This is a genomic window from Rummeliibacillus sp. G93 (genome assembly GCF_023515935.1).
GTDB lineage: Bacteria > Bacillota > Bacilli > Bacillales_A > Planococcaceae > Rummeliibacillus > Rummeliibacillus stabekisii.
In genome coordinates this window covers 286,601-344,271 of the sequence record NZ_CP097314.1, presented here as the reverse complement: position 1 = coordinate 344,271, position 57,671 = coordinate 286,601, and the positions used below count along the sequence as shown (strand labels likewise).

General features: G+C 40.5%; 56 protein-coding genes and 1 riboswitch (2 of these 57 running past the window's edge). Of the genes, 4 read left to right on the top strand and 52 right to left on the bottom strand.

Annotated elements, in window-relative coordinates; translation table 11 throughout:
• The 27 genes from atpG to M2M59_RS01645 all read right to left on the bottom strand — a co-directional run.
• A protein-coding gene (gene atpG / locus M2M59_RS01775) for an ATP synthase F1 subunit gamma (RefSeq protein ID WP_147195401.1) crosses the window boundary here: on the bottom strand, positions 1-638 show its 5' portion. The gene continues 223 nt to the left of window position 1, outside the view; only the first 638 of its 861 coding nucleotides appear in the window; the start codon lies at positions 636-638; its stop codon lies beyond the left edge, outside the window.
• A gap of 51 nt (positions 639-689) precedes the next feature.
• Positions 690-2,210, bottom strand: coding sequence for a F0F1 ATP synthase subunit alpha (atpA, locus tag M2M59_RS01770; RefSeq protein ID WP_066791749.1), 1,521 nt, complete (start codon positions 2,208-2,210; stop codon positions 690-692).
• A gap of 28 nt (positions 2,211-2,238) precedes the next feature.
• Positions 2,239-2,775 (bottom strand): F0F1 ATP synthase subunit delta, encoded by a 537-nt coding sequence (locus M2M59_RS01765; protein WP_147195403.1) that lies wholly within the window; start codon positions 2,773-2,775, stop codon positions 2,239-2,241.
• On the bottom strand, positions 2,772-3,296 hold the full coding sequence (gene atpF / locus M2M59_RS01760; protein WP_147195405.1) for a F0F1 ATP synthase subunit B: 525 nt from the start codon (positions 3,294-3,296) through the stop codon (positions 2,772-2,774). Before atpF ends, M2M59_RS01765 begins: the two co-directional genes overlap by 4 nt.
• Positions 3,297-3,458: 162 nt before the next feature.
• Positions 3,459-3,674, bottom strand: a complete 216-nt coding sequence (atpE, locus tag M2M59_RS01755; RefSeq protein ID WP_147195406.1) for a F0F1 ATP synthase subunit C — start codon at positions 3,672-3,674, stop codon at positions 3,459-3,461.
• A 77-nt stretch (positions 3,675-3,751) separates the two neighbouring features.
• Positions 3,752-4,465 (bottom strand): F0F1 ATP synthase subunit A, encoded by a 714-nt coding sequence (gene atpB / locus M2M59_RS01750; RefSeq protein ID WP_147195408.1) that lies wholly within the window; start codon positions 4,463-4,465, stop codon positions 3,752-3,754.
• Positions 4,466-4,493: 28 nt separating this feature from the next.
• The gene (locus M2M59_RS01745; RefSeq protein ID WP_066791744.1) at positions 4,494-4,865 is read right to left on the bottom strand and encodes an ATP synthase subunit I; all 372 of its coding nucleotides are present in this window, start codon (positions 4,863-4,865) and stop codon (positions 4,494-4,496) included.
• A gap of 653 nt (positions 4,866-5,518) precedes the next feature.
• A complete protein-coding gene (gene wecB, locus M2M59_RS01740) occupies positions 5,519-6,637 on the bottom strand; it encodes a non-hydrolyzing UDP-N-acetylglucosamine 2-epimerase (RefSeq protein ID WP_147195410.1) in 1,119 nt (372 codons plus the stop codon).
• Between the two features lie 23 nt (positions 6,638-6,660).
• Positions 6,661-7,290, bottom strand: coding sequence for a uracil phosphoribosyltransferase (gene upp, locus M2M59_RS01735; protein ID WP_066791742.1), 630 nt, complete (start codon positions 7,288-7,290; stop codon positions 6,661-6,663).
• Positions 7,291-7,710: 420 nt separating this feature from the next.
• The gene (glyA, locus tag M2M59_RS01730) at positions 7,711-8,973 is read right to left on the bottom strand and encodes a serine hydroxymethyltransferase (protein ID WP_066791741.1); all 1,263 of its coding nucleotides are present in this window, start codon (positions 8,971-8,973) and stop codon (positions 7,711-7,713) included.
• Positions 8,974-9,001: 28 nt separating this feature from the next.
• A complete protein-coding gene (locus tag M2M59_RS01725) occupies positions 9,002-9,544 on the bottom strand; it encodes a TIGR01440 family protein (protein ID WP_147195412.1) in 543 nt (180 codons plus the stop codon).
• Between the two features lie 23 nt (positions 9,545-9,567).
• The gene (gene rpiB, locus M2M59_RS01720) at positions 9,568-10,011 is read right to left on the bottom strand and encodes a ribose 5-phosphate isomerase B (protein ID WP_249775274.1); all 444 of its coding nucleotides are present in this window, start codon (positions 10,009-10,011) and stop codon (positions 9,568-9,570) included.
• Between the two features lie 256 nt (positions 10,012-10,267).
• A complete protein-coding gene (locus M2M59_RS01715; RefSeq protein ID WP_249775273.1) occupies positions 10,268-11,560 on the bottom strand; it encodes a methyl-accepting chemotaxis protein in 1,293 nt (430 codons plus the stop codon).
• 3 nt (positions 11,561-11,563) lie between these two features.
• Positions 11,564-12,001, bottom strand: coding sequence for a low molecular weight protein arginine phosphatase (locus tag M2M59_RS01710; RefSeq protein WP_147195417.1), 438 nt, complete (start codon positions 11,999-12,001; stop codon positions 11,564-11,566).
• Positions 12,002-12,056: 55 nt separating this feature from the next.
• Complete coding sequence (locus M2M59_RS01705; protein ID WP_249775272.1) at positions 12,057-12,554, bottom strand: manganese efflux pump; 498 nt, start codon at positions 12,552-12,554, stop codon at positions 12,057-12,059.
• A 428-nt stretch (positions 12,555-12,982) separates the two neighbouring features.
• Entirely contained in the window at positions 12,983-14,017 is a 1,035-nt protein-coding gene (locus M2M59_RS01700; RefSeq protein WP_249775271.1) for an L-threonylcarbamoyladenylate synthase, read from the bottom strand.
• 108 nt (positions 14,018-14,125) lie between these two features.
• Positions 14,126-14,734 carry a stage II sporulation protein R gene (locus M2M59_RS01695; RefSeq protein ID WP_249775270.1) on the bottom strand — a complete coding sequence of 203 codons (609 nt, stop codon included), beginning with the start codon at positions 14,732-14,734 and terminating at the stop codon, positions 14,126-14,128.
• A gap of 45 nt (positions 14,735-14,779) precedes the next feature.
• Positions 14,780-15,646, bottom strand: a complete 867-nt coding sequence (gene prmC / locus M2M59_RS01690; RefSeq protein ID WP_249775269.1) for a peptide chain release factor N(5)-glutamine methyltransferase — start codon at positions 15,644-15,646, stop codon at positions 14,780-14,782.
• Complete coding sequence (gene prfA, locus M2M59_RS01685; protein ID WP_249775268.1) at positions 15,630-16,709, bottom strand: peptide chain release factor 1; 1,080 nt, start codon at positions 16,707-16,709, stop codon at positions 15,630-15,632. Before prfA ends, prmC begins: the two co-directional genes overlap by 17 nt.
• A gap of 470 nt (positions 16,710-17,179) precedes the next feature.
• Positions 17,180-17,773 carry a thymidine kinase gene (locus M2M59_RS01680; protein ID WP_066791731.1) on the bottom strand — a complete coding sequence of 198 codons (594 nt, stop codon included), beginning with the start codon at positions 17,771-17,773 and terminating at the stop codon, positions 17,180-17,182.
• Positions 17,774-18,077: 304 nt separating this feature from the next.
• A complete protein-coding gene (rpmE, locus tag M2M59_RS01675) occupies positions 18,078-18,278 on the bottom strand; it encodes a 50S ribosomal protein L31 (RefSeq protein ID WP_147195431.1) in 201 nt (66 codons plus the stop codon).
• A gap of 163 nt (positions 18,279-18,441) precedes the next feature.
• Positions 18,442-19,725, bottom strand: coding sequence for a transcription termination factor Rho (gene rho, locus M2M59_RS01670; RefSeq protein WP_066791729.1), 1,284 nt, complete (start codon positions 19,723-19,725; stop codon positions 18,442-18,444).
• Positions 19,726-20,084: 359 nt separating this feature from the next.
• Complete coding sequence (gene glpX, locus M2M59_RS01665; RefSeq protein WP_066791728.1) at positions 20,085-21,053, bottom strand: class II fructose-bisphosphatase; 969 nt, start codon at positions 21,051-21,053, stop codon at positions 20,085-20,087.
• 93 nt (positions 21,054-21,146) lie between these two features.
• Positions 21,147-22,439: a UDP-N-acetylglucosamine 1-carboxyvinyltransferase gene (locus tag M2M59_RS01660; RefSeq protein WP_066791726.1), complete on the bottom strand. Its 1,293-nt coding sequence runs from the start codon at positions 22,437-22,439 to the stop codon at positions 21,147-21,149.
• Positions 22,440-22,453: 14 nt separating this feature from the next.
• A complete protein-coding gene (gene fsa, locus M2M59_RS01655; RefSeq protein ID WP_147195433.1) occupies positions 22,454-23,101 on the bottom strand; it encodes a fructose-6-phosphate aldolase in 648 nt (215 codons plus the stop codon).
• Between the two features lie 88 nt (positions 23,102-23,189).
• Positions 23,190-24,044 carry a class II fructose-bisphosphate aldolase gene (locus M2M59_RS01650; protein ID WP_249775267.1) on the bottom strand — a complete coding sequence of 285 codons (855 nt, stop codon included), beginning with the start codon at positions 24,042-24,044 and terminating at the stop codon, positions 23,190-23,192.
• 107 nt (positions 24,045-24,151) lie between these two features.
• Positions 24,152-24,508 (bottom strand): response regulator, encoded by a 357-nt coding sequence (locus M2M59_RS01645; protein ID WP_147195437.1) that lies wholly within the window; start codon positions 24,506-24,508, stop codon positions 24,152-24,154.
• A gap of 797 nt (positions 24,509-25,305) precedes the next feature.
• On the opposite strand from M2M59_RS01645, the gene M2M59_RS01640 reads away from it, so the two are divergent.
• Positions 25,306-25,824, top strand: coding sequence for a DUF2529 family protein (locus M2M59_RS01640; RefSeq protein WP_249775266.1), 519 nt, complete (start codon positions 25,306-25,308; stop codon positions 25,822-25,824).
• A gap of 97 nt (positions 25,825-25,921) precedes the next feature.
• Here M2M59_RS01640 and M2M59_RS01635 read toward each other — a convergent pair whose 3' ends face one another.
• The 23 genes from M2M59_RS01635 to M2M59_RS01525 form a co-directional block, all read right to left on the bottom strand.
• A complete protein-coding gene (locus tag M2M59_RS01635) occupies positions 25,922-27,514 on the bottom strand; it encodes a CTP synthase (protein ID WP_249775265.1) in 1,593 nt (530 codons plus the stop codon).
• 162 nt (positions 27,515-27,676) lie between these two features.
• Positions 27,677-28,276, bottom strand: a complete 600-nt coding sequence (gene rpoE, locus M2M59_RS01630; protein ID WP_244946665.1) for a DNA-directed RNA polymerase subunit delta — start codon at positions 28,274-28,276, stop codon at positions 27,677-27,679.
• A gap of 561 nt (positions 28,277-28,837) precedes the next feature.
• Complete coding sequence (gene icmF / locus M2M59_RS01625; protein WP_147195442.1) at positions 28,838-32,086, bottom strand: fused isobutyryl-CoA mutase/GTPase IcmF; 3,249 nt, start codon at positions 32,084-32,086, stop codon at positions 28,838-28,840.
• 117 nt (positions 32,087-32,203) lie between these two features.
• Positions 32,204-32,830: a TetR/AcrR family transcriptional regulator gene (locus tag M2M59_RS01620; protein WP_249775264.1), complete on the bottom strand. Its 627-nt coding sequence runs from the start codon at positions 32,828-32,830 to the stop codon at positions 32,204-32,206.
• Between the two features lie 3 nt (positions 32,831-32,833).
• On the bottom strand, positions 32,834-33,970 hold the full coding sequence (locus M2M59_RS01615) for an acyl-CoA dehydrogenase (RefSeq protein ID WP_066791712.1): 1,137 nt from the start codon (positions 33,968-33,970) through the stop codon (positions 32,834-32,836).
• Positions 33,971-34,029: 59 nt separating this feature from the next.
• Complete coding sequence (locus tag M2M59_RS01610) at positions 34,030-35,163, bottom strand: acyl-CoA dehydrogenase (protein WP_147195449.1); 1,134 nt, start codon at positions 35,161-35,163, stop codon at positions 34,030-34,032.
• 489 nt (positions 35,164-35,652) lie between these two features.
• Positions 35,653-36,504 carry a 3-hydroxybutyryl-CoA dehydrogenase gene (locus M2M59_RS01605; protein ID WP_066791710.1) on the bottom strand — a complete coding sequence of 284 codons (852 nt, stop codon included), beginning with the start codon at positions 36,502-36,504 and terminating at the stop codon, positions 35,653-35,655.
• A gap of 1 nt (position 36,505) precedes the next feature.
• Positions 36,506-37,711 (bottom strand): acetyl-CoA C-acetyltransferase, encoded by a 1,206-nt coding sequence (locus M2M59_RS01600; protein ID WP_147195453.1) that lies wholly within the window; start codon positions 37,709-37,711, stop codon positions 36,506-36,508.
• Positions 37,712-37,899: 188 nt separating this feature from the next.
• On the bottom strand, positions 37,900-40,047 hold the full coding sequence (locus tag M2M59_RS01595; protein WP_249775263.1) for a (Fe-S)-binding protein: 2,148 nt from the start codon (positions 40,045-40,047) through the stop codon (positions 37,900-37,902).
• Positions 40,048-40,337: 290 nt separating this feature from the next.
• Positions 40,338-41,024: a hypothetical protein gene (locus tag M2M59_RS01590; RefSeq protein WP_249775262.1), complete on the bottom strand. Its 687-nt coding sequence runs from the start codon at positions 41,022-41,024 to the stop codon at positions 40,338-40,340.
• A complete protein-coding gene (locus tag M2M59_RS01585; protein ID WP_249775261.1) occupies positions 41,021-41,509 on the bottom strand; it encodes an ECF transporter S component in 489 nt (162 codons plus the stop codon). Before M2M59_RS01585 ends, M2M59_RS01590 begins: the two co-directional genes overlap by 4 nt.
• Positions 41,510-41,514: 5 nt before the next feature.
• Complete coding sequence (locus M2M59_RS01580) at positions 41,515-42,105, bottom strand: cob(I)yrinic acid a,c-diamide adenosyltransferase (protein WP_066791697.1); 591 nt, start codon at positions 42,103-42,105, stop codon at positions 41,515-41,517.
• 17 nt (positions 42,106-42,122) lie between these two features.
• Positions 42,123-42,521, bottom strand: coding sequence for a bifunctional adenosylcobinamide kinase/adenosylcobinamide-phosphate guanylyltransferase (locus M2M59_RS01575; protein WP_249775260.1), 399 nt, complete (start codon positions 42,519-42,521; stop codon positions 42,123-42,125).
• Positions 42,473-43,072, bottom strand: a complete 600-nt coding sequence (locus M2M59_RS01570; RefSeq protein ID WP_147195461.1) for a histidine phosphatase family protein — start codon at positions 43,070-43,072, stop codon at positions 42,473-42,475. The genes M2M59_RS01575 and M2M59_RS01570 overlap by 49 nt, the downstream gene beginning before the upstream one ends.
• On the bottom strand, positions 43,045-43,809 hold the full coding sequence (cobS, locus tag M2M59_RS01565) for an adenosylcobinamide-GDP ribazoletransferase (RefSeq protein ID WP_249775259.1): 765 nt from the start codon (positions 43,807-43,809) through the stop codon (positions 43,045-43,047). The genes M2M59_RS01570 and cobS overlap by 28 nt, the downstream gene beginning before the upstream one ends.
• Positions 43,810-43,822: 13 nt before the next feature.
• Positions 43,823-44,401, bottom strand: coding sequence for a bifunctional adenosylcobinamide kinase/adenosylcobinamide-phosphate guanylyltransferase (locus tag M2M59_RS01560; protein ID WP_249775258.1), 579 nt, complete (start codon positions 44,399-44,401; stop codon positions 43,823-43,825).
• Positions 44,374-45,462: a pyridoxal phosphate-dependent aminotransferase gene (locus M2M59_RS01555; RefSeq protein ID WP_249775257.1), complete on the bottom strand. Its 1,089-nt coding sequence runs from the start codon at positions 45,460-45,462 to the stop codon at positions 44,374-44,376. Before M2M59_RS01555 ends, M2M59_RS01560 begins: the two co-directional genes overlap by 28 nt.
• Positions 45,449-46,405, bottom strand: a complete 957-nt coding sequence (cbiB, locus tag M2M59_RS01550) for an adenosylcobinamide-phosphate synthase CbiB (protein WP_249775256.1) — start codon at positions 46,403-46,405, stop codon at positions 45,449-45,451. Before cbiB ends, M2M59_RS01555 begins: the two co-directional genes overlap by 14 nt.
• Positions 46,406-47,881: an adenosylcobinamide amidohydrolase gene (locus M2M59_RS01545; RefSeq protein ID WP_249775255.1), complete on the bottom strand. Its 1,476-nt coding sequence runs from the start codon at positions 47,879-47,881 to the stop codon at positions 46,406-46,408.
• Between the two features lie 10 nt (positions 47,882-47,891).
• Entirely contained in the window at positions 47,892-48,878 is a 987-nt protein-coding gene (locus M2M59_RS01540; RefSeq protein WP_249775254.1) for a FecCD family ABC transporter permease, read from the bottom strand.
• The gene (locus M2M59_RS01535) at positions 48,879-49,838 is read right to left on the bottom strand and encodes an ABC transporter substrate-binding protein (RefSeq protein ID WP_249775253.1); all 960 of its coding nucleotides are present in this window, start codon (positions 49,836-49,838) and stop codon (positions 48,879-48,881) included. It lies immediately after the preceding gene.
• Positions 49,839-49,993: 155 nt separating this feature from the next.
• Positions 49,994-50,179, bottom strand: a riboswitch (cobalamin riboswitch).
• Positions 50,180-50,336: 157 nt separating this feature from the next.
• Positions 50,337-52,004: an arginine--tRNA ligase gene (gene argS / locus M2M59_RS01530; protein ID WP_249775252.1), complete on the bottom strand. Its 1,668-nt coding sequence runs from the start codon at positions 52,002-52,004 to the stop codon at positions 50,337-50,339.
• On the bottom strand, positions 52,001-52,441 hold the full coding sequence (locus M2M59_RS01525) for a YwiB family protein (protein ID WP_066791681.1): 441 nt from the start codon (positions 52,439-52,441) through the stop codon (positions 52,001-52,003). The genes argS and M2M59_RS01525 overlap by 4 nt, the downstream gene beginning before the upstream one ends.
• A gap of 251 nt (positions 52,442-52,692) precedes the next feature.
• On the opposite strand from M2M59_RS01525, the gene M2M59_RS01520 reads away from it, so the two are divergent.
• Both M2M59_RS01520 and M2M59_RS01515 read left to right on the top strand, forming a co-directional pair.
• Positions 52,693-53,799, top strand: a complete 1,107-nt coding sequence (locus M2M59_RS01520; protein WP_150283430.1) for a GGDEF domain-containing protein — start codon at positions 52,693-52,695, stop codon at positions 53,797-53,799.
• A gap of 144 nt (positions 53,800-53,943) precedes the next feature.
• Positions 53,944-55,998 (top strand): transglycosylase domain-containing protein, encoded by a 2,055-nt coding sequence (locus M2M59_RS01515; RefSeq protein WP_150283429.1) that lies wholly within the window; start codon positions 53,944-53,946, stop codon positions 55,996-55,998.
• Positions 55,999-56,244: 246 nt separating this feature from the next.
• On the opposite strand, the gene M2M59_RS01510 is transcribed toward M2M59_RS01515, so the two are convergent.
• Positions 56,245-56,760 (bottom strand): YwhD family protein, encoded by a 516-nt coding sequence (locus M2M59_RS01510; RefSeq protein ID WP_249775251.1) that lies wholly within the window; start codon positions 56,758-56,760, stop codon positions 56,245-56,247.
• 66 nt (positions 56,761-56,826) lie between these two features.
• Here M2M59_RS01510 and M2M59_RS01505 point away from each other — a divergent pair, with 66 nt between their 5' ends.
• A complete protein-coding gene (locus tag M2M59_RS01505; RefSeq protein ID WP_066791671.1) occupies positions 56,827-57,012 on the top strand; it encodes a 2-hydroxymuconate tautomerase in 186 nt (61 codons plus the stop codon).
• 284 nt (positions 57,013-57,296) lie between these two features.
• Here M2M59_RS01505 and M2M59_RS01500 read toward each other — a convergent pair whose 3' ends face one another.
• Positions 57,297-57,671, bottom strand: the 3' portion of a protein-coding gene (locus M2M59_RS01500) for a YwgA family protein (protein ID WP_249775250.1). The gene runs 138 nt beyond the window's last position; the window shows 375 of its 513 coding nt (coding positions 139-513); its start codon lies off the right edge, out of view; its stop codon occupies positions 57,297-57,299.

The window sequence follows — 57,671 nt, the reverse complement described above, 5'->3', positions numbered from 1 at the left end:
ATCGCTTCGCCTGATGGCTCGAATTCGTAGCTTGCCCCTGTAGCGCTTGACGGAGTTATATCCGTAATTGGCAATACTTTTTTCTCCGTAGGTTCGTTGGCAATTGCACTGATAAAGTGACTGTAATACATATAAAGTTCATCATATGTACCGTCTGTGAACATACCAACAGCTTTACGAGCAATTTGTTTAATATCCGCAAATGAAGGTTGATCGGGCAAACCGATTTCTTCTCCTACGACAGTGAAGCCTTGTTTACTAAAGAAATCACGAACAACACGGCCCACAGCAAAGATCACGACGTTTTCTTTTGTATGGCCATGACGGTTCATTGCGTCTAGTGCAGTACGAATAATATTCGAATTGTATGCACCTGCAAGCCCACGATCTGAAGCCATAATCAAGTAAGCCGTTTTCTTCACCGGACGAGAGACTAACATAGGATGTGAGCCATCTGGTGTGCCTGCTGCAATCGCTGCAACAACATCTTGTATTTTATTCATATATGGAACATATGCTTTAGCATTTGCTTCGGCACGCGCCATTTTAGAAGAAGACACAAGTTGCATGGCATTTGTGATTTTACTTGTACTCGTTGTAGATTTAATGCGTTGTTTTACTTCGCGTAATGATGCCACTGGTATTTCACCACCTTACCGTTTTATTTTATCAATCCGCATCAAAAAATCTTACTCTGCTGAAGGAGCGAAAGTTTTCTTGAATGCATTAAGAGTTGATGCCATATCTTCGTCAGATGGCAGGCCTTTTGTTGTGCGAATTTGATTTAAAACGCCGGCGCCTTTTTCGTCATTCGCATCTAACCATGCATATAGTTCTTGTTCAAAACGAACAATATCTTGCACTGGGATATCATCTAAGAACCCTTTAGTTAATGCGTAAAGAATAACTACTTGTTTTTCAACTTTGATTGGTTTATTTAGATCTTGTTTCAGTACTTCTACTGTACGTTGACCACGTTCAAGTTTAGCTTTTGTAGCCGCATCAAGGTCTGAACCGAATTGAGCGAATGATTCAAGCTCACGGTATGCCGCTAAGTCAAGACGTAGCGTACCTGCAACTTTTTTCATCGCTTTAATTTGAGCAGAACCACCAACACGAGATACAGAAAGACCTGCGTTGATCGCTGGGCGTACACCAGAGTTGAACAAGTCTGATTGTAAGAAGATTTGTCCATCAGTGATAGAGATTACGTTTGTTGGAATGTATGCACCGATATCGCCTGCTTGTGTTTCAACGAATGGAAGCGCAGTGATTGAACCGCCGCCGTATGATTCGTTTAATTTCGCAGCGCGTTCAAGTAAACGACTGTGTAAGTAGAATACGTCACCAGGGTAAGCTTCACGACCTGGAGGACGGCGCAATAGTAATGAAAGTTCACGATAAGCTGCTGCTTGTTTAGACAGATCATCATAAACGATAAGTACGTCTTTGCCTTGAAGCATTAACTCTTCACCCATTGATACACCAGCATAAGGAGCTAGGTATAAAAGTGGAGCTGGAGATGATGCTGAAGCTGTGATAACGATTGTGTAATCTAATGCTCCGTTTTTGCGCAATGTTTCAACAACGCTACGTACTGTAGATTCTTTTTGGCCGATTGCCACATAGATACAAGTCATGTTTTGGTCAGCTTGGTTTAAGATCGTATCGATCGCAACAGATGTTTTACCTGTTTGGCGGTCACCGATGATTAACTCACGTTGGCCACGACCGATTGGAACTAAAGCGTCAATCGCTTTAATACCAGTTTGTAGTGGTTCATCAACTGATTTACGTGCCATTACGCCGAAAGCAGGGCTTTCGATTGGACGAGTTTTTGTTGTATGAATTGGACCTAGTCCATCCACTGGTAAGCCTAATGCGTTTACTACACGGCCAATTAGTTCTTCACCAACTGGCACTTCCATAATACGACCTGTACGACGTACTTCATCGCCTTCTTTGATGCCTTTAGCTGGTCCTAGAATAACAATACCGACATTATTTTCTTCTAAGTTTTGTGCCATACCAAGAACACCTGTTGAGAATTCTAATAATTCTCCAGCCATGACGTTGTCTAGGCCGTGAGCACGAGCGATACCGTCACCAACAGTGATGATAGTACCCACTTCGCTAACTTGCATTTCAGATTGGTAATTTTCCATCTGTTTTTTTATAAGTCCACTGATTTCTTCAGCTTTGATGCCCACGTTTGTCACCTCTTTAATGTTTATTGGATTAACCGATCAATTTACGTTGTAAGCCTGTAAGCTTTGTTGCAACAGAATTATCGTAAATCTGGTTTCCGATTTGAACTCGAATGCCACCAATTAAGCCTGGCTCGATTTCGTTTGTAATATGGAGCGCACTTTTTCCTACCAATCCTGCGAATGTGGCAGAAATGCGTTTCTTTTCTTGTTCTGTAAGCGGACGAGTCGAGAAGACAATCGCATCTGCAATGCCTTGTGCAGCATTCGCTTGTTCGATAAATGCATCAATTACATTGACCACTTCATGAATGCGTTTTTTATCAACTAACAATTTAAGTGCATTCACAATAATTGGCTGTACAGAAGCAAAAAGTTCAGAAAGGATTGCTTTCTTCTTCTCATCGCCAATACGTGGTGAATCTAGCAATTGGAAAAGTTCGCCGTTCTCTTTGAAGGCAATCTTCACTTCACGTAAGTCTTCTGTTACTTCTTTCAGCAATTTATGTTCTACAGCTAATTGAAATAAGGCTTTTGCATAACGAGTGCTAGCAGTCGATTGGCTCATCGATTTTCCCCTGCCTTCGCAATCGTTTCTTCGATTAGTGAACGATTATCTTCTTCGGATACTTCTTTATTAAGCACTTTTGAAGCTGCAAGAACAGAAAGCGAAACCACTTCTTCGCGCAATGCGGCAATGGCTTTTTCTTTTTCTGTTTCGATATCACGTTTAGCAGATTCTTGTAAACGCACAGCTTCATTGCGAGCTGCTGAAACAATCTCTTCTTTTTGAAGATCTGCTTGTTTCTTCGCATTTTCAACAATCGCTTGTGCTTCTACACGCGCTTCTTTAAGAAGGCTGCGTTGTTCTTCCAGTAATTGTTTCGTTTCTTGGCGGCTTTTTTCAGCTGCCTCTAAATCACCCGCAACTTGCTCTTCACGTTGTTGCATAATGCCCATCAAAGGACCCCATGCAAACTTTTTCAGAAGAAGCATTAGGACGATAAAGACTACTAATGTTGCAAGAATATCTCCCCAGTTTACACCTGGATGAGCTGCTTCACCTAGTAATAGATAGTCTAAAAACACGATTGTTTCACTCCCTTCAAGAGCCTAGAGTTCATATCATTTATGATTGAATCTTTGTATAAGATATACATTCTGAGTCATTTTCCCTTAAGACATAAAGGAATGGCGAAGGATTCAATAAATGGAATTTTCTTCGCCATTTGATAAAACAGTTAAAGACGATTAACCTTTGTTCATTACGATAAATGCGATAACTACCGCGATGATTGGAAGGGCTTCGACTAATGCTACCCCGATGAACATTGTTGTTTGAAGAACGCCACGAGCTTCTGGTTGACGAGCGATTCCTTCTACTGTTCTTGAAACGATTAAACCGTTACCGATACCTGCGCCAAGTGCACCTAAACCAACTGCGATTGCTGCTGCTAATAAACCCATTGTTAATTTTCCTCCTTGGAAATTGTTTGTATTTTTGTGGTTGTCAGCTGCCTAGCAAATGCCAGACAAATTTATACTTAATGGTCTTCGCTCACTTTGTGAGACATATAAACCATTGTTAACATAACGAAAATAAATGCTTGGATTGAACCGATAAAGACGGAGAATCCTTGCCATACTAATGTTGGGATGGCTGCTGCTGCAAAGCCCCAACCTGACCACATAGTAGCCAGTCCTGCAAGTAATCCTAGTAGAATTTCACCTGCATAGATGTTACCATAGAGCCGTAGACCCAACGTTAACGTATTCGCAAACTCTTCAATAATTTTCAAAGGGAATAAGAATAACATTGGTTTTGTGAATGTCCCGATGTAATTACTCATACCGCGCATTTTCACGCCGTAGTAGTTTGATAATACGAGAATCAATACTGCTAGAGTCATTGTAATAGTAGGATCTGCTGTTGGTGATTTCCACCATAAGTATCCATTAACTTTGACTGAGAATGGAAGACCTAACATGTTAGCAACAAAAATGAACATAATCAGCGTGATGCCCAATACATGGAACCTTCCGCCAGTTTTCCAGTCCATATTACTGTTGATAATATTTTTCACAAAATCCATAACCCATTCCATAAAGTTTTGCATGCCTGTCGGCTTTAACTTTAGGCTTCTTGTAGAAATGAAAGCGATTAGAAAAACAATTAAAGCTGTGACAAGCAAAACTAATAAGTTTGCCGGGTTAAAATCTAATCCCCATAATTCCCAATGCGGATTGTTGTGTTCCACTTTGTATTCACCTCACTTTCAACTGTGCTTATTGGTTTTTTACATGAAATACGATCCTGTCTACTAAAAGCAGAACGTACGGAATCATTAGCCCAATGACAACGCTTACTAAGTGAAAATATGTAGGCCACGTAAGTGCGACTGCTGCCGCTGCGAAACCAGAGGCAAAACGTAAGCCGGAACCTAAACCAGGAGCCCTTTTTTCTTCACTTAACGCACGGTCAAATTTTTCCATTCTTCGGACTAGAATCCAAAAGTTATAATGACCAAAAAGCACGCCTACTATGAGACCAGCGAATACTGTTTTAAAAGATGTGAAGCCCCAGCCTAGCGCACAAAATGCGAGCAAAAAAAATAACATTTTCTTTTGCCGTGCAAAAATCTGATGCATTTCAAGCATTGGTCTTTAATCTCCTGAATCTTATTTTCGAATGATGGAAGTAATAGCTGACCACCGAATAGATGTCAGTTAAGTAGTAAAATACTACTAGCGACCCAATAGACAAAATAACACTATTCACAAAAAGTAAATATGATAAATAGACCAGAGGAAACCGCTTTACTTTTGACATCGACTAGACGTACAAAAACCGCTAAAATTCTGCAGTAAACCTATTTTCACTGCACATTTAGTAGAAACTTGGTATCAAAAGATTTTCAAAGAGTTTTTTCTATGAAACCCTTATCATTCTTACCCTTTGTAAGCATACAATAGTGAATATTTCATGTCAATTGGTTATTGAGAAAATCTTCACAAGATGCCTAATTTGTCAAATAGTAGACAAATATTTAAGCATTATTATCCTTTTACTATTTTTGGTTGAATGGTAGATTTAATTCCATCCTCGAAACATAGTTATAAACACTCTTACAAGAAACGATAATAATATATTAAAAAAATGATATAAATAAGAAAAACACCTTATAAACTCTAAAAAGTTTATAAGGTGTTCTGGAAATTATCATTCATTCATGCAAAAGCAAATCAAACAACCAATTTCTGTTGGTCTTAACTAGCAATTTGCATTTTTTCCTAACGATAGAAAAGCTACTTTATTTTGTTGTTAAATATTTGTATAAAAATTCAACTATTCTTTCAGAAGCATGCCCATCTCCGTATGGATTAGCAGCATGTGCCATGCCATTATATGCCTCTTCATTTGTCAATAATTGACTTGCTAACTGATAAATGGTTTCTTCATTTGTTCCGGCTAGCTTCAATGTCCCTGCTTGAATTCCCTCTGGACGCTCTGTGGTATCACGCAGGACAAGGACTGGCTTCCCAAGCGACGGCGCTTCTTCTTGGACCCCGCCAGAATCAGTCAAAATCATATAAGATCTTTTAGCAAAGTTATGGAAATCAAATACTTCTAAAGGCTCAATCAAATGAACTCTTGATTCATCTCCAAGTATTTCATTCGCAATTTCTCGTACAGCTGGGTTCATATGAATCGGATAAACAATTTGAAGATTATTAAATTCATCAATTAATCGTTTAACAGCTTTGAATATATGACGCATCGGTTCACCAAGATTTTCTCTGCGATGGGCTGTCAGCAGAATCATCCGATCTTTCCCGATTTTTTCTAAAATAGGATGTGTGTAATTGTCTTTAATGGTTGTTTGCAGCGCATCAATCGCCGTATTGCCTGTAACAACAATTGCTTGTTCGTTTTTATTTTCGCTCAACAAATTTTGCTTCGCTTGTTCAGTTGGCGCAAAATGAATGTCAGCCATAATCCCTGTCAACTGGCGATTCATTTCTTCCGGGAACGGAGAATATTTATTGCCAGTTCTAAGGCCCGCTTCGACATGTCCGATGGCAATCTGATTATAGAAGGCTGCAAGACTTGCGATAAATGTAGTTGTCGTATCCCCATGTACAAGAATAATGTCAGGAGTTACTTCCTTCAAAACTGCATCTAAACCTGCCAATCCCCTTGTTGTCACATCAACAAGGGTTTGGCGTTCTATCATAATGTTCAAATCATAATCAGGGGTGATTTGAAATGTTTCCAGCACTTGGTCGAGCATTTCTCTATGCTGCGCAGTTACGGTCACAATCGTTTCGAACTTGTCTGGATGCTTTTTCAATTCCAATACAAGGGGCGCCATTTTTATTGCTTCTGGTCTTGTCCCAAATACCGTCATTACTTTCCATTTTTTAGACAATCAAAACACTCCTTGCGAAATCATTATTTTGTGCCGAATAAACGGTCTCCAGCATCGCCAAGACCTGGAACAATATAACCGTGGTCATTTAGTTTTTCATCTAATGCCGCAATATAAATGTCGATTTCCGGATGATGCTCATGAATAGCTTCTACACCTTCTGGAGCAGCGATCAAGCACATAAATTTAATATTTTTAGCGCCACGTTTTTTTAGTGAATCGATTGCTTCAATCGCAGATCCACCTGTTGCTAGCATTGGGTCCACAATAATAAATTCACGTTCTTCAATATCCGCTGGGAATTTTGCATAGTATTCAACAGGTTTTAGTGTTTCTGGATCGCGGTAAAGACCAATATGCGCAACCTTTGCAGCTGGAATTAATTTTAACATCCCATCTACCATACCTAAGCCTGCACGAAGTATAGGTACAATTGCCATTTTCTTACCGGATAAAACTTGTGTAGTTGTTTTCGTAACTGGTGTATCGATTTCGATATCTTCTGTTGGCATATCACGTGTAATTTCAAATGCCATCAGTGTAGCCACTTCATCTACTAGTTCACGAAACTCTTTTGTACCTGTGTTCTTATCACGAATGTATGTTAGCTTATGTTGAATTAATGGATGGTCAAATACGTATACTTTTCCCAAGGTGTTCTCTCCCTACTTATATATATTTATCTTGCTTTTGCACACAACTAATCACCCTAAAATAAACTCAGAAGAGAATGCTTTTAGGAGAATACTTACTGCGTGTGAAAAGCCCGATCGCAACTGCCAATCTGCAGAAATGTAATTCTACACTGTTGGTAGTTTCAGTTTATCCTGCTTATTATAACAGAAATAGCAGGTTCTTATGTAATTCGTTTATATTTTTTATTAACTTTATATTCTCATTGCCCACAAAATGGGGGGTCTCTTAATGTTATGACGTTACAACATGACTTTTGGATGCATAAATTCTAAACAAATTTTAAAAAACTATTTGAATAAATAATATCGATCAAATAAAAAGCTGCTTTCACTAATAGTGAGAGCAGCTTTTGTATGAATCCCGGATTTACGGGCTGATTATTTAGAGTAGATTGGGTGTTTGTCTGTTAATTCTTTTACGCGTTTAATGGCATCTTCTTTCACAGCTTCGTCTTCTGGATTTTTCAATACCGCTGCAATAATAGAAGCAACTTCTTTCATATCCTCTTCTTTGAAACCGCGAGAAGTAATTGCTGGTGTTCCTACGCGTACGCCAGATGTAACAAATGGGCTTTCTGGATCGAATGGAATGGTATTTTTATTGGCAGTGATATGAACATCATCCAATAATTTCTCAGCTACCTTACCAGTAAGACCTAAAGAACGCACATCTAAAAGCAATAGATGGTTGTCTGTGCCACCGGAAACGATATTGATGCCTTCTGCTGTAAGAGCTTCACCGAAAACTTTTGCATTTTTTACAACTTGTTGGATGTATTCTTTGTATTCTGGTTGTTGCGCTTCACCAAATGCTACAGCTTTTGCTGCAATCACATGCATTAGAGGGCCACCTTGGATACCAGGGAAGATGGATTTATCGATTTTTTTACCCCATTCTTCTTTACAAAGAATTAAACCGCCGCGTGGTCCACGCAATGTTTTGTGCGTTGTAGAAGTAACAAAATCTGCATATGGCACTGGATTTGGATGTGCTCCAGCTGCTACAAGACCTGCAATATGAGCCATGTCCACCATGAAATAAGCGCCTACTTCATCGGCAATTTCACGGAATTTAGCAAAGTCGATTTCGCGTGGGTAAGCTGATGCACCCGCTACGATTAATTTTGGTTTATGTTCTAGTGCTTTTTGGCGAACATCCTCATAATCAATCACATGTGTATCTTCTGTCACACCATATTCTACGAAATTGTATTGGATGCCTGAGAAGTTTACTGGGCTACCATGCGTTAAATGGCCGCCGTGAGATAAATTCATCCCTAAAACTGTATCTCCTTGCTCCAAGATTGTGAAGTATACAGCCATATTTGCTTGTGCACCTGAGTGTGGTTGTACATTGGCATATTCCGCACCGAAAATTTCTTTTAAACGGTCGCGTGCAATATTTTCAACAACATCGACATATTCACAACCGCCATAATAGCGTTTACCAGGATAGCCTTCTGCATATTTATTTGTTAGAACTGAGCCTTGTGCCTCTAAGACAGCTTCTGAAACAATATTTTCAGATGCAATCAACTCGATATTTGATTGTTGACGTGCGAATTCTTTTTCCATCGCTTCAAATACTGCTTTGTCTTGTGATGCAATCATTGATTTTTCTTGTGCTGCAAGATTTCCCATAACCCTTTTCCCCCTGTTTTATGAAAATTTAATTATATATAGCACGCTCGCCGCCAATTAATTTAGGGCGAGTCGTTGCAACTGTCACTACCGCATCTCCAATATGTGTAATGGAAGTACGAAGTGGAACTGCTACTCTTTTCAAATGCATGCCAATTAATGTTTGGCCCATGTCAATACCTGCATGTGCAAGAACTTCTTCCACCACAACCGGATCTTTCAGCTGGCGATATGCATAGGCTGACATGGATCCGCCAGCCTTTTGAGCAGGAACAACTGATACAGGCTCAAGCCCGTATTTTTCTGCCGCTTCTCTTTCGATGGTGATGGCACGATTGATATGTTCGCATCCTTGGAATGCTAAATAAAGACCATGTTTTTCGGAAAATGCGCTTAATGGCTTATAAAGTGCTTCCGCAATCTCTAAGCCTCCTGCTGTACCGATTTTTTGCCCTTTAATTTCCGATGTTGAACAACCTATAACCAACAGTTGACCTTCACGAAAATGGACTTGTTGCTCAAATTCGGCTAACAGCGTTTGTAGCTGATCTTCGATTTGTTGTAAGTTCATCGCTTAAGCCTCTCATCTGTTGTTTAGTTTTTTGATTCTACTGTAGAAATTTTTTCAATACGGCGTTCATGACGTCCACCTTCGAAATCAGTCAATAACCATGTTTTTGCGATTTCACGAGCAAGCCCAGGACCAATCACTCTTTCGCCCATAGCCAATACATTGGAATCATTATGACAACGAGTTGCTTTAGCACTGAACAAGTCATGTACAAGCGCGCAGCGAATACCTTTTACTTTATTAGCTGTAATCGACATGCCAATGCCCGTACCGCAAATGAGGATGCCTCGGTCAAATTTCCCGCTTGCAACTCCTTCTGCAACTGGTAAAGCATAGTCTGGATAATCCACCGAACCTTCAGCTGTTGGGCCAAAATCCTCGTATTCCATCCCTAATTCTTCTAATAGATTAACGATCTCTTTGCGTAAATTGTTACCGCCGTGATCTGATGATATTGCGATTTTCAAAAGAAGTCCCCTCTTTTCATTATGCTATTCATCTCGTACGTACGAGAATATATTCATTACTATGCTCGTTAAAATTAAAACGGTTTATCTAATCTTCAGCCGTTACTAGCTGAAGGAAGTTTCACTTTTAGTTTACCATTTATTTTAGTATAAAGACATATTTTTCACTCAATTTAGAAGGGGGTGATACGTTTAGAATCCATGTTTATTTTAGACATAAAAAAAAGCGGAGAAAGTTTATTTCCCCGCGTACAGATTATCGTTCGAATTGTTGGATCATTTGATATAGATCTTCTGATTGTTTTTTTAGCATATGTGACAGTTGGTCGATTTGTTCAATAGAGCGTACTTGCTCGTCCGTAGCACTTTGGACTTCAACTGCCCCTGCTGACGTTTGCTCAGCAATGGCTGCCACTTCTTGTGATTGGTGAGCCGTTTTTTCGATGTTGTTTAATTGCTTGCTAACGAATTCAGAGATTTCTACTATTGAAGCAGCCATATCGCCAACCCTCGTTGACATGCCATCTACTGCAGATGTAGTTTCTGAAATTCGAGCTACTTCACCTTCTGCAATGCTCACTTGCTCGGTCATCTTACCAACGACAGTTTGTACATCCAGTTGAATGGTTTGGATAAGCTGCGTAATCCCTTTGACCGCTTCGGCACTTTCATCCGCCAACTTACGAACCTCTTCAGCTACAACAGCAAAGCCTTTACCATGTTCTCCAGCTCTTGCTGCTTCAATAGAAGCATTCAGAGCCAACAAATTCGTTTGTTCTGCAATATCACCGACAAGCTGAATAATTTGCTCTACCTTCAAAGCATTTTGCTCTAATTGATGGATATCCTGTAACGCCATAGAATTCCCTGAAGCAATTTTTTGGATACCTTCTACCAAATCATTGATAGCGTCAGTCGTATGCTTTAATTCTCCCATCATTTGAGTAGATTGATTGGATGAAGTCAAGGCACGTTGATTTACCTCTTCAGCTAATAAACGAACATCTTCTAAGGCTTCCGCTGTCTCTTGAATCGCAATGGCAGAACCAGTTGCTCCTTCAGAAATTTGTGAAATCGTTTCTGCGATTGATTCTGTCTGTCTTGTAGCACGTTCTGTTTCTTCCGATAAGTCTAAAACAGTTGCATTGGTAGTTTGGAAGTTTTGATTTATGCTTGTTACCATTTGACGAAGACTCACAAGCATTGTTTGGAATGCCTCTGACAGCGAACGGATCTCATCTGAACTTCTTGGCATATCAATATCTTTGCCAATTTTCCCCTCTGCTGCTTCTATTGCAACATTCTCTAACTTTTGTAATGGTTTCACTAATAGGGAGCTAAAAATGCCAGCCAAAATACCAGACCAAATAATACCTAAAACATATGTAATGAGTTGAAACACCGATTGTTTAACATTCGGGAAAAATTGCGGTTGCACATATTCAATAAAGATAAAACTAATGCTGTAGGTGACAATTGCTAGGATGGTGACGAATAAAATGAGTTTCTTTTTTAGCCCAAAAGAATGCTGCACACTTTTTTTTGCCATGGGTTATTCCTCCAGTAGTTTCTTTTCAAGTACGTCAATTAAGTTGTTCAGTTCTTCAAATGTTGTTAAATACGTATCCAGGTCTCCACCAAATGGATCGATGACATCTTCATCTCTATCTAAAACATATTCTTTTAGAGTAAAGGTCTTATCTGCCATTTGAGGATATACTTGTAATAATGCTTCTTTATGCCCACCTGTCATAGTTAAAATCAAATGTGAACTCTGTAGTTCCTCAATATTCACCGGCTGCGAAATATGGTCATGGTCTATGTGATGCTTTTGTAACGCAGCCTGAGCATTTGCTGACATTGGCTGTCCCGGCATTGCATAGATTCCCGCTGATTTAACTTCTACTCCTGGTAAGTTTCTTGATTTTAAAATAGCTGCTGCCATGGGGCTTCTACAAGTATTACCTGTACAAATAAAGTAAATTCTCATCGTGCACTCTTACCCTTCATTATATAGTATAACGCTGACGAAATGTTCAAATTTTTTATAAATTTAGTGAAAAAATACCCATCAAAAGTAATGCAGCTCCTGCAAGCATCTGTAGATATATACCTAAAGCTACTGGAATTTTCTTATTTAAGGTTAAAGCAATAAAGGAAAATAGGAAGGCAAAAATCCCCATACTGCATATAAGCAGTGTCTCCCTTAGTTGAAGCATACCAAAAGATATGCTCACTGAAAAGGTATCAAGACTTGTTGTAATAGCCAGTATGACGACCGGAATCGTTGCTGGCCTTTGATCTTTTGCCGCTAGTAATAGTTGTACACCAATTAAACTTAATAATATACCAGAAATATTTTCGGCTAAGCTCGATATATAGGATGCAAGCCATTCACCTACGTGGAAACCGATTAAAGGAAACAACATGTGAAGGGCACCTGTCCATAGAGATAGCCAAAAGCGATATTTTACATTTGGCAATAGCAAATAAATTGTCAACACATCTATTGCTGTAAATATAGCTGCAAGTATTTCTGCCAAAACAGCACTCCCTTCTCTACCACAATCTTTTATATCCTATGAAACGAAGTTCTTCTTCATTCCAGATTGAGGATGGGAGAAAAAAGGGGGTACTAATTTTTAATAATAAAAAATGCTTCCTATATAATAAGAAGCATTTTTTATTTTACTGAATTTAACTCAAGGGCGCGGGTAAAACTCCCACGAAAAGTATAAGACCTCCAAAAAACCAAAAACTTAGTTATCATTAATCATTTGGTTTAGAAGTAGTGGAAACAACTACGCTTTCCACGGGCGAGCGCCGAGCCTCCTCGCTGCGCTGCGGGGTCTCGCCTGTCTTGCTATGCCGCAGGAGTCTCCGTTGTTTCCACTACAATTCAATTTTTGTACAAATGATAATAATAATTTAATACCTACTCAGTCTTTCAGTATGCCTGAAACGCCCTTTATTATATATTGTTTGGCGTATACCATTTGCCGCCTGCTGATTTTTCCAAGCGATTCATAATCGCTGCGCCTACACCTTCTGTTGAAGTAGCAGTAGCCAGCACTATCTGTGCATCTGTAGAATCACATGCGCGCAAGGCATGAAAAAGATGTGACGCCATTTCATCCTGTGTGTTACCAATTGAAAAGAACCAATCAGGTGATAACTCTTTGAAGGATGGCGGTGCAATCAATGCTACCTTATAATGCTTCGCTTGCAAATGTTGAATCGCCTCTTGGACAATCTGTTTGTTTCTTTCAATTAAGTATACGGGTGCATTCGGAGCATAATGGGTATATTTCATTCCCGGCGCTTTCGGGGCGCCTTGTTCCTGCTCTATATGTGTAGGCTGTTCAACTGGCCCTATCACTTCTTCTAGCATCTCTTTTGTAATCGCACCCGGACGTAAGATTACCGGTATTTCCTTTGTTAGATCAAGGACAGTTGATTCAACGCCAACACCTGTCGCCCCTCCATCTAATATTAAAGGAATTTTTCCGGCTAAGTCTTGTTCCACATGAATAGCTTCCGTTGGGCTTGGTTTGCCGCTTCGATTTGCGCTTGGCGCTGCTACCGGCATACCTAAAGCTTGCAATAATTTTAACGCTACAGGGTGACTCGGCATCCGAATACCGACAGTATCTAGGCCTGCTGTTACGCTTTTCGCAAAGACATTTGGCTTTGACTTGAAAATCATGGTTAATGGTCCTGGCCAAAATGCATCCATACACTTCACCGCTTTTTCAGAAATGCTATCCACATATTTACTAAGCTCTTCCTTCGTGCCGATGTGAACAATTAGCGGATTATCAGACGGCCTTCCTTTAGCACTGTATATTTTTTTGACTGCTGCTTCATTTGTAGCGACAGCTCCAAGTCCATAGACTGTCTCTGTTGGCAACGCTACAATCTCACCTTCAGCTAACAAATTCACAGCTTGTGTATAACTTTTTTCAGATTCCACATTGTTATCCACAACAAGCCGTTGCGTTTCCATTCGATTACCTCCCGATAAACCTTATTTTTCAGAAAGTTATACACAATTTGTTGATAACATTCTCTGAAATGTGGACAAGTTTGCACAATTTTGTGATTAACTCTCATCCTAAAATATTTTTTTGAACCATTCAACGATGAAAAACTTTGGTTTTTCTTCTTCTTTTTCTTTTTTCTCATCTTTTACTTCTTTATCTTTATAGCAAACCTTAGGAAATAAACCACACCACCAATTGTCGCCTTTCCCTGCGCCGATGGTGACAACGACTGCTTTATAGACATCCTGTGCATACATTTTGTAATCATCACGTTTTGGCGGAAATAAAGCTTTCGTTGTTTGGACATTGATTTCGCCCGACTCAATCTTTGGTGCCAGCGTTCTTTTGATCTCACTTTCAATTGTGGATAAGTTAATGGAGCCTGAGCTATTGGCCATCTCTTTTTCTATAATCGGTTTTATATTTTCTAAGATCTGCTTTTTATAAAGTTGGTCTGCTTGCGAGTTGCTATTAGCAATAAGGCGGAATCTCGGCTGTGCCAAATCCGCGCTATATTGTTGTGTAGCAACACTTTGAAAAATAAGAAGCAGTAATTGGATAAGTAATAAAGATGTTATGAATAATAAAAGTGTCGCCACTTGTGATTGTTTTTTTGGTTGTTTAATAGATTCATAAGACACGATTTCAGGTTGTTTGATTGTATAGTAATCTTCTAGCATATTGTATCCCCTCCATGAAACTATCATGGGCAAAGAGATTACTATTTATACATCAATTTCACAAAAAACCATTCGATCGTTTAAATTAATATCTTTTAATAGCTCAACCTTGGCATCAGGAAAGCTATCTTTGAATAATTGGACGACAGCTGGACCTTGTTTATAACCAATTTCCAATCCTATGAAACTAGGTTTTGCCATAATACTTGGTAATGTTTCTGCTAGTTTTCTATATAAGGCTAAACCATTTTCTTCTGCAAAGAGTGCTGTGTGCGGTTCATGATCTAAGACAACCTCAGACATCTCCGCCGCCTCTTGATAAGCAATATAGGGCGGGTTTGATAAAACAATTTGCCACTTTTGTTGAACGATTGGTTCTGTCAAATCGCCTTGCAAAAAACATATATCTGCACTCAATCGTTTGGCATTGTTCTCCGCTACCAATAATGCTTGTGGCGAAATATCAGTTGCTGTCACCTCTAGTAGAGGCATTTCTTTTTTCATCGTGATAGCGATTGCCCCGCTGCCTGTCCCAATATCTGCAAGCTTTATCTCTGCTCCGTTTTCAAATATTCGCTGAGCTCGTTTTAACGCTTCTTCCACCAATTCTTCTGTCTCCGGTCTCGGTATGAGGACGGAAGGATCGACTGTAAATGTTCGTCCGTAGAATTCTTCTGAACCCGTGATATATTGGATTGGCGTCCCTTTCGCATGTGACTCAACCATTTGCCAATACGCTTGGTTTTGCTCTGCTGTTAAAGGCTCCCTCATACTGATTAATAATTCAGTATGTGACTTATTTAATGCATGCTGCAATAGAAGTCTTGCAGCAATTTCCTCTCGACCATGTTCCTGCAAAAAAGAAGAAGCCCCATTCAGGGCCTCATAAATGTATTTAAAGGGCTGTGTCATTTAGCGCATCCAACTTCTTCGCTTGTTCTTCCAAAATCAAAGCATCAATCAACTCATCTAATTTCCCATCAATAATTTGGTCGAGTTTTTGGATGGTTAAGCCAATGCGGTGATCGGTCACACGGTTTTGTGGATAATTGTACGTACGGATACGTTCAGAGCGGTCACCTGTACCTACAGCTGATTTACGTTCTGCATCATACTCGCTTTGTGCATCTTGCTGCAATTTGTCGTACACGCGTGCACGCAATACTTTCATTGCTTTCTCTCTGTTTTTCAATTGAGAACGTTCATCTTGCATTGCTACAACAATCCCTGTAGGAATATGTGTCATACGAACAGCAGATGCCGTTTTGTTGACGTGCTGTCCACCTGCACCAGATGCATGGTAGATATCCACACGAATATCTTTATCTTGCAGATCTAATTCTACTTCCTCCGCTTCTGGCATTACGACAACAGTTGAAGTGGATGTATGAACACGTCCTTGGGATTCTGTTTCCGGAACGCGTTGTACCCGGTGTGCTCCGCTTTCAAATTTGAATTTTGAGTAAGCGCCTTGTCCGTTGATCATAAAGACAATCTCTTTGTAACCGCCAAGCTCAGTTGGGTTAGCGTTCATGATATCAATTTTCCAGCCTTGCGTTTCTGCATATTTGCTGTACATGCGGAAAAGTGAATTAGCAAATAATGCTGCTTCGTCTCCGCCTGCAGCTCCACGGATTTCCACAATAACGTTTTTGCTGTCATTCGGATCTTTCGGGATTAGTAAGATGCGCAGGCGTTCTTCATAATCAGCAATATTACTTTCAAGCTCATTTACTTCTTCTTTTACCATTTCTTTCATGTCTGCATCTAATTTATCTTCTAGCATTTCGCGTGCTTCAGCTAGTTGCTCTTTTGCAGATTTATATTCACGGTAAACTTCTACTGTTTCCTGAATATCCGATTGTTCTTTTGAATATTTCGCTAGCTTTTTCGAATCGGATACAACATCCGGGTCACTTAGAAGTTCGTTTAATTTTTCATAGCGATCTTCTACAGCTTGTAAGCGATCAAACATATATTTCACCAATACCTTTCTGTATCTGTAGTAAGTTTATTGTCCTTACGGATCAATGGTTAGTCCGTTTCAGCGAACTGTCCACAAAGCGTCCGTTTTAGTGTTACGTACCAATCAGCGGAGATTGAACAAAATCCCATGATTGGCCATCACTTTATGAAGGAAAGCAGGGTCCTGTCGACGCTGCTAAAAAGGATTCTGTTTTATGTGCTCCATTTATTAGTATAAAGAAAAACAGCAAGGCATGCTACTTTTTTGAAAATTTCATGATTTATTTTAATCCCCATATAGGCTTAATACTGAGTGGCATTAAATTTCACAACACTAAAGACTGAAGTGCTGTATTTCTGCAGAATAATCCCTATAGCGCAAATGAAAAAAGAGCAGCCAGCAGCCACTCTTCGTAACCCGTTGACGGGCATTTTCTGTCATCTCTTTATCGATTGAACGGATCAAGTTTTAACAGCGTTTCACTTTACTTGTGTTTGACTTGCCGGTACAACATGGTGGTGTCTACAGCGAGGCTCATATGCCTCCGCAGCGCCCACTAAGATAACAGGATCATCCGCCTTAGCAGGTTGTCCATTAATTAGCCGCTGTGTGCGGCTTGCAGGTGATCCACATACACTGCATACTGCTTGAAGCTTTGTTACCTGCTCCGCAATCGCCATCAGTTGTGGCATTGGCCCAAAAGGAACTCCTTTAAAGTCTTGGTCAAGTCCCGCTAAAATAACTCGATATCCATGATTCGCTAGTTGTTGAACAGTAGCAATAATATCCTCTCCAAAAAACTGAGCTTCATCAATTGCTACCACATCTACATCATCTGAGAGATAGCCCCACATGTCTGTAGATTGTGAAATAGGATAAGCGATAACCGTTGTGCCATTATGGCTTACAACAGCTTCTTCGCTATAGCGATTATCTATTTTAGGTTTAAACACAACAATCTTTTGTTTTGCAAATTGCGCTCTTCGTACACGGCGAATCAGCTCTTCTGATTTCCCAGAGAACATACTACCGCAGATTACTTCAATCCAGCCATTTTGAGTCATTACATACATGAAGTAGACCCCTTTCAAAACATATATCCATCATCATATCGAAAAAGAGGACATTTTTCTGCTCTTTTTTTTCGCTCTATTTTGTGATATGTATGATTATTTTTTCTCGTTTTAACAGATAAAAACTCTCTTTAGTGAAAGAAAAGCCTACCAAAATCAGAGAGGAATTAAAAAAGCCCTCACCAAATTGTAGTGTGACTTTCATTAAACAACGTGCTTAATACTACACGAAAATAGCCTATGCCGCAAGAAAAATACCTGCCGCGCAATAGGCGCAAGGCAGGTATTAGAAGTTTTCAGTGATTTATTTAAGACCGTATTTTTTGTTGAAACGATCCACACGTCCATCAGCAGACGCGAATTTTTGACGGCCAGTATAGAATGGGTGACATTCGCTGCAAAACTCAACGTTGATGTTTTCTTTTACTGAACCTGTTTTGAAAGAATTACCGCAAGAGCATGTTACAGTAGCTTCTTTGTATTCTGGATGAATTCCTTGTTTCATGTGTAATATCTCCTCTCGCCCTGAACCATCTGGAACAGAGTATTATCGAACTGTTGCCTTACACGACCCAGTTTTTGTTTGCCGTATATGCAACACGTATGAAATGCAATAACCATAGTATAGCAAGTCCCGACAGAAGATGCAACAAATTAATTCGAGGAATTTAAATTAGTCCTTTGCCATTACGTGCAGCTTTCATATCGGTATTTAGCGTATCAAAAAACTCTTCATTTGTCTTTGTATTACGCAATTTTTTCAAGAAACGCTCCGCAAAATCTGGAGAGTCCGAGAAGGTTTTTCGAATTGCCCACAGCTTATCCAACTGTTCTTTTGGAATAAGAAGTTCTTCTTTCCGCGTGCCGGAGCGGCGGATATCAATAGCTGGGAAGATACGTCGTTCAGCAAGGCTGCGATCTAGATGTAGCTCTAAATTTCCTGTACCTTTAAATTCTTCGTAAATGACTTCATCCATACGCGAGCCGGTATCGATTAAAGCTGTAGCCAAAATAGTCAAACTACCGCCTTCTTCAATGTTCCGAGCAGCACCGAAGAACCGTTTTGGTCGGTGGAAAGCCGCAGGGTCAATACCGCCTGATAACGTACGACCACTTGGTGGGATAACAAGGTTATAGGCGCGAGCAAGCCTTGTGATAGAATCCATTAAAATAATCACATCACGTTTATGTTCAACAAGACGCATAGCACGTTCAAGAACAAGTTCTGCGACTTTCACATGATTTTCTGGCAGTTCATCGAATGTAGAACTTACTACATCCGCATTTACTGAACGTTCAATATCTGTTACTTCTTCCGGTCGTTCATCTATCAATAGCACAATTAATTCTGACTCAGGGTATTTCTCCGTAATGGCATTTGCGATTTCTTTCATCAGCAATGTCTTACCCGCTTTTGGTGGAGCGACGATTAATCCCCGTTGTCCAAAACCGACTGGAGCCACTAAATCCATAATACGAGTAGATAGTTTTGACGGTGTTGTTTCTAATTTGATGTGTCTATCAGGATACAACGGCGTAAGCGCAGGGAAAAATACACGTTCTTTGGCCACTTCTGGATCCTCGCCATTGACAGCTTCAACATGTAAAAGTCCGTAGTAGCGTTCATTTTCTTTCGGCGGACGAACTTTCCCCGTTACCTTATCTCCATTTCTTAAGCTAAAACGTCGAATTTGGGATGCAGATATATAGATATCCTCAGAGCTTGGTGAATAGTTGATTGGGCGCAAGAAACCAAATCCTTCTTGTTGGATGATTTCAAGCACACCTTCCATAAAGAAATAACCTTCACTTTCGGCACGGGATTTTAAAATTGCAAAAATCAGCTCTTTTTTTGTCAACTTGCCATAATACGAAATTTTATATTCTCTAGCAAGCGCATAGAGATCTTTTAATTTCATATCTTCAAGTTGAGAAATTGTCATTGTCGTCATAGGCAATACACCACTCTTGTTTAATATTGTAAAAATCACGAAATGAGGATGAGAGTTATCCCGCACGAACGGGCAGCCCCACCTTCACTTTGGTGTAAATGAGAATTTAGGTGGGCCATAACTGCCAGTAATAGACCGATTGGGGCAGCGAAACTTTGCCAATCCGTCATAGGCTTAATTGAACCAATCGAGTTCACAGGTTCTGCATCAAGACATTCCGAGTTGATGCAGAAACAGTGGAACCGAACTAACACTCATTGTAAAGAAAGCACCTGAGTGAAGCTTCACTACTTTGTCATTGGGAATGGAATTTTAGCGAGAAGAGACCCGGCAAATGCCGGGCCAAGTAAAATAGAAGTTTAATCTTGCATAAATAGTTTTGGTTTTTTTGTTAAACTATGTCTACCTTCAACAAAACGAACAGTTCCTGATTTTGCACGCATTACAACCGACTCTGTCGTACAGTGCCCACCTTTGAATTGGACGCCTTTCAAAAGTTCGCCATCTGTTACGCCAGTTGCTGCGAAAATAGCATCATCGCCTTTAACCAAATCTTCCATTTTTAACACAGTGTTAACGGCGATACCCATTTTACGGCAGCGTTCTACTTCTTCTTCGTTAGATGGAATAAGCTTTCCTTGAAGCTCTCCGCCTAGGCATTTTAGTGCAACTGCTGCAATAACGCCTTCTGGAGCTCCACCTGTGCCGAACAGAATGTCTACGCCTGTTTCGTCAAACGCTGTGTTGATTGCTGCTGCTACATCGCCATCCGTGATGAATTTGATACGAGCACCTGCAGCACGGATTTGGTCAACGATTGGTTGGTGACGATCACGATTTAATAGTGTTGCCACTACGTCCTCGATGTTCTTATTTTTCGCTTTTGCTACCGCTTTAAGATTATCGATTACAGGTGCATCGATATCAATCTTACCTGCGGCTTCTGGTCCAACTGCGATTTTATCCATATACATATCCGGCGCATGAAGCAAGTTGCCTCGGTCGGCAATCGCAAGAACTGTGAGTGCATTCCCACTTCCTTGTGCAACAATATTTGTGCCTTCTAGCGGATCAACTGCAATATCCACTTGAGGACCAGCTGGATCTGAACCGAGTTTCTCTCCGATGTATAGCATAGGCGCTTCGTCCATCTCGCCTTCGCCAATCACTACTACCGCGTCCATTGGAATGGAATCAAATACTTGGCGCATAGCTGTTGTTGCCGCATCATCTGCTTCCATCTTTAAGCCACGGCCCATCCATCTTGCTGATGCGATTGCTGCTGCTTCTGTCACACGAACTACTTCCATAGATAAACTGCGTTTCATTTTTAACTGTTCCTCCCATTTCCATCTTGATGACTGATTCGTTTTCACACTAAATCTATTATAGCACACAGTTTTTGTTGTGCCTGATTATTTTTAGTTAAAACGCTTTGCCGCTTGGTTTGCAGATTCTGTTTCGATTGACTCTCGATGGATATCTGCTCCTAAATCCTGTAGCTTAGCAATAATATCGCTGTAACCGCGCTCAATATGGAAAATATCATGGACTTCGGTATTTCCTTTTGCTAACAAGCCCGCGATAATAAGTGCTGCTCCCGCTCTCAAATCTGTTGCAGTAACTGTAGCAGCTTCTAGCTTTGTAGGACCTGTTAAAATGGCCGAACGCCCTTCTACTTTGGCAACTGCACCCATTCTGCTAATTTCGTCTATATGCTTAAAGCGAGCGGAATAAATGGTATCTGTAACGATAGAGGAACCGTTTGCTTGCGTTAACAGCACAGTGAATGGTTGTTGCAAGTCAGTCGGGAACCCTGGATATACAAGCGTTTTAATATCCACAGGTTTTAAGCTTTTAGGCTTAGGAATAAAAATTCGTTCTTCTTCTTCCATGACTTCTACGCCCATTTCACGTAGTTTTGCCGTGACTGCTTCTAAATGGAGTGGAATAACATTATCGATAGTCACGCCATCTCCAATAGCAGCCGCCATAATCATATAGGTACCCGCTTCAATGCGGTCAGGAATAATAGTATGGTTCGTGCCATGCAATTCTTCGACGCCTTCAATCCGAATTACGTTAGTTCCAGCTCCTTTGATTTTGGCGCCCATATTTGTGAGCAATGTGGCAACATCAATAATTTCTGGCTCTTTTGCTGCATTTTCAATAATCGTTTTGCCTGTTGCAAGCACTGCTGCCAGCATAATATTAATCGTTGCACCGACACTGCTAACATCTAAGTAAATTTTTGCTCCACGCAATTCTTCTGCACGCAAATAGATAGCTCCATGTTCATTAGTCACCTGCGCACCTAAGGCTTCAAAACCTTTAATATGCTGGTCAATAGGACGAGGGCCAAGATGACATCCGCCAGGCAAGCCGATAACTGCTTTTTTGAAGCGGCCTAGCATAGCTCCCATTAGGTAATACGATGCGCGCAATTTTTTGACATTGCCATTAGGCATCGGCATATCCACCATAGAACGTGGATCTATAACCATACGACCATCATCAAATTCTACATTTCCGCCAATTTCCTCAAGCAAAGTCTTTAGTGTCCAAACATCTAAAATTTCTGGCAATCCTTCGATTGTTACAGGAGAATTGGCCAAAATGGAAGCAGGGATTAAGGCTACTGCACTATTTTTTGCGCCGCTGACTTTAATCGTGCCCTTTAGAGGTTTTTCACCCGCAATTTTATACACGTCCATCTCATTCTCCTTAATTATTTATCTTTGTTTGCCCAGTCTTTCATGAAGCCTTCGATCCCTTTATCTGTCAAAGGATGATGGAATAATTGTTTCAACACTTTATATGGTGTAGTGGCGATGTGTGCGCCTGCTAGAGCAGCTTCTGTAATGTGTCGTGGGTGACGAATAGAAGCAGCGATAATTTGTGTTGGTATCTCGTGAATAGCAAAAATCTCTGCAATTTCTCTTACTAGTTCGGTACCATCTTGACCAATATCATCTAAACGGCCTAAGAACGGAGAAACATACGTAGCACCAGCACGTGCAGCCATTAAAGCTTGGTTTGCATTAAAGATTAACGTCACATTCGTTTTGATTCCTTCTGCCGTTAGCGCAGCACAAGCAGTCAAACCTGCGGGTGTGAATGGCAATTTAACCGTAATATTCGGCGCGATTTGAGCTAATTCATGACCTTCTTTGATCATGCCCTCTGCATCTAAGGCAATAACTTCCCCACTAATAGATCCATCTACTAAATCTGCAATCTCTTTCAAACGATCATGGAATGAGATGTTTTTCTCTTTCGCTACTAGTGAAGGGTTTGTTGTTACACCTGAAAGAATCCCCCATGAGTGTGCTTCCTTAATTTCATCAAAATTGGCTGTATCAATAAAAAATTTCACTTCTATTTCCTCCTAATGATGGAAAAATGGAGAAGTCCCGGATTCAAACCGGTTCCTTCTCCCATTCCTCTCTATTTAAACTATATGCTTATGCTTTTTGAGAGCTACCGAACTCGCGCATTTTTCCGATAACAGTGGCTTTAATTGCCTCGCGAGCAGGACCTAAGAATTTACGTGGATCGTATTGTTCTTTATCCTTGTCCAAAAATTCGCGAATCGCTTTTGTAGCAGCAATTTGGTTTTCAGTATTCACGTTAATTTTTGCAGTACCCAATGAGATAGAACGTTGAATGTCTTTTGTAGGGATACCTGTTCCTCCGTGAAGTACAAGTGGAAGATCTGCCAGTTTTGAGATTTCTTCCATTTCTTTAAAGCCCAAGTTTGGTTCGCCTTTGTATGGACCGTGAACTGAGCCCAATGCAGGTGCTAAACAGTCTATTGCTGTCGCTTCTACCATCTTGCGGCATTCCTCTGGGTCAGCATACTTAATGCCGCCGATTACGCCATCTTCGTCGCCGCCTACTGTACCAAGTTCTGCTTCTACAGAAACACCGTGTGCATGCGCATACTCAACTACTTTTGAAGTGATTTCAATGTTTTCTTCAAATGGATGGTGAGATGCATCAATCATGACAGATGTAAAGCCTGCATCAATCGCCTCTTTACATTTTTCAAAACTTGAACCATGATCTAAATGAATTGCCACTGGCACAGTTGTGTTATAGCTTTCCATTAGGCCTTTAACCATTTGAACAACGGCAATAAATCCACCCATATATTTCCCCGCACCTTCAGATACGCCTAAAATAACTGGTGATTTTTCTTCTTCTGCCGCTTGTAGAATTGCTTGTGTCCATTCAAGATTATTAATATTGAATTGACCTACAGCATAGCTATTTTCTTTTGCTGTAATTAACATTTCTTTCATTGAAACCAAAGCCATTAGTAAATCCTCCTTTAGGATGTAATGTAACATGGTGTTATGTTATATTGAGTATTTCCCTTCTTATCATAACAAAAAGAATAAGCATTGACTACCGACAATACTTATTACACAACTATTTTTATCACAGTATCTCTTACTTCTAAAATATTAAATGGTTTTGCGAAAAAGTAATCTGCTCCGCAATTTTCAGCTTCATTCATCACTTCTTTGTCGCTGTCTCCTGTCATCATAATCACAGGCAAATCTGCATAAGTTTCTTTTATTTTTTTTAATATTTCCAGACCGTGCATACCTGGAATTTTCATATCTAATAACACGCAGTCTAGCATGTTATTTTCAAATATTTGTACCGCTTCTGCTCCATTAGATGCAAGAAGTGTTTCAAACCCCTCATTTTTAAAAACCTCGCTGAGAAGCATTCTGATGCCTTGCTGGTCGTCGACAATTAATATTTTTTTCATATACCTTTCTGCTACAAAAATACAGGCAAATATATTTTATCTATGCTAGACATACCCTGCTTCATAAACTCTTAACCGCCAGTATATTTATCCTGTAAGCACTTTCAGAATCACCTTTTCATTATTTTCCAAACGATGGCTAATCCCAATCTATACAGAAATAAAACCTACTATAGCGAATAAGTCCCATACCATTAACAATTAACTACAGCTTAATATATGTGTGTTTTCATGCTAGTCTAGCGTGCAGTTTTTATATCCTATCTGTTGTTTTTGCCTGTCCTTATAGCAGAATTCACCTCTCCTTCGATGGTTGATATATTGATGATTTTGATTAATTACAATTAAAATCTTTTAACTATTTCTGTTTCTTTTACTTTTTTGCACTTTATTGGAAATTCAAAATCATTCAAGACATTTGCATTCAGCAGCGTACCGAATACAAATCTCGTCAGTTTCATTCCTCCTACACCAAAAATAGCAAACTCTATAAGAATACTAGGAGTTCGCTAAACAAGGAGCTAAATGAAATGTAGAACTCATATATTAGTAACTATTGATAAAATATCTTTCCATTTTTTAGCACTTGTATATATTGCAATTTTAAACTTTATTGTCCCCTTATTATACTCTATTCGCCCATTATTTTTATTTTCCTGCATTATTAGATAAGTTTTTATTTTAACAAGCTCTCTTTCACACAAAAAAATTAAATAATATCACAATATGAGAACCATTTCAGGGCTCTATTTTGCAATTGGATTATACCCATTTATAATGAAGGTGAGGTGAATGGAATGTTAAAAATGTTATCTACCCAAATCGGCGGCTTGTTAAAGCGAGTGGCTACAGACCAAGAAGAAGCAATCGAGGAAACTGCCCGTCTGCTTGCACAAGCTGGAATTGGAGAAGGGTTTGTCTATTTTGCATGCTTTGATGAGCTAAAGGCTGTAGAAGTCAATGCTATGCAAGCTGCAGAGCCTTTCCAACAATTGCGCCCTTTTACCCCGGAAGCGAATATTTCGGATATTGACCGTGTATGTATCTTCGCACGAACCGCACATGATCCAAATGCATTAAAGTTAGCTCAAACTTTATACGATGCATTTATCCCCTTTGCAGTTGTGGCAAGTGAGAAAGTTGAAAATGCCGGAAAAATGGCCGACCTAGCTTATACGTATATTTCTATGGATATTAAAAAAGGATTGTTACCGAATGATTTGGGCGAGCGTATTGTCTTACCACATACGCTAACAGCTTTGTTTATCTATGAGGCGATCAAGATGTCTTATGATGAAATGGTGGATGGGCTATAATTCTAAGCCATCCCTTAGGAGATATTTAAATTATTTTAACTAAACAATAAAGAAAAAACCAGGCTAATGTATCAGCCTGGTTTTACTTTTGTTTCATTTATTTCACAGAAGCGCCAACAAACTCGCGGAATAACGGTTGTGGACGGTTAGGACGTGAAATGAATTCTGGATGGAATTGACATGCAACAAAGAATTTTTTCTCCGGCAATTCAATAATTTCTACTAAACGATCGTCAGGAGAAGTTCCTGAGAAGACTAGTCCTTCTGCTTCCATCGCTTCACGGAACTCATTGTTGAATTCATAACGATGGCGATGACGTTCATATACTAGTTCATCATTATAGATTTCACCTGCACGAGATCCTTCTTTTAATTTACATGGATATAGGCCAAGGCGAAGTGTGCCACCTAAATCTTCTACATCGATTTGGTCAGGTAGTAATGCAATGACTGGATATTTCGTTTCTGCATCCAATTCAGCTGAATGTGCACCTTTAAGTCCAAGTACATTGCGTGCAAATTCAACTGATGCAAGCTGCATGCCTAAACAAATACCCAAGAATGGTACATCTTTTTCACGTGCATATTGGATTGCTAAAATTTTACCTTCTACTCCACGATCACCAAATCCACCTGGTACTAAAATACCGTCAGCGTCATGTAATAATTCTTTTACATTTTCTTCTGTTACGTCTTCTGCATTGATAGCATTCACTTCTATATCTGTATCATGTGCGTATCCAGCATGTTTCAATGCTTCTACTACAGAGATATAAGCATCTTGCAACTCAACGTATTTTCCGACAAGTGCAATTTTCGTTGTCTTTTTAAGGCTTTTTACTTTATCGACTAAAGCTTTCCAATCAGCCATATCTGCTTGTGGTGCTTCAATGCCAAAGTGTTCTAAAACAATGTCATCAATGTGTTGCGCTTGCAGATTTAACGGGATATCATAAAGGCTTTCTGCATCCACGCATTCAATAACTTCATGCGGTTTTACATCGCAGAATAGCGCTAGTTTTTCTTTCATTTCTGTTGGCACTGGGCGATCTGAACGTACCACCAAAATGTTTGGTTGAATACCTAATGAACGTAACTCTTTCACTGAGTGCTGAGTCGGTTTCGTTTTTAGCTCGCCTGCTGCACCAATATAAGGGATAAGTGTACAGTGTAAATAAAGGACATTTTCATTTCCAAGATTGCTTTTCATTTGGCGAATTGCTTCAAGGAATGGCAATGACTCGATATCGCCTACTGTTCCGCCGACCTCTGTGATGACGATGTCTGCACTTGTTTCGCGGCCCGCACGTTGGATGCGGTCTTTAATTTCATTTGTGATATGCGGAATCACTTGTACAGTACCACCGTTGTAATCTCCGCGGCGTTCTTTTTTCAATACTGTTGAGTAAACTTTACCAGATGTCACTGTTGAGTGTTTACCTAAGTTAATATCAATAAAACGCTCGTAGTGGCCTAAGTCTAAATCAGTTTCTGCGCCATCATCTGTAACGAACACTTCACCATGTTGGTATGGGCTCATAGTTCCTGGATCGATATTGATGTATGGATCAAATTTTTGAATTGTTACATTCATTCCACGGTTTTTTAACAAACGTCCAAGTGATGCTGCTGTGATCCCTTTACCTAATGATGAAACTACGCCACCAGTTACAAAAATATATTTGGTCAATGAAAATTCCTCCTAGTTAGTGCTGAAGATAGGTTTTTAAAAAAACAAAAAACGCTCCTCCCGCAAATAATTTGCAGGGGGAGCGTGAAGTTTCACGGTCAATCTCCTTTTTTAAGGAGCCCAAGTAAAAGGTTAAATGATAACTCAAAAGAAGTCAAGAAGTTAGTCTCTTTCTTTTTCTTCCAATTCATCTTCTTCATCGTCATCTTCATCTTCATCTAGTTCAAACTCTTCGTCATCCATATCGATATCTTCTTCTAACTCTTCTTCATCGATATCTTCGAGATCACCAGCATCAAATGTTTCTTCCTCTACCGCTTCTTCTTCAGCTTCATCTTCATCTAGGAATTCATCAAAGTCTTCTTCAAACTCAATTTCTTCTGCGTCGTCATCTAAATCATCTTCTTCAACGACTTTTGCTTTTTTCTTGCGTACTCTTACAGTTGGAGCTGTTTCTTCTTCTACTTGATCAATTGCATACCATTCACGAACACCCCAGCGATTTTCGCCCAAAGCAATAAAACGGCCATCGATATTCATATCTGTATAAAATTGAGCAGAAGCAGCTTTCATTTCTGCCTCTGAGCGTGCACCTAGGTCTACAATCGCTTGCATTATTTCAGTAAATGAAAGTGGTTGGTGCTTTTCCTCCAAAATTGCATATGCTAAATTAATTAATGATTCTTCTGTTAATTGTTCTTCATTTAATTCACGAAGGTTCAAATCATGCACGTCCTTTCTTGTCCTAAACATCATATCCATTTTGAACTTCTTATTACTGCTGTCACGCCTAAGGAACCAAATTTGGATCGTTCAAGAGTTCAACAGTATTGTACTATGCCAGATACTTAATCCACAACCAATACCTGACTGATTTGTATGGGCAGCCATAACTATCAATAACTTTGAGTCAACTTGTGCTTCTTTCACGGCACAACGAATCCTTATATTATCTTATATTCATTGTTGCACGAATCAATTCTTCTTCTTTTCTAAGCGTAAGCGGTAATAGCCATATGCAAAAAGGTAGATCGCTAAGAGCAGGAATGAGACTGCGCCAAGTTGCTTATCATAGGTAAAATAAGTCAAAATCAAGCACAATAGTATTACTATGAAATGAATCGCGATTTTCACTGCATTCTCACTCCTTCAACAATAGTCCCATCCAATATAAGTCAAAAAGAAGAAGGCCTAATCGTAGGATTAGACACTTCCTCATATGAACAAATAAACGTTGTTTGAATAAAGCATACTCCTGATTTTATGATTCGTAAAGCCTAAAGAGCAAGAATTCAAGTGAGAATAATGAAAGGAATGTTTCAGCTACATATTTCTTCTATATTGGCCGCCAACTTCATATAGAGCATTTGTAATTTGGCCAAGACTCGCAACCTTAACTGTTTCCATTAATTCACCAAAAATATTGCCGCCATTTTTTGCTGTTTCTTTCAGCTTGCTAAGTGCAGCATCCACTTCATCCTTGTGGAGTTCCTTAAAGACTCGCAAATTCTCAATTTGTGTCTCTTTTTCCTCTTTAGAAGCTCGTGCGATTTCCATCGAGTTAATGGACTCCTGTGAAGGAGGATTTGGATTTAAATACGTATTAACACCAATAATCGGCAGTTGCCCTGAGTGTTTCAGCGATTCATAATGCATAGACTCTTCTTGGATCTTACCACGTTGGTATTGAGTCTCCATTGCTCCTAACACACCCCCGCGGTCATTCATTCTGTCGAATTCCTCAAGCACTGCCTCTTCCACTAGCTGTGTCAATTCTTCGATAATAAATGCTCCTTGCAGAGGATTTTCATTCTTAGTGAGACCATGTTCTTTTGTGATGATCATTTGAATGGCCATTGCGCGTCTCACCGACTCTTCAGTTGGCGTTGTGATGGCTTCATCATATGCATTTGTATGCAATGAATTGCAATTGTCATGCAGTGCCATCAACGCTTGCAAGGTAGTCCGGATATCGTTAAAGTCTATTTCTTGTGCATGAAGACTTCTTCCCGATGTTTGGATATGGTATTTTAATTTTTGACTACGTTCATTAGCACCATATAAATCGCGCATCGTAACAGCCCAAATTCTTCTCGCTACCCGACCTATTACACTATACTCAGGATCAAGGCCATTTGAGAAGAAGAAGGAAAGGTTTGGCGCAAAGTCATCGATGTTCATGCCACGGCTTAAATAATATTCAACATAGGTAAAGCCATTCGCTAATGTGAATGCAAGCTGTGAAATTGGATTAGCGCCCGCTTCTGCAATGTGGTATCCAGAAATCGAAACAGAGTAATAATTCCGCACTTTTTCATTAATGAAATACTGCTGGATATCCCCCATCATCCGAAGTGCAAATTCTGTTGAGAAGATGCACGTATTTTGACCTTGGTCTTCTTTTAAAATGTCAGCCTGTACAGTACCGCGAACGACATTCAACGTATTGGCTCTTGTTTCCGCAAACTCTTCCACAGTCAGTGTCCGGCCAAGCTCGCTCTCTCTCAAACGTACTTGTTGGTCAATCGCAGTATTCATAAACATGGCTAATATAATAGGCGCAGGACCGTTGATTGTCATTGACACAGAGGTTGAAGGCGCACATAAATTGAACCCGTCATATAGCTTTTTCATATCATCTAGCGTACAAATGCTGACACCTGATTCCCCTACTTTACCGTAGATATCCGGCCGTTCATCTGGATCTTCTCCGTACAATGTCACGGAATCAAATGCGGTAGATAAGCGTTTTGCATCGTCATCTTTCGATAGATAATGGAAGCGGCGATTTGTTCGTTCCGGTGTTCCCTCACCAGCAAACTGACGTTTTGGATCTTCTCCTTCGCGTTTAAACGGAAAAACACCCGCAGTATACGGGAATGCACCCGGCACATTTTCAGCATAAACAAAGCGCAAAATCTCGCCATAATCTTCGAACTTCGGCAATGCAACTTTAGGAATCTTGAGACCTGACAAACTCGTAGTCGTCAGCAATGTACGGATTTCTTTGTCGCGCACTTTCGTTACTAATTCATCGCCGCTATAGCTTTCTTTCAGCGTATGCCAATTTTTCAGTATTTGCTTAGATTCTGCAGTAAGCTGATCTTTGACACCTTCCATTAGTTGATTCAGAGACTCAACAAGTGCTTCTTCGCCATGCTTTTCTTGGACAAGCTTTAGCGTGCCTTCTAATTGATATAGTTTTCTCGCTAGATCTGCTTGCTGTGCTGCCTTTTTATGATAGCTTCTCACCGTATCGGAGATTTCACGCAAATAGTAGCGGCGGTCATTTGGAATGATGACATTTTGTTTTTGCGTTTTAACAAATTGCTCATAAGATGTTTGCCAATCATAGCCACATTTTTCGTTAATGGTTCGAATTAATGCTGCAAATAATGAGTTGGTTCCCTTGTCATTAAATTGGCTCGCAATCGTTCCATAGACAGGCATATGATCAAGATTTTCATCCCACAATTCATGGCTGCGCTGATATTGCTTTTGAACTTGGCGAAGCGCATCTTCAGACCCTTTTCTTTCAAATTTATTGATGACGATTAAATCGGCGAAATCAATCATATCGATTTTTTCTAGCTGTGTAGGAGCACCAAACTCACTTGTCATCACATACATAGATAAGTCGGACACTTCTGTAATCGCTGCATCCCCTTGTCCAATACCACTTGTTTCTACAATGATGAGGTCGAAGCCAGCGACTTTGACAATATCCAGTACATCTCCTAAAGCTGAAGATAACTCCGTATGGGAATCTCGTGTTGCTAGGCTTCGCATGTAAACCCGATTATTAAAAATAGCATTCATGCGAATACGGTCTCCAAGCAAAGCACCACCTGTTTTTTGCTTCGTTGGGTCAATTGAAACGATAGCGATCTTTTTATCAGGAAATTCATGTAAGAACCTGCGGATCAACTCATCCGTCAATGAACTTTTCCCTGCACCACCTGTACCTGTTATCCCAAGAACCGGCGTATGTTTAGATAGCTTTCTTGCACGTTCCAAAAGCGTAGCTGTTTCTTCATTATCCCCTTCTTCTGCTGCTGTAATCAGCTGTGCCAGCAACTCAGGCTTCTCAGTTGAAAGTACGTCTAATTGATCAAGAAGACCTTCTTTGACTGTAGAAAAATCACTTCTTTCAATCATTTGATTAATCATGCCTTGCAGACCCAAATTCATACCGTCTTCGGGTGAAAATAGACCTTTCACGCCATATTCATGCAGTTCTTTGATTTCTTTCGGTAGGATAACGCCACCCCCACCGCCAAAAATGCCGATATGCGGGGCTTTCTTTTCATTCAACAGATCATACATATATTTAAAGTATTCCATATGGCCGCCTTGATAAGAGGAAATAGCGATCCCTTGTGCATCCTCTTGAATAGCTGCGTTTACTACCTCTTCAACAGAGCGATTATGCCCAAGATGAATGACTTCCACACCGCTAGATTGCAAAATGCGTCTCATAATATTGATAGATGCATCATGCCCGTCAAAAAGGCTAGAGGCTGTGACGAATCGTACATGATTCTTCGGTCTATAGATTTCAGCTTTTACCATTTTTATAAATCCCCCTTATTGAACAAAACTTCTCTCAATCCCTTATTAAAAAGAAAAGGCAAGGCTAGTGATCCACCCACATTGCTGTTTGTGTATTCCATCCTTGCGCCGTTCCACTTAGCTCAACATACCGTTTAATAATATGTTTGTTTGCATTTTGATATAATCTTCTATTTTATAATCTTTGCGCCATACCCATCTTCTAAATGCCCATGCCTGGCCTTGGATAACAATTTGATGTGCCAATAGTTTAATTTCCTTTGGCGAAAATTTCATTTGATCGAGTTCTACGCATCCTGACAGTAAATTTTCAAAAATGCCAGCCATTTCGATTTCTTTCGCTAATACATAATCAAGCGCATCTTTTGGCAAGGACTTTGACTCTTGGTACATCACGAGCATTTCATCTTGCATTGAATCCACAAGCATGTAATACTGCGTAATCGCTTCAATCAATCCCTCAATGCTCGCTTCTCGCTGCTGGAAAGGTCCCAATTGACACTGAACCTCAAGATAAATACGGTCGCAAACAAGGTAAAGAATATCTTCTTTTGTGCGGATATATTCATAAAGCGTTCCTATACTAAAGCCGGCTGATTTGGCGATTTCCCTCGTAGTAGTCCGATGGAAGCCTTTTTCTTTAAAGAGGCGAACAGCGCCCTGAATCATCTCTGTGCGCCTCTTTTCAATTAAGACTTCATCCTTAATCGAGGTATGAATCCGTTTTTTTTGTTCATTTTCCATACACTATTTCAAAAGCATACGAGAGATTACAAGGCGTTGGATTTCTTGAGTTCCCTCATAGATTTGAGTGATTTTTGCATCACGCATAAAACGCTCTACAGGATAATCCTTCGTATAGCCATATCCGCCGAATACCTGCACCGCTTCTGTGGTTACTTTCATCGCTGTATCGCCAGCCATTAATTTTGCCATCGCCGATTGTTTGCCATATGGCAGGTTATTGGATTCAAGCCACGCCGCTTGGTACGTTAACAGGCGAGAAGCTTCTGTTGCAGTAGCCATATCCGCTAATTTAAATGATATCCCTTGGTTTGCAGAGATTGGCTTACCGAATTGTACACGTTCTTTGGCATACAGTGTTGCTGCATCAAGCGCACCTTGTGCAATACCTACTGCTTGCGCTGCAATGCCGTTTCGTCCGCCATCTAAAGTTTTCATTGCAATTTTGAAACCGTCACCTTCTGCACCAAGCATATTCTCCTTTGGTACACGGCAGTTATCAAAGATGATTTCAGTTGTTGGTGATGAACGAATGCCCATTTTCTTTTCTTTCTTCCCAACAGAGAAACCTTCATAATCAGCTTCTACGATAAATGCTGACGTGCCATTTTTTGCTTCTGGATCTGTCACTGCGAATACTACGTAAATATCAGCGATGCCGCCATTAGTAATAAAGATCTTTGAGCCATTTAATATGTAGTGGTCACCATCCAACTTTGCAGTTGTTTTCATGCCGCCTGCATCAGATCCCGAACCAGGTTCTGTAAGGCCATAAGCACCGATTTTCTTCCCTTCAGCCATTGGGCGAAGATATTTTTGCTTTTGTTCTTCTGTCCCAAATTTATAAACAGGCCACCCAGCAAGTGATGTGTGTGCAGATAATGTTACACCTGTTGATGCACATACTCTTGAAAGCTCTTCTACAGCAATAACATAGGCTAAATAATCAGAGCCAATACCACCGTATTCTTCTGGCCAAGGTATACCTGTCAAACCAAGTTCCGCCATTTGATCAAAAATGGCACGGTCAAATGTTTCGTTTTCATCGCGTTCAGCAGCACTTGGCGCTACTTCATTTTCTGCAAAATCTCTCACCATTTTGCGTATCATTTCATGTTCTTCTGATAGTGTAAAGTTCATTGTCAAATCCCCTTTGTTTGATTTTTACTTTCTATCTTTTCACCGTGAAACCTAACGACCTATTCCAAACTCCGTGAGATAACCATTCGTTGAATTTCACTAGTGCCTTCATAAATCTCAGTCACTTTCGCATCGCGGAAATACCGTTCAACAGGATAATCTTCCGTATAGCCATAACCACCAAAAACTTGGATGGCTTCTGTTGTCACTTCGACAGCTGTTTTTGATGCAAATAATTTAGCCATCGATGCTTCTGTTCTACAAGGCTTCCCTAGCGAACGTAAATGGGCTGCTCGATATACTAACAATCTCGCTGCTTCTACAGCGGTACCCATATCCGCCAATTTAAACGAAACGCCTTGATTGGCTGCAATCGGCTTGCCAAATTGTACACGCTCATTTGCATAGCGAACAGATTCATCCAGTGCCGCTTCAGCAATCCCTAAGCTCTGTGCCGCGATACCAATTCTTCCGACATCTAAGTTAGCCATAGCGATTTTGAACCCTTCGCCTTCTTCACCCAGCAAATTTTCTGCTGGAACTTGCATTTGCTCAAATGTTAGCTGAACTGTCTTAGAACCATGAAGGCCCATTTTCTTTTCATTTTTTCCTATAACAAGGCCTGGCGTGTCTTTATCGACGATAAATGCTGATATACCCTTTGTTCCCTGTGTTGGATCTGTCGAGGCGAACACGATATACACATCCGCTTCACCGCCATTTGTAATAAAGACCTTTGAGCCGTTCAATTCGTAGTAATCTCCATGCTTTACTGCTTTTGTTTTAAGAGATCCTGCGTCTGAACCTGCTGATGGCTCTGTTAAGCAAAATGCACCCAGATACTCCCCGCTAGCCAATTTTGGCACATAGCGTTTCTTTTGTTCTTCTGTGCCAAAGTAGAGTATCGGATTTGTTCCGACCGATGTATGCACAGACAAAATCACCCCGATGACTGCACTTACTTTAGATAATTCATGAATGGCAATGATATAGGATGTAAAATCCATTTCTGATCCGCCATATGCTGCAGGCGCAGTAATGCCCATAAGCCCTAGCTCTCCCATTTGCGCTAGGATATCGCGTGGAAATTCCCCTTTTTCCAGTTGATCGACTTGAGGTGCAATTACTTCTCTTGCAAAATCACGAACCATCTTTTGCATCATCATTTGTTCTTCCGTGAATTGTAGATTCATGATGTCTCTCCCTTTTACATCATTTATTTAAAATGCATTCAAAAACAGATATCTATTTTTCTACTACTCTGATTTGAATCAAAGTGGAATTAACTCCGCTTTCCTGAGGGCGGGCGATAAGCCTCCTGGCTCGCATCACTTACTGCGGAGTCTTATCTGTCCCGCTAATCCCCAAGGAGTCTCCGATAATTCCACTTCCATATAGTTTCACAAATCAAAATAGTTGAGATGAGGGCGAAGTGCGGGCAGCTGCGCGTTCCTAGGGCGAGTGGTAAGCCTACTCGTCAGCTCCGCTTCCTGTGGGGTCTTACCTGACTCGCTAACTCCTAAGGAGTTTCCGCTGCCCGCACTTCTACAAAGTTTTAACATCAAATATTTGCTATCAATTCTCTGCAACTATACTTTTAGTGCTCTCATGATTACTAACAAGATTCTGCTCTTGAATTCCCTTTGTATTCTTTTAAACTTTCATGTAATTGCAATTTACTACTAACTATATTCGTAGAACCCTCTTCCAGATTTCTTGCCAAGCCAGCCTGCTTTGACGTATTTTCTAAGCAGTGGGCATGGACGGTATTTGCTGTCACCGAATCCTTCGTATAGTGTTTCCATGATATATAGGCATGTATCTAGCCCGATAAAATCAGCTAGTGTGAGTGGTCCCATTGGATGGTTCATACCAAGCTTCATCACTTCATCGATTGCTTCTTTTGTTGCAACCCCTTCATAAAGTGTAAAGATGGCTTCATTGATCATTGGCATAAGGACACGATTTGCCACGAATCCTGGGAAATCATTCACTTCTACAGGTACTTTTTGAAGTTTTTTCGTTAACTCTTCAATCGAATTGTATACTTCATCAGAAGTAGCAAGCCCACGAATAATTTCGACTAGCTTCATGACAGGCACCGGATTCATAAAGTGCATGCCGATTACTTGTGCTGGTCTATTTGTCACTGCTGCTATTTCAGTAATAGGCAATGAAGATGTGTTAGAAGCAAGAATGGCATGTTCTGGTGCTATTACATCTAGTTGTTTAAAAATAGATTGCTTGATATCCATGTTTTCAACAGCTGCTTCAATCACCAAATCAACATCTTTTGCATCCTGAAGTGACAATGATTTAGTAAACCGTTGCAAGACAGCCGCTTTTTCATCTTCTGCCATACGTCCTTTTTCTACATTGCGTGACAGGTTTCGCGTAATTGTGCCAATACCTCTTTCATACGACTCTTCGCTAATGTCATTTAGCAGTACTTCTAAACCTGCTTGAGCACACACTTGGGCAATGCCTGATCCCATTTGGCCTGCGCCAATGACCATTACTTTTTGTATCGCCATCTTAGTATCCCTCCGTTGTCGGTACTTCGATCATAATCGCGTCTCCTTGGCCACCGCCCGAGCAGATAGCTGCGATACCAATACCACCCCCGCGGCGACGTAATTCATATGCAAGAGTTAAAATAACGCGCGTTCCTGATGCACCGATTGGGTGGCCTAATGCTACAGCGCCGCCGTTAACATTTACTTTTTCTTCATCCAAATTAGCAATTTTATTGCTGGCAAGCGCAACTGCTGCAAATGCTTCATTGATTTCAAAAAGGTCAATTTCTTCTAATGATTTACCTGTCTTTTCAAGTAGCTTGTTAATAACTAATCCTGGTGTTTGCGGGAAATCGTTTGGTTCTACTCCAACCTCTGCGTGCCCTAGAATAGTTGCTAATGGTTTTAAGCCATTTTCCTCTGCATACTGCTCACTCGTTACCACTACTGCACATGCACCGTCGTTAATGCCAGGGGCATTACCTGCAGTAACCGTTCCACCATCTTTAGTGAAAGCAGGTCTCAATTTGCCAAGCACCTCGATGGATGTATCTTTTCTTGGCGCTTCATCTTGATCTACTACGACCGGCTCACCTTTTCGTTGTGGAATACTAACAGCAACGATTTCTTCGCCTAGTTTACCGCCTTCAATCGCCGCAATAGCATTTTGGTGGCTACGCAGTGACCAATTATCTTGTGCTTCTCTTGTAAGTCCAAATTTTTCCGCTGTCTCGTCGCCATACGTACCCATATGTACATGATTTGGTGAGAATGCACATGAAAGGCCGTCATAGACCATGCCGTCCACAATAGCTCCGTCTCCCATACGGTAGCCGAATCGTGCTTTTGGCAAATAATACGGCGCTTGAGACATCGACTCCATTCCACCTGCTACGATCACATTTTCTTCTCCAAGCCGTATTAATTGATCTGCAAGCGTTACACTGCGCATACCAGATGCGCATACTTTATTGATTGTTTCAGTTTTTACAGTGTAAGGTATACCTGCTTTAGTAGCAGCTTGGCGCGAAGGTATTTGGCCTTGCCCTGCTTGCAACACTGTTCCCATAATGACTTCATCTACTTGTTCTGCATCTACATTTGAACGTTTTAATGCTTCTTTAATAGCAGCTCCCCCTAGATCGCTTGCTGCCAAAGAACTTAAACTTCCCCCGAATTTCCCAAACGCTGTACGTGCTCCGTCAATAATCACTGTTTTTTGCAAGTTTGACACCCCTTTTTGTCATTGGTTACGCTTACATAAAAATTGAAATGATGAGTATTTACATTTTGATTGAACGCTCGCTCAATTAACTTTTAGAAAAAAAGAGAGGGCTCTAGCTCTCTCTTTTTTACTTGAGTTAAGTTTATAAAACTTTCAAAATTTATGCAATACTTTAATTTTTTCTCGTTTTAAACGGTTTCTTCTAAAGGCTCCGGCACTGTTTGTATTTCGCCGCACACTGATTTTTCAAGTAGCTCAGCAATATCATATGTGCCAACCGTTTCTTCTACTTCTTTCGCTTTTGTTCCATCTGATAGCATCGTTAAGCAATATGGACAACCAGACGAGATGATAGTTGGATTAACTGCTAGCGCTTGTTCAGTACGCGCCACATTGATTCGGTTACCAACATGCTCTTCCATCCACATAAGTCCGCCACCAGCTCCACAGCACATGGCTGTATCGCGGTTTCGTTCCATTTCCACTAGCTTCACACCAGGGATTGATTTTAAAATTTCACGCGGCGCATCATACACATCATTGTATCTGCCAAGGTAGCAGGAATCATGGAATGTAATGGTTTCATTCACTGCGTGTTGCGGTTTAATTTTTCCACTCATCACCAGCTCATATAACATTTCTGTATGGTGGAGAACTTCACCATTCCAACCAAAATCACTATATTCATTCTTAAAAATATTGTATGCATGCGGATCGATTGTGACGATTTTTGTGATGCCCGCTTTTTCAAATTCTTTGATATTTGCTTCAGCCAGCTCTTGGAATAAAAATTCATTTCCTAAGCGGCGCGGCGTATCGCCTGAATTCTTTTCTTTGTTGCCCAAGATAGCGAATTTCACACCTGCTTCGTTCATCAAATGCGCGAAGGACAACGCAATTTTTTGTGAGCGGTTATCGAATGACCCCATTGAGCCTACCCAGAATAAGAATTCGAATTCTTCTCCAGCTTTTGTTGCTTCTTTTACTGTAGGAATGTGAAGATCTGGACGAGCATCTCTCCAATTTTCCTTCTCTTTACGGTTGATACCCCACGGATTGCCTTGGCGTTCGATGTTCGTCATCGCGCGTTGTGCATCCGGGTTTACGCGACCTTCTGTCATAGTTAAATAACGTCGCAAGTCAATAATCTTTTCAACATGCTCATTCATAACAGGACATTGGTCTTCACAGTTTCGGCAGGTAGTACATGCCCAAATTTCCTCTTCCGTAATGACATCACCAATCAACGACGGGCTGTATACATCTTCTATTACAGCGCCTTCTGCTCCTGCAGCCATTGCTAGTTGATTACCTTTTGTATGGCCAAAGAACATCTTTGGTACCCAAGGTTGTTGATGTGTTTGTACAGCGCCTGTAAATGTAAGATGGTCACGTAACTTTGTCATCAAATCCATCGGTGATAGCATCTTGCCTGTCCCTGTTGCTGGACACATATTTGTACAGCGCCCGCACTCAACACATGCGTATAAATCAATTAATTGGAGCTGTGTAAAATCTTCTATTTTCCCTACGCCAAATGAAGGCATCTCATCTTCTGATTCACCCTCTTCATCTTCAAGCGCATTAAAATCAATCGGAGTTAATTTCCCTGGCGGTGTCAAAGGATTGAAATATACATTGGCTGGTCCCGCGATTAAGTGCGCGTGTTTGGATTGCGGCACATAGACTAAGAAAGTCAGCAAGAATAATAGGTGGACCCACCACATAACGAAGAACACAGCAATAGCTGCCGTTGTTGGCAAGAATGCAAATGCTGTAGCAATCAACGATGCGACTGGCTCAGACCATGTTGCAGATTCTCCGTGCCAAATCATGCCCATACCATTTCCCACAAGAACGGATACCATTAAGCCACCGATAAATAGCAATACAAGGCCTGACTTAAATCCTCGTTTCAAACGTACTAGCTTTTCCACATAACGACGGTAGAACGCCCAGACAACAGCCACCAAAATCACTAAGGTGACGATTTCTTGGAAAAATGTAAAGTATGGGTATAGCGGCCCAAATGGTAGATGGGAACCCGGCTTTAACCCTTTCCATATAAAATCAATAGCGCCAAACTGAACTAGTAGGAAGCCATAGAAGAACATGACATGAATGGCACCGCTCTTCTTGTCTTTCATTAGTTTCTTTTGGCCAAAAACATACACCCAAATTTTTTCTAACCGTGCTTTAACATTGTTATCAAATTCGGTTTTCTTCCCCATTTTAATGAACTGATAACGCGTTTTTACTAAATACGTAAACAAACCTAAAGCATAAGCGACTACCCCTAAAAACAAGATCCAATTGACAATCAACAATGGATTCATGTTATTCCCCCCTTATGTTGTTACTCCCCTTTGTTTTATCTCAAGAGAATTCTGAAAATACTCTGTTTTGTCTATTGTAAAATATGAATGAGCATTCAGTCAATCACATTTCTAGGATTCTCTTAGAATTTCTGTGAAAATGATTTTCTCCTTCCGTAAACTTTTTTCTAGAAAGCGAAAGTTATATTTCAACTTGTCTAAGTATTCTATCATATTTATTTTCTCTCGCCCAATCAATTTTTCTCTAAAAAAACGCCGAGAAATCTAAAGAATGATTTCTCGGCGTATTCTTATAGGCTGTCTCGCCACCTAATCGGCAAGAGCATTTTACCAAACAGCGATTGGGCAGCAATTACTTTTTCATCCTCTAATCCAATTAGAACAACAGTTGATGGACCTGCTGAAGCGTGAGGTTCCCATGCGCAAGTAAAAGGTTTGGAACTAAAAATGCGTTTGATTTCTCCTGCTATTCCTTTCGAGCCCACCGGCCATACAGATGCAATTATATTCCCTTGCCTAGCTTTGTAAATAGATTTCAACGAAGCAACCTTTTCTTTTTCAGCCAGTAGGTTTTCTCCTACAAGCGGTTTGCCGTATGTAAACCATTTGAGCGTTTCTGGAGCTTTTGATTGATAGATTTGTTCTCCTAACATGGTAATCGCTATGCCTGATTGTAGCGTTTCAATGTTAGACTCAGTACTTCCGCTTATGGGTGGAGAAGAACATTCTATCTCATCGAATACTTGATGAATCCCTTTTAGATAGCGCATCCATACTTCGTCGCCGCTAAAGTTATGCATAAGAATGGAATGTGGTTCAGCGCCGGCAGCCCATTGCTCTAAAAGAGTCACGCGAGCCGAAAAATAACTGACCATTTCATCTGGCACATGTACTGTATCTTTTTCTTTTTGCCCAATCGCTCCTGCATTATCCGTTGTAACAATGAGTCCATTTGGTAGTTGTATAGCATTTCTCATCGACACGTGTCTCCCACTTTTCCGGTTACTTTTGTTATAGCCGGTAAGCATAATCCCGCAATAACGGCATTTATAACGGTAGCTATGAATATGCCGGGTGTAATAGCATAGTATGTTTGCGGTGAAATGAGAAAGTAAAACGGCAACGGCGCTAAAATACCGTTTGCGATGACAGCGAACAGCCATTTTAGCAGATGATGATTTCGTTGATGAAGCATAGCAAAACCATAGACTACTGCAAACATTTCGATGGCGATCAGCGCGTGGAATGGAAGCGTCATAGGAAATCCACTCAGCTCTGCAGAGACCATATGTCCAATCGCCGCAGCCACGCCTGCAATCGGGGCAGGCAATAATGCAGCACCCAAAAATGCAGGGGCTGAATCAAGCGCTGCCGAACCGATGCCAACAGGTATTTTAATCATTGCGCCAATTGCACTTAAAGCAGCAATCATCGCTGTAAATGTAAGTCTACGAAATTTCATGCGGATTAATCCTTCTCTTTACGGCCGCCATTTTTAAATACTTTCGCCCCACGGATATATTCAATATCAGCAACATTTATTCTACAATTGGCTACACGGGCAGCAGCAAATAAATAATCGGATAAACGATTGAGGTATCGTCCAACAACTAACGGCACATCGTTTTCCTCGGAATTTTTGAAAAGTGTGACAGTCAAACGCTCTGCCCGTCTTGCAATAGTGCGGGCAATATGCAAAGTAGCTGCACCAGGTGAGCCTCCTGGTAGGATAAAGCGTTCAAGTAATGGCGGCTCATCCATGAGTACATCAATTCGTTTTTCCATAACTTCGATCGGCTCATCTGTCATTTTATAATGGCGCTCTTTCATTACATTCGCCAAATCACCGCCACAATCGAACAATTCATTTTGTATATTTTGCAAATCTTCGAGGATATCTTGGAATTTCTCTTGATCTAGCTCAGTCATTGCCTTGCCGATAAATGAATTCAATTCATCAATTGTGCCATATGCTTCTACTCGCAAATCATCCTTATCCACTCTTCGGCCAATGATGCTTGTTTTCCCCTTGTCACCTGTACGTGTGTATAAATTCATTGAAATCCCCTTCTTTCTTACTTAATAGTTTCACTCAAGCCATACCAGATGCGTGTGACATGTTCACTACTCTTAAATAGCTCCTGATAAAGCCTTCCGCACGCATCCCTTAATGTTCGATCATGCCGGCTAAGAGGAACAATTCCTCGCCCCATTTCGGTTGCAATGACAATCACCTGATGTTCTTTCTCCCATAATTGTAACTGTTTTGCTATCTTTTTCGCGAGTATTAATTCATCTTTTTCCTCATCTGATTTGAGAATTTTTTCTAAATGAGAAATGACAATAGTTTTGTTCTTGGGCTCTTTTGGCAGGACACCTTCATACCACGCTACATCATTTTCATGCTGCTCAATGAGCCAATTTCTCACATACTCATGTTTGCCGTTATAGGCACCACCGATAAAAACGTGCATCTTTCTCCCTCCTCAAAAGCCCTTCTCGACTCCCACTCCAATGTATACATATCATTATGCGTGACTACCCAATCCCAAAACTGGCTTTCGTGCGGTGCATATTCCGTCAGCAAAACGCGAATCGTACCACCGTGCACTACGAGCGGGTACACTGATAAGCCTTGTGGCAACTTTTTAAAAGCTTTCTGGCAGCGATTAGTCATGATTTCTAATGTTTCGCCATCCGGCGGTGCTACTTGAGTTGAATCAGCCAACCACTTTTGATAGCGCTGGTCTCCCTTTAATTCTTCATAGGTTTTACCTTCAAACTGACCAAAGTTCAATTCCCTAAGCCCCTCGTCTTCTACATAAACCGCACCCGGAAAATAAGCTTCAGCCGTTTGCTTGCAGCGCACTAAATCGCTTCCGAAAACAACGGGATATTCCCTATTTACTACTGGCAGCTCTTCTCTTTTCAAAATGGGCTCATCTTTCCAGCCTATATACCGCTTTTCGTCGTTGCTTTTTGTTTTGGCATGGCGTATCAGATGCACAACAACAGGACAATCCATAAAACCGCCTCCATCCCTTCGATGAGAGCTCCAAGCAAATCTCCTGAACTCCCGCTAAATTGCTGAAGTGACCACCATTTATAGATCAAAGCAGCCAACACAATCATGAATAGCAGAAGAAGTATAGTCCATGTTCCACTAAGCCATATAAATAAGGCTCCTCCTGCAATCATCGAGCATGCTGTTCCAATTAACCAATATTTCATATGTAAGTGTTGTTTAAAAAAGTGAGCCAATCCCTTCTCTTTAGATGTACGTGTACAAATAAAATAAATTGACATACACAATCGTGACAAGAAAGGAACAGCAATTAGCCATATCCAATAAAAAGATGGCTTTTCGAGCAATTCTGCCAAAAAGAAGATTTTAGCTAAGATTAGAAATACCAATGATATAGCGCCAAATGCACCTGTCCGAGGATCATCCAAAATTTCTAATCGTTTTTTCTTATCTCTGTAAGAAAAATAGGCATCGCTTGTATCTACATATCCATCCAAATGGAGTCCGCCTGAACAAATGACATAACCGCTAATCAAAATAAAACTTAAAAGTAATGGACTAATGTCTGTGTATGTATGCAACAAATAATAGACAATGGACAACACAAAGCCTATCAATGCGCCCAGCCAAGGAAAAACGACAAACATGGCCGTGACGGTCTTTTTCGTCATTGGAATTTCTTTATGAATAGGCAAAATTGAAAAAAATTGAAGTGCAAGCAGCAGACCATTTGTCATTCTAATTCGCCCCCTACTTCCATTTATGTATAAAGCCGTAATCAATTTCAATTGCTTCTGAAGCATTCTTGACAAACCACTGGTGGAGCCTGCCAATTGTCTGCTGGTATAGATGTACCTCAGGATTTGTGGAAAGAGGTTCATCTAACATTTCGTTGGAAACGATGGCGAGAGGTATTCCAATAGCGCGAATTTGTAAAATAGTGCTTTTCATCTCATCCATCCGCTGTTTGAGTCTTCCTTCTTGCTTCCAAGCAAAAACGCCTGATTCACTCTGTTCATAGAATTCATTCGATAGCCAAGTTGTGACGCAATCCCAAAGAATAGCATCTCCTTGCTTCACCTGAACCAATACCTTTTTGAAATTCGTGGGCTGTTCAATGGTTACCCATTGATGCTCTTGCATTATCCGATCATGTTTATGCCGCTCTATCCGGTTTGTCATTTCTTCATCGAAGGCTACACCCGTTGCTAAGTAGACCAAGCGATTTGCTCGCACTTCCTTTGCTAACGCCACTAATCGCTGCTCCGCATACGCACTTTTGCCGCTTCGAACACCGCCTGTTATAAATGAGAGTTTTGCTTGATCCATGCCTCCATCTCCTCTTGAAGAACTGCCATCGCGTGTTCATTCTTTATTCCTACTCGAAACCATTTACCATCCAAGCCTTTAAAGTTTTCCGTATGCCGCAGGACAATGCCTCTGTTCAGCATGTCGTGAAAAAATCTTTGAGACAAATCTGGATGAGGAAGCTTAAAACAAACATAATTAGTCACGCTCTTTGTTGTTTTGCATCCTAATTCTTGCAGGAAATGTACAAATCTCACTTTCGACTTTTTAGCGTATTCTATGGATTTATCTCTGTATTGCGTTTCGTCAATACATTTTGCTCCTATATGGGCAGCGATGCCATTAATATGCCAATGCGGTACTTTTTCGCGCAATGCTTCAATCAATGCAGGAGAGCTTACCATATAGCCTAGCCGGATTCCTGGAATTGCGTACATTTTGGTCATCGAGCGCACAATGATTAGATTTGGAAAATCCTCTATGTACGAAATCATGGATGCTTCCTCCCCAATCCAATCGATGAAGGCTTCATCCAATATTACTGTGCAGCCCACTTTTTGACCTTCCTCTAAAAGGTGCACCAGTTCATTCCTTGGTGGCAGTACACCGGTAGGATTATTTGGTGTGCAAAGGTATAACAGATCGGCACGCTTCATATTTTCTATAATATGGCCTATTGGTAGCTTCCAATTTTCGATCTCTTCTACTGAGAGATGAATGATTTCTGTCCCATTTGCTCTTAAAGTTGCCTCGTATTCCGAAAAGGTTGGATGAACAATCATCGCACATTTTCTTTGAAAGTGTCCAGCAAGCAATGAAAAAATCTCGGCCGCACCATTCCCAAGCAATACGCGGCTCTTCGGAATGCCGTGATATGCTGCAATAGCAGATAAAAATGGTTCGCCGTGCGGTTCTGGATAGCTAGAAAGTAAGTGTATATAGCCTTGCCAGTTTTCTACTACTGAGAGGGGCGGCCCTAATGGATTTACATTTTCACTGTAATCTATGATTTGTTCTGGAAGCGGAATTGCTAATTCACTGTATAACAATTGCGGATTCGCTCCATGGTTAGGCAATGACAATCATAACTCCTCCTATCATAATACCGAGTAGCCAAAAATAAGCTGTGACAGTATACATGTGATTTACGGCTAGCTGAATATGTCTCGGAGCTAACTCTACTTCCTTCTGCCCCATTGTGGCTCTTTTGGAGACAACACCTTTATAATAATTGGTTCCACCCAGTTGTACACCAAGCTGATAAGCAGTCGCTGCTTCTAAATAACCACTATTAGGGCTTGGATGCTTCTTGGCATCAGTCAACCATCCCCTCATTCGTTCATAAAGTGAATGCTTCGTCTCATTTTGCGTCGTTAAAAGGATCAGTAATCCTGTTAAACGGCTCGGGATATAGTTAAAGACATCGTCTGTATGAGCTGCTACAAAACCAAACTCTTTAAATTCCTTATTTTTGTACGCAACCATTGAATCAAGCGTATTTACAGCTTTGTACATCCAGATACCAGCTGCACCGAATAGAAAAGCCCAAAATAATGGAGCCGTCACGCCATCGCTCGTATTTTCAGAAACTGTCTCTACCACACCTCGTGTGACTTCACTTTCCGAAAGTTTCTCTGTATCTCTCCCGACAATCCACGAAAGCTTCACACGTGCTTGTACTAAGTTGCCAGCAGTAAGAGGCTCATAGACTTCCATCGCTGCTTGCTTCAAGCTCTTTTGGGCAAGCCCAAATGAAATGAGTAAACCTTCTACCAAGATGCCAAAAACAATGCCCACTTGATAGGCAATCACAACCACTGCATAAGCGGATACAGTCGTTGCCCCTACGACCAAAATGACTAGCAACGCACCCTTCGTTTTGCGGAATCCGCCTTTATTTAATCGTTTCGTTAGCCATCCAATCAAACCGCCAATCCATTTTACTGGGTGTGGCATTCTTTTAGGATCTCCAATAAGACGGTCAAGAACGATCCCTAGCGTACAAGCAATTAAATGTGCCAGCATTTAGTCCTGCTCCTTCGCTTTTTTATAGTCTTGTAGTGCAGTACAAAGGGTTTCATAAACACCGCGACCGATGAGCTTGCCTACTGCGGTTGCACTTCCAGCATATTCATAAAAAGGACCATTTTGCGTTGCGGCGATTAGCACACTATCCGTTGATGTCCCTGTTGCAATGGTGCCAGAAACAACATCTTTAATTTGTTCTGTATACATAGCCTTTGTTTTCGCTTCCGTTATAGCAATCATCCCCTGCATGAACGATTCATCAGTCAATGAGCCATTGATAAACACCCATATATTAATAGTCCCTACATGAAATACATCTTCTCTTTTGTAAGCGCTCGCAATATCGATTGCATTGCCCACCCCAGCAGTAACTGCCACAACGATATCGGTCTCGTCGGAAGTGAATTGCCGTACCACCGCATTTTTAGCTGGCACTGCAGTCATCATGGCGACTGTATTTGTAGGAGAAAATCCTTTCTCCATTAAGTATTCTTTTAATTCATCATGCGCATCATCGCACATATATTCTGCATCAACCGTCCGGTTAACGAAATACTGATACCAGCCGACGCCTGCATTATGGACGGCAGAGGAGAAAGCCTTCAGGGGTGAAGTTGTATGTAACTCGACATACTCATCACGTATTTTTATATCTTCTGCTTTTATAGGAACACTTTCCTTCCTCTCCCCTTTTATTTCAGGCATTAATGTCATTTGGGGTTTGGGCAAAAGAGGATGTGGATAGGTCGATATAGTCGTGTGATAGACGTCTTTTATAAAGTGTTCTTTTAGCACCTCATGCGGCTCACCCATCGCATAAATTTCTCCTTTATTTAGCAAGAGAAGACGATCACAATAGAGCGCTGCCAGATTGATATCATGGAAGATGGACAGAACTGTTAATCCATTTTGGACCACTTCAAGGCGAATCATATCAAGCAGTTTTCGCTGGTGTTCGATATCCAAATGGTTAGTTGGCTCATCCAGCAACAATAAATCAGCACTCTGTGCCAGTGCTTGTGCCACATATGTACGCTGTTGCTCACCACCTGAAAGATTTTCAAGCAACTGTTTTTCGTATGAAAGAATGCCAGTGGACTCCATCGCCTTTTTAATCGCTGATTCATCCTCATCCGTCCATGTGGAAAGCCACCTATGCTGATAAGGGTAACGACCAATCGAAACTGTCTCTCGAACAGAATGCGAAAAAGCCTGTGTATGTAGTTGTGGCAGCACAGCCATTTTGCGGGCAAGCTCTTTTGCCGTATATTCCTCTCGCCTCTTCCCTTCAATCTGAACATTTCCCTGATTGAATGGGAGCGTACCGCTAATAGCTTTAAGTAGCGTAGATTTGCCACTGCCATTTGGGCCAAGCACCCCTAAGAATTGGCCTTTTTTCACACTAAAATTTATACCTTTTACAATTGGATGTTTCTCATCATATCCTCCTGTAAGATCTTTTACGTTTAGCATTCTGTACCCCCTATCCTTTTCGTTGCCTAAAGAAGATATAGGCGAATACCGGCGCACCAAGCAATGCCGTAATCACACCGATAGGCAGTTCTGTCGGCGCAATAATTGTTCTTGCAACTAAATCACAAAGTATGAGCAGTGATGCCCCGTTCATCAGTGAAAGTGGCAAAAGATGCTGATGATTCGCACCAAAAAGCAAGCGTGTCATATGCGGTACTACTAGCCCCACAAATCCGATGGTGCCTGATACAGAAACAGCTGCTCCCGTTAACATCGATCCACCAATCAGTAGTGTTAATTTACTTCTTCTAACATTGACACCTAAATATTTCGCCCGTTCTTCACCAAATAGCATGGCATTCAACTCTCGTCGGTTCAGCCATAATAGAATCGTGCCCACTATGACGAACGGTAAAATCATCTTAACATATGGCCAGCCGCGCATCGATACACTGCCCATTAGCCAACTAATAATTTGTCGAAGCTCCTCGCCAGTGAGCGCGATCATCAGAGAGATAATAGAGCTTAAAAATGAACTAATGATTATGCCTGTTAATATCAGCGTTTCCATTTTCATCGCTTTGTCTACAAGCTTAGCAAATCCTAAAACCAAAAACATAGTCAATAATGCACCCATCATGCTGAATGCGGGCAACGTAAACATGCCCAATACAGGTGCTGAAAGACTGAAAAAGAGCGTCATCACGGCGCCCACTGAGGCACCTGATGACACTCCTAACGTATATGGATCAGCAAGCGGATTCTTAAGCAACCCTTGGAAAGCGGCACCTGAAATAGCTAATGATGCTCCAACGAGTCCTGCTAAAATCACACGAGGCATTCGAATAGACCATAATATATTCGATGCTACTTCATCTGCATTATTGTCCCATAACGTACTGATTGGCACTTTAACAGCGCCGGCTGATATCCCCAAAGCCATGCTCAAAAGAAGTATGGCAAAAGTTACGAGATATCCAACTACTATTTTTTTCACTTATTTAAATGCCTCTGGATAAACAGCTTTCGCCACTTCCTCAAGCCCTTCAGCAAGGCGAGGTCCTGGACGGCTAGTCTTGTCCGGATCAACTTGTACTACTCGGTCGTTTTTAATAGCCTTTAAATCTTTAAACCCTTGGCGTTTTTTTACTTTCTCTACGATATTTGGTACATAATTATATGTGATTAAGTATACATCTGGGTCACGCTTAATAATTTCCTCAGGGTCAATTTTAAACCAACCTGATTGATCATCTGCCACATTTTTAACATTTGCTAGGTTTAAGATTTCTTGCATGAATGTATCTTTACCAGCTGTATAAATCTCAGGCTCATCAGAGTTTTCAACGAATACATTGCGTTTTTTTACATCTGCTACTTTAGCCTGTACATCTTTTACTTTCGCTTTCATATCTTCTACAATTTGATCTGCTTTTGCACTTCTATTTGTAATTTTGCCGATTGTTTTAATAGTGTCATATGTTTCCTCGAAGTTGCTGGCATTTTTAACGACAAATACAGGAATACCTGCATCTCGAAGTTGCTGTATACCGCTCTTTGCAGATTCGGCAATCATGCCATGCGCAAAAACGGCATCCGGTTTTAAGCTGATAATTTTTTCAATATTAAGCTCCATGCCGCCTACTTTATCTTTTTTAGTAGCAGCTTCTGGATACGTATCATTATCTGTCACGCCGATTACGTGATCATCTAATCCTAAAGCAAAAAGAATCTCAGTATTGCTCGGCATTAAAGACACAATCTTCGTTGGTTCCTGCTTAAATTCGACTTTATTGTCTGTATCATCTGTTACTGTCATTGGATATGTAGCTGTTTTGTTTTCTGATTGCGTGGTTTTGTTTTCTGCTTCTGGCTTTTTAGAGTCGGATTGGCCACAGCCTACAAGCAATGTAAATGCCATCACAAGCATAAAACCAAGCTGCCATAGTTTCTTCATTTTTTACTCCTCCTGGTTGTAAGATTACTGTTGGTTGGAGAAAAAGGTCTTTAACTTTTCTCCAAAATAAAAAACTCTCGTTCACAACGAGAGGTTTGGTGATTGCAGCATTATAAAAAAAGATCATAATGGCACCTATCAATCCTCGTCGATATAAACGGTGTTCTATAATCGGCAGGTATCCTGGCTCGTGATCATCGCGCATCGCACCTTCCCAAAGTTTCCTTCAGTGGCATTCTCGAATTGCTCACACTTACAGTGGCGGGACCGCATCGGCTTTTACCGATTTCCCTTTTAACCCAAATAGCTTTCTATTCGGGACCGATTAAACTATGTATTTTATTTCTTTTTATTATATCTAATATTTTGTAAATTAGGAAGAGATATTTAATAGATATTCTAGTTAGGTAATTTCCAAGCTAGGTGAAGTTGTTTATCAACAAAAAAGCAGAGCCACAATATGGTGTTGTTGGCTCCGCTTTTTAAGAGTTATATTTATTACATTTTTTCCGGTGCAGAAACGCCAATCAATTTTAGCGCGTTCGCAATCGTTGTGCGAACTGCTGTGATAAGTGCAAGGCGTGCTTCTGAACGGTCTTTATTTTCTTCATCTAACACTTTTTCAGCATTGTAGAAGCGATGGAAAGTTGCGGCAAGTTCTTGAATATAGTTGGCGATACGGTGCGGTGCACGTACACGAGCAGCGTCAGCTACAATTTGCGGGAAATCGCCTACTTTTTTCAACAACTCAATATCTTTTTCTGTAGACAAAGCGTCAAGGTGTTCGATTGATGGTACAAACCCTTTTTCTGCGCTTTGGCGCAAGATTGAGCTAATACGCGCATGAGCATATTGTGCGTAATATACAGGGTTTTCGTTTGATTGTTTAACAGCCAAATCCAAGTCAAAGTCTAAATGAGAGTCACCTGCACGCATAGCAAAGTTATAGCGTACTGCATCTAGGCCAACTTCTTCTACCAACTCACGAAGTGTAACTGCATTCCCCGTACGTTTAGACATTTTCACTTTCTCGCCGTTACGCATTAGGTTAACCATTTGAATGACTTCCACTTCTAATCGGTCGCGGTCATAGCCAAGTGCTTCAATCGCAGCTTTCATACGTGGAATATAACCATGATGGTCTGCACCCCAGATATTGATCAATTGGTCAAAGCCACGACGCAATTTATCTTCGTGATAAGAAATATCTGGTGTTAGATATGTGTAAGAACCATCTGATTTTACTAATACACGATCTTTATCATCGCCAAATGTAGTAGAGCGGAACCAAATGGCACCGTCTTGTTCGAAAACATGTCCATTATCTCTTAGTTTTTGAAGAGCTGTTTCCACTTTTCCGTCTTTGTAGAGTGATGTTTCAGAGAACCAAACATCGAAATCTACACGGAAATCGTGCAAATCTTTTTGTAGCTTGCCGAATTCATGTTTTAATCCATGCTCACGGAAAAACTCAAATCGTTCTTCATCTGACTTATCAAGGATATCAGGGCCATATTCTGCTGAAAGCTCTTTAGCGATTTCAATGATGTCTTTCCCATGATATCCATCTTCAGGCATATTGAATGGCAAACCAAGCGCTTCGCGGTATCTTGCCTCAAGCGAGTTCGCTAATTTATTGATTTGGTTACCGGCATCATTAATATAGTATTCACGAGAAACATCATAACCAGCAAAGTCTAAAACATTGCACAAAGAATCGCCGACTGAAGCACCACGCGCATGTCCTAGGTGAAGATCGCCAGTTGGATTTGCAGAAACAAATTCAACTTGGACCTTTTCCCCTTTGCCTGTGTTTGTACGGCCATAATTAACGCCTTGATCTAAGACCATCTTCACAACATCTGCTAAGTAATCTTTGCGCAATGTGATGTTCATAAAACCAGGGCCAGCAATCTCGATATTTTCAATATTTGTTTGTTCTGTTTCAAGGTTTTCAAGAATCGCTTCTGCTATCGCACGAGGTGGCTTTTTAGCCAGCTTAGTTAGCTGCATCGCCACATTCGTAGCATAGTCACCATTCTCTTTGCTTTTTGGTGTTTCAAGGTGAATATTCAAAGAACTCGCATCTTCAATGATGCCTGCTTTTTGAATAGCTGATTTTAGCGCATCTTTAATGGCTTGTTGCACTTGTTCTACTGCGTTCATTTATTTCCCTCCGTGTACTGTAGTTCTAATATAAAGTTGCCCGCATGTTCGGAACCGATAATTAATTCGTACTGTAGATAAAACCGGCCGCTGTGCGTAGTTTCCGATGGATGATATTTCATTTCCTTCACCTGAGTAAATAACGGTAGTTGTCCAAATTGGCTTTGATAATGGCCCCTTTGTGATTCTCCCACGACAAATGGCATGCGCATCTTAACATCACCATTACGAATAATCATTGCATCCTTATCACCAAACCGCAATGTTGTCCGTATATGTGAGTCCTCTTGCACTTCGGTGTATTGCAAATAAATTTGTCCACGTTTTTCCATAAGGGTACCCTCAGACCAAAACTCAATCTGCTCAGGCTTTTCACCTTGTTGTGTGATTGTTGAAGTTATTTTTAATTGTACCGGTATTGAAAGAGCATCTGGCATAAGTGATGCCTCCATTTTCTACTTAATATAACCTTTTTATTATAGGATAGGAGAGGAGTTCATTTCAAGGTACAACTTGCGATTGAACCCCTTTCTGTCAGTTCAACCATCCTATCCTCAATGTGCCCAAAGCAAATCCATTTCAGAATAAAAATACATTTTAACATTTCTTTATGCAGATTGAAAAAATTTTTCTTCTCGCTATCTAGGTAAATGGTATAATAGATAGAAGACTTTAGGCGGTGATATTAGTGTTTCTTGAATACGCAGTTTATTTTTCGCTATTATTTACTTTTGTCATTTCCTTTTACCTTGCCTATCAGTTACTTGAGCAATCTACTGGCATCTATAAGGAATTCCATCCATGGATTGTTGGTTTTGCCGCTTCTATAACAGGTTTGCTTTTAATGAAAGCATCCACCCATTTTAAGAGCGAATATCTAATAAACGGCGATTTGCGCAATGTGCTTTTGTTGTTATCCGGATGGCTTGGCGGCCCTATTTCTATGGGTATTGCGGCAACATTAATTGGCATAACGCGCATATATATTTCCGGTCTCTCGGAAATTTCCATCCATTCTGGAATTTTGACCATCATAGTAGGACTTATTCTCGCCTTACTAGCTTGGTGGAAACCGATTAAATTTCGCAATCTGCATTATTATCTATTGCTTTCCATTCTTTTTTACGCCTCTAGCATTGCGCTCAATGCAGAAAATTGGTTAATAAGCGCTGTGCTATTATTCATTATCTCGATTCCAGCACTTTATATAACTGCGTTTGTAATTCGTCTCTTAAATAATCAGTTTAATAAAATCCATACGATCGAAAAAATGGTAGAAACTGATTTTTTAACAGGCTTGCCAAATATCCGAAAATGTAAGTGCATTATAGATCGTTACATTCAAAGCGAAATTCCGTTTGCCCTGCTATTGATTGACATAGACCAATTTAGCAAGATTAATATGAAACATGGCGTTATGGTGGGCGACCAATTTTTAAGAAAAATTGGCGAATTGCTAAAAGAATTTAATAGAGAACATCCTGGTTCTACCTCTATTCGGATTAGTGGAGAAGAATTTTATTTAATTTGCAAAGATCTGCCGCCCGCATCCAGTTTGCAATATGCCTATGATATAAGTAAATCCATCTCCAAGATGTCAGTAGATTTAGAAGACGGAAGCAGTGCTTCTATCTCTGTTAGTGTCGGTATTGCTAACTATCCTGAGAACGGCAAGACGATTTACGAAATTGCTCAATCCACACACGATGCCTTTCGACTTGCAACAACGAAAGGGAACAATCAAATCGTTCACTATAATCAAATCCCTAAAACTCCTGTGCCAATGGACAAATAGCCATTGGCACTTTTTTTGTATTCAGATTTGTAAGATCTGTCCTGCTTTTTATTCGTTTTTCATCAAATTTAGCGCTATTCTTTCCGTTTAGTTTGTGCAATCTCTTCACATACTAGTTTCAACGATAGGAAAGGAAGCGATAGGATGAACCGAGCTGAATATCATAAGCAACGAAAAAAGAAGCTGCGACTACGGCAGTTAGTCATATTGATGGTCGTGTGTGCCTCAAGCGTCATTACTGCTCTGGTCTCACTCCGTGTTTACGCTCAAATTACAGGGGCTCCATCTTTAACTGTTCCTAAGGCAACCGTTTTTTTAGATACTAGCGGGGAACAAATTGGAGATAAATTTGCCGGACAACGTCGTTACTGGGTAGGGTTAGATGATATTTCGCCTTTTGTAACAAAAGCATTGATTGCTACTGAAGACCAAAATTTTTATAAGCACAATGGTTTTGACTATACACGGATTGCAGGCGCCATAGTACAAGATGTGAAAGCAATGAAAAAAGTGCAAGGTGCTAGTACGATTACTCAACAGTATGCCCGCAATTTATATCTTTCACACGATAAAACATGGCTTCGTAAAATGAATGAGGCCCTCTATACGTATCGATTAGAAACTTTCTATGATAAAGATCAGATTCTAGAAGGATATTTGAATACAGTTTATTTTGGACATGGTATGTATGGAATTGAAGCTGCCAGCCGCTATTATTTCGCCAAACCGGCAAAAGAGCTTACACTGCCTGAGGCTGCATCGCTGGTAGCAATACCGAAAGGGCCGAGCATTTACTCGCCTCTGGCAAGTGAAGAAAATAATCATAATAGACAGCAGCTGATCTTGTCGTTGATGAGAAATAAAGAGATGATTACAGAAGAAGCAAAAGAACGCGCACAAAATGAAAACCTAACATTTAAATATGACGAGTGGGATAGCGATAAAATGAATGCTCCTTACTTTGTCGATACAGTTTGGGCGGAGGCTAAAAAGATTTTGGAGAAAAATGGTCGAAACATTGCAGAAGGCGGTTGGACCATCCAAACGACTTTAAATCCGCTCCACCAAAAAGCTGCAGAGGAAGCTGTAGAGAAAAATATGCCAAGTTCTGGTCTTCAAGTTGGATTTGTCAGCATGGATCCTAAAACAGGATATGTGACTTCATTAGTAGGAGGCACTCATTATACAGAGAGTTCATATAATCGTGTGACCCAAGCAAAAAGGCAACCTGGTTCTGCTATTAAACCGTTTTTATATGCAACGGCATTAGAAAATGATTTTTCGCCAATCACATTTATGGATGCAGAAAAAACCATTTTCACCTATGACGGTGGACGTTCAGAGTATGAACCTAAAAATGTAAATGGCAAATTTGCTAATCACCCAATTTCGCTTGCACAAGCACTGGCTATCTCTGACAATATTTTTGCCGTAAAAACCTATGAGGAAGTAGGACATCGTAAATTTAAGCAAATGCTCAATCGCTTTGGCATTGGTGAAACCCTACAAAATACACCTTCTGTGGCACTTGGTACAACAGAAGTGACGCTGAAGGATATTACATCTGCATACAACACACTTGCTGCAGGCGGAGTTAAGAGATCACCAATTACCGTGCTTTCTATCAAGGATGGCGAAGGCAAATTAATTTATGAAGTCGAAGAAAAACGTGAAGAAAAAAGAGTGCTGAAAAAAGATGAGAATTTCATTTTAACTCAGTTGATGACAGGCATGTTTGACCCTGTGTTTAATGACTATACCCCTGCTACAGGTGTAAGTCTGCGCAACAGACAAACAAGACCTTATGCTGCAAAATCAGGTACGACCCTGACAGACCAAATGATGATCGGCTTTACGCCATCATTAACAGCGGGTGTATGGAACGGATACGACCAGGGCAAACAGCTCTCAAGTGAAGAAGATGCACGAGCTACAAAGCATATCTGGATTGACTTTATGGAAGGGGCACTGAAAGATACTCCAAGCGAACCTTTTATCGCACCAAAAGGAGTTCAATCCGCTATCATAGATGTTGAAACTGGGGGCATTGCTACAAAAGCATGTGGCAGACAGCGATTAGTATATCTCAAGAAAAAAGATATGCCCAAGAAAAAATGCACAGATCCTTCTATCGTTAATGAATTGACAAAAGAAACAGATGAAACATGGAGTCTGTTCCCGTTCTCTTTATTTGAATAACAAACTAAAAAAACTTCCATTCCAAAGGTGTCCGTTAACCTTTGGGGTGGAAGTTTTCTGCTTCAAGATGACTGCATATATCCTTTCGCCCTTGGGATGGCTAATGAGAACCATACAACTTCTCGCACAGCATATGTCCTAGCTTACATTTGCAAGCTTTAATTCTAGTGTACTTCCTTTCCAGAACACTTTCAACCACGTAATTAGAAAGTGCCAGAAAAAAGCGCATGTTCGACAAAAATTGGATCATTCAAAGCCTAAATCAGCATGTAATGAAGGGCTGCTGTTTTTCCACATCTCTTCATTAAAGTTTTTCAAAAACTCTCCAAGGACCTGTTTTGACGTCGTATCCATTTCATCAATCATAATATTTCTTTTCATGGATTTATCCATTTTGTTGACATGCTCTGCCAGTATCTTGTAGCCTCTGCGTTTTTCGCGATTGACTACCATTTCACATGCAGTCACACCAGCATAATATGGCCCGTTTTCTTTTTGTTCAATCGTTACCCATACAAGCCAGTACGGTTTGCCGCCTTCAGAATCTTTACGGTCTGTTGTAAATTTGATACCCTTTTCTACTGCACTTCTTGCATGCATTGCACCAATATCTACTTCCGCTGTTTTTTCAATCACATCGATGATGACCGGAGAGACATTCTCAAGTGTGATGGAACCAATTCCAAACCCTTTGTGGCCATCGGTAGGATTGTTTTTAATTATGGTAAATTCCATTTTTTTCGGTTGCTGTTCATTTGCCATTTCATAATTCCTCCGTATACGTTATGATTACCACTATACACTACATTTTACACAAGGAGACTTCTTATGCCTATCGTAACGATTAAAATGCTTGAAGGACGTACAGACGAACAAAAACACCAGCTTGTCAAATCAGTCACAGACGCAGTATCCGAAAGTGTGAATGCGCCAAAAGAAAATATCTCTATCATTATTGAAGAGATGAAAAAAGAACACTACGCTGTAGGCGGCGTCCGTAAAAGCGAAGTCTAATAAGCATTTAAAACAGACATTGAATGAGACTTCATTGAATGTGCTAATTGAAGTGGGTGTATCGAATCTGCGAGTCGAATACCCACTTTATTAAAATATTGCATCAAAAAATTTATAACATTTGTGCAGCGGAAGCCGTGACTCCTACGGAATAAGCTTAAGCGAAAGCCCCGGTTGGAGCGGAACCATTCTACTTGTACTTTTTCTAAGACTAAAAATTTCCCCTTGTCTGTTTTCTTTGCTATAAAAAAACGTGAACAAGATTCCTTGTCCACATTCTATAATTAATTTGCATTCAATTTGATTTCCTCTAATGCCTCAATAAGTGAAAATGCTTCATTCATTTCTGTCTCTGTAAATTTCAATTTTCCTTTTACCACATGCACTTTTTGAATCCGATCTTCTTTCGAAAGTTCATCAAAAAACAATAGCGTAGAAACAAGCTCCAAAAAGCGGGCACTTTTACTGTTTAGTACCTCTACGACTTCATTTAAATGCTGCTGTTCCTCGCACATATGCTTCGAAAAGTTTGTTCCTTTATCAGTCACTTGATATGTGTACTGCACATAGGACCCCTTATCTTCCATTTCTTCCGTTAAAAAACCCATCGTGCATAGCTCTTCTACGCGCAAAGTAAGCTCCTCCGAATAGGGACCATA

Coding starts and splice junctions, on each gene's coding strand:
- M2M59_RS01580 (WP_066791697.1), bottom strand. CDS start 42,105: ATGAATTTATACACACGTACAGGTGACAAGGGGAAAACAAGCATCATT.
- M2M59_RS01515 (WP_150283429.1), top strand. CDS start 53,944: ATGAACCGAGCTGAATATCATAAGCAACGAAAAAAGAAGCTGCGACTA.
- glpX (WP_066791728.1), bottom strand. CDS start 21,053: ATGAAACGCAGTTTATCTATGGAAGTAGTTCGTGTGACAGAAGCAGCA.
- M2M59_RS01765 (WP_147195403.1), bottom strand. CDS start 2,775: ATGAGCCAATCGACTGCTAGCACTCGTTATGCAAAAGCCTTATTTCAA.
- M2M59_RS01590 (WP_249775262.1), bottom strand. CDS start 41,024: ATGAGAAATGCTATACAACTACCAAATGGACTCATTGTTACAACGGAT.
- M2M59_RS01725 (WP_147195412.1), bottom strand. CDS start 9,544: ATGAACTTACAACAAATCGAAGATCAGCTACAAACGCTGTTAGCCGAA.
- M2M59_RS01615 (WP_066791712.1), bottom strand. CDS start 33,970: ATGAACTTTACACTATCAGAAGAACATGAAATGATACGCAAAATGGTG.
- glyA (WP_066791741.1), bottom strand. CDS start 8,973: ATGGGAAATCTTGCAGCACAAGAAAAATCAATGATTGCATCACAAGAC.
- M2M59_RS01610 (WP_147195449.1), bottom strand. CDS start 35,163: ATGAATCTACAATTCACGGAAGAACAAATGATGATGCAAAAGATGGTT.
- rpoE (WP_244946665.1), bottom strand. CDS start 28,276: ATGGATATGATGTTTAGGACAAGAAAGGACGTGCATGATTTGAACCTT.
- M2M59_RS01660 (WP_066791726.1), bottom strand. CDS start 22,439: ATGGACGTGTATAAAATTGCGGGTGAAAAACCTCTAAAGGGCACGATT.
- M2M59_RS01680 (WP_066791731.1), bottom strand. CDS start 17,773: ATGTATGTAATGACTCAAAATGGCTGGATTGAAGTAATCTGCGGTAGT.
- M2M59_RS01545 (WP_249775255.1), bottom strand. CDS start 47,881: ATGCTAAACGTAAAAGATCTTACAGGAGGATATGATGAGAAACATCCA.
- M2M59_RS01695 (WP_249775270.1), bottom strand. CDS start 14,734: ATGCTAGAAGATTACTATACAATCAAACAACCTGAAATCGTGTCTTAT.
- M2M59_RS01505 (WP_066791671.1), top strand. CDS start 56,827: ATGCCTATCGTAACGATTAAAATGCTTGAAGGACGTACAGACGAACAA.
- M2M59_RS01535 (WP_249775253.1), bottom strand. CDS start 49,838: ATGAAGAAACTATGGCAGCTTGGTTTTATGCTTGTGATGGCATTTACA.
- M2M59_RS01640 (WP_249775266.1), top strand. CDS start 25,306: ATGTTAAAAATGTTATCTACCCAAATCGGCGGCTTGTTAAAGCGAGTG.
- M2M59_RS01700 (WP_249775271.1), bottom strand. CDS start 14,017: ATGGAAACGCAACGGCTTGTTGTGGATAACAATGTGGAATCTGAAAAA.
- M2M59_RS01605 (WP_066791710.1), bottom strand. CDS start 36,504: ATGGCGATACAAAAAGTAATGGTCATTGGCGCAGGCCAAATGGGATCA.
- M2M59_RS01510 (WP_249775251.1), bottom strand. CDS start 56,760: ATGGCAAATGAACAGCAACCGAAAAAAATGGAATTTACCATAATTAAA.
- M2M59_RS01595 (WP_249775263.1), bottom strand. CDS start 40,047: ATGAATCCATTGTTGATTGTCAATTGGATCTTGTTTTTAGGGGTAGTC.
- icmF (WP_147195442.1), bottom strand. CDS start 32,086: ATGGTAAAAGCTGAAATCTATAGACCGAAGAATCATGTACGATTCGTC.
- M2M59_RS01560 (WP_249775258.1), bottom strand. CDS start 44,401: ATGGATCAAGCAAAACTCTCATTTATAACAGGCGGTGTTCGAAGCGGC.
- atpE (WP_147195406.1), bottom strand. CDS start 3,674: ATGGGTTTATTAGCAGCAGCAATCGCAGTTGGTTTAGGTGCACTTGGC.
- M2M59_RS01715 (WP_249775273.1), bottom strand. CDS start 11,560: ATGGCAAAAAAAAGTGTGCAGCATTCTTTTGGGCTAAAAAAGAAACTC.
- M2M59_RS01575 (WP_249775260.1), bottom strand. CDS start 42,521: ATGCACGTTTTTATCGGTGGTGCCTATAACGGCAAACATGAGTATGTG.
- cobS (WP_249775259.1), bottom strand. CDS start 43,809: ATGACAAATGGTCTGCTGCTTGCACTTCAATTTTTTTCAATTTTGCCT.
- prmC (WP_249775269.1), bottom strand. CDS start 15,646: ATGACACAGCCCTTTAAATACATTTATGAGGCCCTGAATGGGGCTTCT.
- M2M59_RS01570 (WP_147195461.1), bottom strand. CDS start 43,072: ATGGATTGTCCTGTTGTTGTGCATCTGATACGCCATGCCAAAACAAAA.
- argS (WP_249775252.1), bottom strand. CDS start 52,004: ATGAACGCAGTAGAACAAGTGCAACAAGCCATTAAAGATGCGCTAAAA.
- M2M59_RS01650 (WP_249775267.1), bottom strand. CDS start 24,044: ATGGCTTTGGTTTCAATGAAAGAAATGTTAATTACAGCAAAAGAAAAT.
- M2M59_RS01585 (WP_249775261.1), bottom strand. CDS start 41,509: ATGAAATTTCGTAGACTTACATTTACAGCGATGATTGCTGCTTTAAGT.
- rpmE (WP_147195431.1), bottom strand. CDS start 18,278: ATGAAACAAGGAATTCATCCAGAATACAAAGAAGCTACTGTAACATGC.
- M2M59_RS01710 (WP_147195417.1), bottom strand. CDS start 12,001: ATGAGAATTTACTTTATTTGTACAGGTAATACTTGTAGAAGCCCCATG.
- rho (WP_066791729.1), bottom strand. CDS start 19,725: ATGACGACAATGACAATTTCTCAACTTGAAGATATGAAATTAAAAGAT.
- M2M59_RS01620 (WP_249775264.1), bottom strand. CDS start 32,830: ATGGAAAATGAACAAAAAAAACGGATTCATACCTCGATTAAGGATGAA.
- M2M59_RS01745 (WP_066791744.1), bottom strand. CDS start 4,865: ATGCTTGAAATGCATCAGATTTTTGCACGGCAAAAGAAAATGTTATTT.
- cbiB (WP_249775256.1), bottom strand. CDS start 46,405: ATGCTGGCACATTTAATTGCTTGTACGCTAGGGATCGTTCTTGACCGT.
- prfA (WP_249775268.1), bottom strand. CDS start 16,709: ATGTTTGATCGCTTACAAGCTGTAGAAGATCGCTATGAAAAATTAAAC.
- M2M59_RS01525 (WP_066791681.1), bottom strand. CDS start 52,441: ATGCCAGATGCTCTTTCAATACCGGTACAATTAAAAATAACTTCAACA.
- M2M59_RS01645 (WP_147195437.1), bottom strand. CDS start 24,508: ATGAAAAAAATATTAATTGTCGACGACCAGCAAGGCATCAGAATGCTT.